The sequence below is a fragment of the Streptomyces boetiae genome (assembly GCF_031845405.1).
Classification (GTDB): domain Bacteria; phylum Actinomycetota; class Actinomycetes; order Streptomycetales; family Streptomycetaceae; genus Streptomyces; species Streptomyces boetiae.
On sequence record NZ_JAVREN010000019.1, the window covers coordinates 56,406 to 104,192 of the forward strand.

A 47,787-nucleotide genomic window follows, 5' to 3' on the forward strand; every position below is an offset into this window, starting at 1 on the left:
TCCCTGGCCCGGGCGATGTCGGCCCGGCCGTGGGGCCGGTGCACCAGTTCCAGGGCCTCGGGCAGCGGCAGCAGCTCCCGCCGGCCGCGCAGCGCGGCGGGCAGCGGGTCCTCCACGCCCTCCCAGGAGGTGGCCCCGAGCGAGTCGAGGGCCACGCCGACCGACTTGGCGATGCGCCAGGACTCCAGTTGCTTGCAGGCCGGGTAGATCGGCAGCGGGCGCCCGGCGAACCCGGCCGCCGCCGCGTCCGCGTCCTGGTCGGAGTCCTGATCCTGGTCCAGCAGCTCGTAGGCGGGGTGGGAGAGCTGGAGGCGGCGGTTGAACAGCGTGACCTTGCCCGCGAACATGCCGCGGCGGCCCGGCAGGAGGACCTTCTCGTGGTGGTGCACGGCGCGGCGGCCGAAGAAGACGAGCTGGAGCCGGCCGCTGCCGTCGGTCAGGGTCACCTCCAGGCGGACCCCGCGCCCGCCGTTGAACGTCAGGAAGCGGGCGTCGGCCACCCGCGCGACGACCGTGACGTGCTCGTCGGGGGGCAGTTCGTCCAGGCGGGTCAGCTCGCCGCGCTCGGCGTACCGGCGAGGGTAGTGGTGCAGGAGGTCGCCGACCGTGTGCAGGTCGAGGTGGGCGGCCATCACCTTGGCGGTGGTGCCGCCGACGACCTTGGCGAGGGGTTCGTGCAGCGCGGTCACGCAGCCATTGCACACCATCGCACGGACAGCGCGGCCCAGGGCGGCGCAGGCCGCCGCCCTGGGCCGGTGAGCGGCGCGGCTACTCGACGCCGATGAGCAAAGGCGCGTCCTGGGTGCCGTCGTGGACGACGGTGTCCACGCCCAGGTGCCCGGCGCGGACCCGCTCCTGGAGGCGGGCGGCCAGGCCCGGCGGGGCAGCGGCGCCGACGACCAGGGTGACCAGCTCCCCGCCGGCCGACAGCATCCGGCCGAGCACGTCCTCGGCGACCTCGGCCAGCGAGCCGCCGATCACGGCCACGTCCCCGTCGATCAGCCCCAGCACGTCCCCGGCCTGGCAGATGCCCGCGGTGGTCCAGGACTGGCGTTCCGCCACGGCCAGTTCGCCGAACCGGGTGGCGCCCGCGGCGGCGGTCATGGCCACCACGTCCTCGTCGAAGCGCCGCTCGGCGGCGTGCACGGCGAGCGCGGCCAGGCCCTGGACCGGGGAACGGGTGGGGATCACGGCGACCCGCAGTCCCTCGGCGCGGGCGCGCTCGGCCGCCGCGGCGGCGGCGTGCCACAGGGCGTCGTCGTTGGGCAGCAGCACCACCTCGCGGGCGTGGGCGGCGGCCAGGGCAGCGGCCAGCTCGCCCGCCCCGGGCGGCTCTCCGGGGCGCACGGTCAGTGTCAGCGCGCCCGCCTGCTCGCACAGCCCGGCCAGGCCGTCGCCCGGGAGGACCGCGACCACGGCGCGGGCGGCGGCCGGCGGCCGGGCGGGCGGGGCCGGGGGCAGCCCGGTGATGCGGATGCGGTGCGGGCGGCCCGCCTCGATCCCGGCCTCGACCGCGGGGCCCGGCTCGGCCGTGTGCACGTGGACGTGCCACAGGCCCTCACCGCCGACCACGACGAGGGAGTCCCCGAGCGCCCCCAGGCGGGCGCGCAGTGGGGGAAGGGCCGCCTCCGGAGCGTCCAGCAGGTAGGTCACCTCGAACGCCGCCCCGCCCGCCGCCCGCCCCGGCCCGTCCTCGCCCTCCCCGCCGTGCTCGTGCGCATGCGCGTGGGCATGCGTGAGGGCGGGGTGCGCGCCCCCGGCGCGGGGCAGGGCGAGCCGGTCGCGCAGCGAGGGGTCGGGCGCGCGCCCGGAGAGGGCGGCGTCCAGCGCGTCGAGCACCGCGACCAGGCCGCTGCCCCCGGCGTCCACGACCCCGGCCTCGGCCAGCGCGGGGAGCTGCCCGGGGGTCGCGGCCAACGCCGTCCGTGCCCCGGCGCACGCGGCGGCGGCCACCTCGGCGGCACGCGCCCCGGCGGGCGCGGCCTCGGCGGCGTCGGCCGCGGCGGCGGCCACGGTGAGCATGGTGCCCTCGGCGGGGTGGGCGACGGCCTCGTGCGCGGAGCGGGCGGCCCGGCGCAGCGCCCGCCGCAGGTCGGCCGCCCCCGCGGGCTCCGGCCCGGCGGCCAGGGCCTCGGCCATGCCGCGCAGCAGCTGGGCCAGGATGGTGCCGGAGTTCCCCCGGGCCCCGATCAGGGCGCCGTGCGCCATGGCCCGGACAGCCTCCCCGAGGCCGGGGGCGGCGGGCGCCGCGGCGGCCACGGCCTGGGCGGCGGACTCGACGGTGAGGTAGAGGTTGGTGCCGGTGTCCCCGTCGGGGACGGGGAAGACGTTGATGGCGTCGATGTCCTCCCGGGCGCGGCCCAGGGCCTCCAGGGCGATCCGGCTCCAGCGCTGCACCGCGGCGGCGTCGAGCGGCTGCGGCGGCACGTGCGGACCTCCTCGGGGGAACGCGCGCACCCGGGGCGGGCACGGCGGTGGGGCGGCGGGTGCAGCTTATGCCCTCGCCCCCGAGGGCCCGCGACCTCGGGCGCGAGGGCCTGCGGGCCCGCTCCTCCCGGCCCGCCCCCGGCGTTCTCCCCGCCCGCCCCGGTCGTTCCCCCGGTGCGATTTCCCCGCCGGGGAAGGCCCGGGGTATGCTGCCCCGGTTGCCCGGTATCGCAGCTGTTCTGTCCGCCGGGCCCCTCGTCAGGAACACGTTCTCGTCTCCCCGCCCGCGCGGGGAAGACCCGTCTTTGGAGTAACCCGTGGCTGCCAACTGCGATGTCTGCGGCAAGGGGCCGGGCTTCGGCAACCGTATCTCCCACTCGCACCGCCGGACCCCCCGCCGTTGGAACCCCAACATCCAGCGGGTGCGTGCGGTGGTGAACGGGACGCCGAAGCGGCTCAACGCCTGCACCTCCTGCATCAAGGCGGGCAAGGTCACCCGCTGAGGGTCACCCGCTGAGGCGCGCGCCCCGGCGCCGTCGGCCGAGCCGGTCCACCGCCCAGGGTGGGCCGGCTTCTTGCTGTCCGCGCGCCCGGAACGGACCCGCGCCCGCCGCCCCGGCCCCGGATTCACCCCCGCCGCATCCGATACCCGTGGTCCACGGGCCCGAGCCCGGCCCCCAGCGGGAACCCGGCCGCGATGGCCCCGGTGACGTACTCCTTCGCCACCGCTACGGCCTCGGGCACCCCGTCCCCGAAGGCCAGCCGCGCCGCCACGGCCGAGGCCAGCGTGCAACCGGTGCCGTGCGTATGCCGGTTGTCCAGCCGCGGCGCCCGCAGCCAGTGCTCCCGACGCCCGTCCGTGAGCAGGTCGGCCGCCTCCCCCGGCAGGTGCCCGCCCTTCACCAGCGCCCAGCGCGGCCCCAGGGCCAGCAGCTCGTCCGCCGCCCGCCGCATCCCCGCCTCGTCCGCCACGGCGACGCCCGTCAGCAGGCGCACCTCCGCCAGGTTCGGCGTGACGACGGTGGCCGCCGGGAACAGCTTGCGCCGCACCGCCTGAAGGGCGTCCCCCGCCAGCAGCGAGTCCCCGTGCTGCGAGGCCGCCACCGGGTCCACGACCACCGGCACCCCGGTGTCCTCCAGCAGCCCCGCGACGGTCTCCACCAGCGCCGCCGTGGCCAGCATCCCCGTCTTCACGGCCTGCACGCCGATGTCGTCCACCACGCTGCGGTACTGCCGCACCACCGCCTCCTCGGGCAGCGGCCAGTACCCCTGCACGCCCAGGGAGTTCTGCGCGGTGACGGCCGTGACGACGCTCATGCCGTGCGTGCCCAGGGCCAGCATCGTCTTCAGGTCGGCCTGGATACCGGCGCCGCCGCCGGAGTCGGAGCCGGCGACGGTGAGAACGCGCGGAGGTGCCTGCATGGGCACGACGGTACCGGGGCGGGCGTTCAGGAGCCGAAGTGGTCCCAGCCGCCGGCCTTGTCCCAGGGCGCCCCGTCCACGGTGACGGGGGGCGCGGTCCTGCCGCGCGAGGGCAGCACCTCGCCGATGGTCCGCCAGCGGGCGGGCAGCTTCGTCTCCGGCGGGAAGGTGGCGACCAGCGCGTGGTCCTCTCCCCCGGTGAGCACCCAGTGCAGCGGGTCGACGCCCACGGCCTGCCCGATGTCGGACATCTGGGCCGGGACGTCGAGCGAGGCGGAGGCGAGGTCCACGCGGACGTTGCTGGCGCGGGCGATGTGCCCGAGGTCCGCGATCAGCCCGTCGCTGACGTCGGTCATCGCGGTGGCGCCGAGGACCGCGGCGGCCGGACCCGCGACGTAGGGCGGCTCGGGGCGGCGGTGCGCCTCGACGAACGCCCGGGGCGAGCGGAAGCCGCGCGAGAGCACCGCGTGCCCGGCGGCCGACCAGCCGAGCCAGCCGGTGACCGCGACCAGGTCGCCGGGGCGCGCGCCGGAGCGGGTGACGGGGTCGCGGCCTCCCAGGTCGCCCAGGGCGGTGATGGAGACGGTGATCGCCTCGCCCCGGACGACGTCCCCTCCGGCCACGCCGGCGCCGGCCACCCGGCACTCGTCGCGGATGCCGTCCATCAGCTCCAGGGGCCAGGTGGCGGGCAGTTCGGCCGGGACGACGAGGCCGACCAGGACGGCGGTGGGCACGGCGCCCATGGCGGCGATGTCGGCGAGGTTCTGGGCCGCGGCCTTGCGGCCCACGTCGTAGGCGGTGGACCAGTCGCGGCGGAAGTGCCGTCCCTCCAGCAGGATGTCGGTGCTCGCCACCACCCGGCGGTCCGGGGCGGCGACCACGGCCGCGTCGTCCCCCGGGCCGAGCCGCACCGCGGGCGTTCCGGCGATCCGCGAGGTCAGCTCCCGGATCAGCCCGAACTCCCCCAGCTCCCCCACGCTGCCCTTCACTCGGCTCTCCTCATGCTCGTCTCCCTGCCCCTGGGGGCGGCCCGCCGGAGGGCCGTCCCGTCGTGACCGGCGGCGGCCGGATCTCTCCCCGCTGCCCGTCATGACGCGCTACGGTAGCGCCCCCCCGTTCCTCGTAGCCGCTGTGGAGGACCTGTGGTACAGGCGTACATCCTGATCCAGACCGAGGTGGGCAAGGCATCCACCGTGGCGGACGTCATCTCCAAGCTTCCCGGAGTGCTTCAGGCCGAGGATGTCACGGGTCCCTACGACGTGATCGTCCGCGCCGAGGCGTCGAGCGTGGATGAGCTGGGCCGACTCGTGGTCGCGGAGGTGCAGCGCGTGAGCGGGATCACGCGGACCCTGACCTGCCCCGTGGTGCACCTGTAGGCCCTCGTATCCTCGTCGGGTGATCGACTTCGCCCGCCGCGTTCCGCTTCTGGCCGTGCCGCTCGCGGCGCTGTGCGGGGCCGCGTGCGCGGGCGGCTCCCCGGGGGGGCAGGAGATCCCGGCGCCCTCGCCCTCGGGCGAGGCGGTGCGGGCCTGCCGGGCGCTGGCCGGCGAGCTGCCCGACCGGGTGGACGGGGAGCAACGCCAGGGGCGGGGCGAGCTGCCCGAGTTCACGGCGGCCTGGGGCGACCCCCGGATCGCGCTGCGGTGCGGCGTCCCGCGCCCGCCGGTGCTGACGCCCGGCGACGACGCCTACAACCCCTTCCCGGACATCGTGGGCATCAACGGCGTCGACTGGCTCGTTGAGGAACGCGACGCCGAGGTCCGCTTCACCACCACCGGCCGCACGGTCTTCGTCGAACTCACCGTCCCCGACGACTACGCCCCCGAGGTCAACCCCCTCCTGGACCTGGCCACCCCGATCGACGCGCACATCCCGCTGGACGCGCTGTGGGAGACGCCCTCCCCGGAGACCCCCGAGGAGTCCGACTCCCCGGAGGAGCCCGGAGAATCGGCGGCACCCGGCGCGTCCGGGTAACGCCCGACAGCCGGCAGGCCGCCGAGACGCCGGCGCGGCGCGCGCCCCGCCGGGAGGCCGGGCCTCGTAAGCCTGCGGCCTCCCGGCGAAGCCGGACCCGGGCGCCGGGGAACTGGCAGCCGCGCGGCACGGATCCGCGGCCTCCGGCGAAGCCGAGGCCCGGCCCCGTCGTCCGACCCCGGCCGGGCAGGCCCTAGCGGAGGCCCGTCGGGCGGCGGAGGGCGGCCTGGATGAGGTGGTCGACCAGTTCGGTGTAGCTGACGCCGCTGGCCTCCCACATCCGGGGGAACATCGAGATGGGCGTGAAGCCGGGCATCGTGTTGATCTCGTTGAGCACGAACCGGCCGTCCTCCAGCAGGAAGACGTCGGCCCGCACCAGCCCCTCGCAGGACGCCGCCTCGAAGGCCCGCACGGCCAGCTCCCGTACCTCGGCGGTCTGCTCCGGCGTCAGCGGCGCGGGCACGATGCCCTCGGCCGAGTCGATGTACTTGGCCTCGAAGTCGTAGAAGTCGTGGCTCGAGACAGCCGGGATCTCGGCCGGGACGCTGGCCCGCGGCCCGTCCTCGAACTCCAGGACGCCGCATTCGATCTCACGGCCCGTCAGCGCCGCCTCCACGATGACCTTCGGGTCGTGGCGGCGGGCCTCCGCGAGTGCCGCGTCCAGCGCCTCGGGCCCCGTGACGCGGGAGATGCCCATGGAGGACCCGGCCCGCGCGGGCTTCACGAAGACCGGCCAGCCGTGCTCGCCGGCGAACTCCTCGATCCGCGCCCGGACCCCGGCGGGGTCCTGCCGCCACTCGCGGGGACGCACGACCGTGAACGGCCCGACCGGAAGGCCGAAGGAGAGGAAGACCCGCTTCATGTACTCCTTGTCCATGCCCACGGCCGAGGACAGGACGCCGGAGCCGACGAACGGCACTCCCGACAGCTCCAGCAGGCCCTGCAGCGTGCCGTCCTCGCCGAAGGGGCCGTGCAGGAGCGGGAAGACGACGTCGACCTCGCCGAGGTCCTTGGGCACCGAGCCGGCCTCCGTGTAGACCACCTCGCGGCGGCCCGGGTCCACGGGCAGCAGCACCCCGCCGCTGCCCGGCTCCGCGATGTGCTCGACGCTGGGCAGCTCGCGGCCGGCGATGGCCATCCGCTCCGGGTCGTCCGCGGTCAGCGCCCAACGGCCGTCCGGGGTGATGCCGATGGGCAGCACGTCGTAGCGGGTGCGGTCGATGGCGCGCAGCACGGCCCCCGCGGTGACCACGGAGATGGCGTGCTCGGAGCTGCGTCCGCCGAAGACCACGGCGACGCGGGGCCTGGGGCGCTGGCGGGCGGGCTGAGGTGAGGACTCGCTGCTCATAACCCCCTGAGGCTAACCGACCGAGTGCCCTGAGTCAGCGGTGTTCCGCCTTGGCGGTTCGCGACATCAGCTCCTTGACCGCCACCAGAGGCGGCAGGCCCTCGTGCACGATGCCGACCACCGTCTCCGTCAGCGGCATCTCCACCCCGTGACGGCGCGCCAGGTCCAGCACGGAGCGGCAGGACTTGACGCCCTCGGCGGTCTGGCGGGTGACGGCGATGGTCTCCTCCAGCGTCATGCCGCGGCCGAGGTTGGTGCCGAAGGTGTGGTTGCGGGACAGCGGCGAGGAGCAGGTGGCGACGAGGTCGCCCATGCCGGCCAGGCCGGCGAAGGTCTGCGCGTCGGCGCCCATGGCCAGGCCCAGGCGGGTCGTCTCGGCCAGGCCGCGGGTGATCAGGGAGGCCTTGGTGTTGTCGCCAAGACCCATGCCGTCCGCGATGCCCACGGCCAGCGCGATGACGTTCTTCACCGCGCCGCCCAGCTCGCAGCCGGTCACGTCGGTGTTGGTGTACGGCCGGAAGTAGGGCGTGTGGCAGGCGGCCTGGAGGTGGCGGGCCACGGCCTCGTCGCGGCAGGCGACGACGGAGGCGGCGGGCTGGCGTTCGGCGATCTCGCGGGCGAGGTTGGGGCCCGAGAGCACGGCGACCCGGTCGGGGCCCACGCCCGCGACCTCCTCGATGACCTCGCTCATCCGCTTGGCGGTGCCGAGTTCGACGCCCTTCATCAGGGAGACGAGGACGGTGCCGGGGTGCAGCAGTCCGGCCCAGGCGCCGAGGTTGCCGCGCAGGGTCTGGGAGGGCACGGCCAGCACCGTGAACTCGGCGCCCCGCGCGGCCTCGGCGGGGTCGGTGGTGGCCCGCACGCCCGCGGGGAGGCGGACCCCGGGCAGGTAGTCGGGGTTCGCGCGGGTGGTGTTGACCGCCTCGGCCAGCTCGGGGCGGCGGCCCCAGAGCGTCACCTCGCAGCCGGCGTCGGCCAGGACCATGGCGAACGCCGTCCCCCACGACCCGGTCCCGAAGACGCCGACGCGGACGGGCTCGCCGCTCACTGCATTTCCCCGTTCTCCCCCAGGCGGAGCCTGGGGGTGCCCCCATCTCCGCCGGCGCGGCACAGCGCCCCCATCGTCCCCGTCTGCGGCGCGGCAGCCGCGCGTGCGTCGCTCACTGCGCGGACCCCTCGGCCGTTTTGCTCGGCGATTCCGCCGCCACGGCCCGCCCGGCCGCCGCCGGGCGGTGGACGTAGCGGCGGGCGGGCGGGGCCTCCTCGCGGAGGACGGCCAGCAGCGCCGTGACGTCGTCCATGATCCGGTCGGTGACGGCCCGCAGCACCTGCGGGGTCGGCTCCTTCCCCCGGAACTCCGAGAGGTCCACGGGCGGCCCGGCGACCACCCGGAAGGTGCGGCGCGGGAAGAGCCGCGGCGCCTTGCGCCCGCCGTAGGGCGGCAGCACCTCGTGCGCGCCCCACTGGGCGACGGGGATGACGGGGGCTCCGGTCAGCAGCGCGACGCGCGCGACCCCGGTCTTGGCCTCCATCGGCCACAGCGCGGGGTCGCGGGTGAGGGTGCCCTCGGGGTAGAACGCCACGCACTCGCCGGCCCGGACGGCGGCGACCGCGGCGCGGAAGGCCTCGGTGGCGTCGGTGGTGCCGCGGAAGACGGGGATCTGGCCGCTGCCGCGCATGAAGCGCCCGACGAAGCCCTGGCCGAAGAGGCTGTCCTTCGCGAGGAATCTCGGAACGCGCCCGGTGTTGTACTGGAAGTGCGCGTAGGAGAGCGGGTCGACATACGAGTTGTGATTCACCGCGGTGAGGAATCCGCCCTCCGCGGGAATATGCTCCATTCCCCGCCAGTCCCGCCGGAAGAGCAACAGCAGCGGCGGTTTTACCAGAATTGCGGCCAATCGGTACCAGAAGCCGATTCTGCGGCGAGCCACGGGGACACCAACTCCTCTTGCACTGGTCCTCCGGCGGGTGGACCCCTTGCACCCTAGTGCGGGACGCCGGCGGAACGACGGGTGAAGCCCCCGGGAAAGGGAGAATGGCACGGTGCGTGACACGTCGGGGTCGCTGTGGTCGCTGATCGTGCCGGTGAAGCCACTGCACCGGGCCAAGACCCGGCTGGCGCCGGTCGCCGGGGACGCGCTGCGGCCCTCGCTGGCGCTGGCGTTCGCCGAGGACACGGTGTCCGCCGCGCTGGCCTGCCCGGCGGTGCGGGAGGTGACCGTGGTCACCGACGACCCGCTGGCCGCGCGGCGGCTGGCCCTGCTGGGCGCGGCGGTCGTCCCCGACGCCCCCGGGCGCGGCCTGAACGCCGCGCTGGCCCACGGCGCGCGGGAGGTGCGGGCCGCCGCGCCCGCGGCGCCGGTCGCGGCGCTCAGCGCGGACCTGCCGGCGCTGCGCCCGGCGGAGCTGGCGCGGGTTCTGGGGGCGGCGGCGGCGCACGCCCGCAGCTTCCTGGCGGACGCGGCCCGGGTGGGGACCACGCTGCTCGCGGCGGCGCCGGGCGCGGAGCTCGCGCCCGCCTTCGAGGGCGCCTCGCGGGCGCGGCACCGGGCCTCGGGGGCCGCGGAGCTGACGCCGGCGGACGTGGAGAGCGTGCGGCGGGACGTGGACACGGGCGAGGATCTGCGCGCGGCGCTGGCGCTGGGCGTGGGACGGCACACGGCGGCGGGCGTTCCCTTCCTGCCCCTGTGAGTCGGCCGGCCCCCGCGAGGGAGCCTGCCTCTGCAAGAGCGCCCCGCCCGCCGAACGGCCCGTCTCACAGCGTCTGGAGCGTGAGCAGGGTGATGCGGCGCCGCTCCCCCTCGCCGGTGACCTCGATCCGCACCCGCTGTCCGGGCCGCAGGTGCAGCAGGTGGCCGGCGTCGAACGCCTCGGCGCCGAAGTCCAGCGGCGTCCCGTCGTCCAGCAGCACGCTGCCGGTGCGCGTGCCCGGGTCGAAGGTGTATGCGGTGGCCTGCACGCTCCGAGCCTAACCCGCCCCGGAAACGGCGGCGGGCCGGCCTCCGGTGCTTCGGAGTCCGGCCCGCGGACGGGCGCGCGCGGGGGCGGCCGTCACCTGCGGCGTGCCGCGGCCTTCTTGGCGCTGGTGGTGCGGGAGGGGTTCCGCTTGGCCGGGGCCTTCTTGGCGGTCGCCTTCTTCGCGGGGGCCTTCTTCGCCGTGGTCTTCTTCGCCGCCGTCTTCTTCGCGGTGGTCTTCTTCGCCGTGGTCTTCTTCGCGGGCGTCGTCTTCTTGGCGGCCGTCGACTTCTTCGCCGCGGCCTTCTTGGTGGTGGCCTTCTTGGTGGCCGTGCCGCCGGTCAGGCTGCCCTTGGGGGCCTTCTTGACCGCGACGTCGTTCTTGGGGAGCTTCTTGGTGCCGGCCACCAGATCCTTGAAGCCCTGGCCCGCGCGGAAGCGGGGCACGGAGGTCTTCTTGACCCGGACCCGCTCGCCGGTCTGCGGGTTGCGCGCGTACCGGGCCGGGCGTTCCACCTTCTCGAACGAGCCGAAGCCGGTCACGGAGACGCGCTCCCCGGAGACGACCGCGCGGATGATGGCGTCGAGCACGATATCGACGGCGTCGGCCGCCTGCTGGCGTCCACCGAGCTTGTCGGCAATCGCCTCTACGAGTTGCGCCTTGTTCACGTCTTCCCCTTCGCAGGCTTGCTGGAACGATTGTGTTCAAGCTTTTTCGCACGTTAGGCAGATATATTCCGCAAATCAAACGCGAAACGGGCGAATCACCCTTGTGTCGCAACGAACTCGACCATCACGGAGTTCCGTCGTCGCCGCCACCCGCACCGAGGGGCGGCAGCCGCCCCGCGTCAACGTCCTCCATCAGGCGATCGAGACGGCGGGCGGCCCCGGGCAGGTCCGCCTTGGCCGCCGCGGTGATGACCAGCAGCCTCCGGGTGAGGGCCTGCCGTACGTCCTCGGGCACTTGCAGCCCGCGCACCGTGCGGTGCGCGTCCTTCAGTCGGGCGGCGACGCGGTCGTGGAGATCGAGCTGACCGTCGCGTTCCATGCGGCCGATTGTGCCACCTTGGGACTGTTATCGCCCTCCATGACCTCAACGCCCGTGTCGTGACGGGGTGTCAGCAGAACGCCCCCACCGGCGGTGCCGGTGGGGGCGTTGGGGTGACGCGACGTCAGGCCGCTTGCTGCGTACGGGGTTTCCACGTGGGGCGGCGCGCCTCGTAGGCGGCGACGTCCGGCTCGTTCTGGAGCGTGATGCTGATGTCGTCCAGCCCTTCCAGCAGGCGCCAGCGGGCGTTCGCGTCCAGCTCGAAGGGCTCCTCGACACCGGGGGCGGTCACCTTGCGCTCCACGAGGTCCACCCGCACCTCGGCGGCGGGGTCGGCCTCGGTCAGCTCCCAGAGCGCGTCCACGGCCGGCTGCGGCAGGACGACGGTCAGCAGGCCGTTCTTCAGGGAATTGCCCCGGAAGATGTCGGCGAAGCGGGAGGAGATCACGGCCCGGAAGCCGTAGTTCTGCAGGGCCCACACGGCGTGCTCGCGGGAGGAGCCGGTGCCGAAGTCGGGGCCGGCCACCAGGACGCTGGCGCCCTGCCGCTCCGGCTGGTTCAGCACGAAGGAGGGGTCCTTGCGCCAGGCCTCGAACAGCCCGTCCTCGAAGCCGTCCCGGGTGACCTTCTTCAGCCAGTGGGCGGGGATGATCTGGTCGGTGTCGACATTGCTGCGGCGCAGCGGAACGGCGCGGCCGGTGTGCGTGGTGAAGGCTTCCATGGCGATCAGACCTCGGCGGTAGCGGGGACGCCGGCCAGGTCGGCCGGGGAGGACAGGCGGCCGGTCACGGCGGTGGCCGCGGCGACCTGCGGGGAGACCAGGTGGGTGCGACCGCCCTTGCCCTGCCTGCCCTCGAAGTTGCGGTTGGAGGTGGAGGCGCAGCGCTCGCCCGGGGAGAGCTGGTCGGGGTTCATGCCCAGGCACATCGAGCAGCCCGCGTGCCGCCACTCGGCGCCCGCGGCCGTGAACACCTTGTCCAGGCCCTCTTCCACGGCCTGGAGCGCCACCCGCACCGAGCCGGGAACCACCAGCATCCGCACGCCCTCGGCGACCCGGCGGCCGTCCAGGACGGAGGCGGCCGAGCGCAGGTCCTCGATGCGGCCGTTGGTGCAGGAGCCGACGAAGACGGTGTCCACGGCGATGTCGCGCAGCCGCTGGCCGGGCTCCAGGCCCATGTACTCCAGCGCCTTCTCGGCGGCCAGCCGCTCGCTGGGGTCCGCGAAGGCCGCCGGGTCGGGGACGGCCGCGGACAGGGGCGCGCCCTGGCCGGGGTTGGTGCCCCAGGTGACGAACGGGGCCAGCTCGGCGCCCTCGATGACCACCTCGTGGTCGAAGACCGCGTCCTCGTCGGTGCGCAGGGTCCGCCAGTAGGCCACGGCCTCGTCCCAGTCGGCGCCGGCCGGGGCGTGGTCGCGGCCCCGCAGGTAGGCGAAGGTGGTCTCGTCCGGGGCGATCATCCCGGCGCGCGCCCCCGCCTCGATGGACATGTTGCAGATGGTCATCCGGGCCTCCATCGAGAGCTTCTCGATGGCCTCGCCGCGGTACTCGATGACGTAGCCCTGGCCGCCGCCGGTGCCGATCCGGGCGATGATCGCCAGGATCAGGTCCTTGGCGGTCACGCCCGCCGGCAGCTCGCCGCGGACGGTCACCGCCATGGTCCTGAACGGGGCCATCGGCAGCGTCTGGGTGGCCAGCACGTGCTCGACCTGGCTGGTCCCGATGCCGAACGCCAGCGCGCCGAACGCCCCGTGCGTGGAGGTGTGCGAGTCCCCGCAGACCACGGTCATGCCGGGCTGGGTCAGGCCCAGCTGCGGGCCGACCACGTGGACCACGCCCTGCTCGCGGTCGCCCAGCGGGTGCAGGCGGACGCCGAACTCCGCGCAGTTCTTGCGCAGCGTCTCCAGCTGGACCCGGGAGACGGGGTCGGCGATCGGCTTGTCGATGTCGAGGGTCGGGGTGTTGTGATCCTCGGTGGCGATGGTCAGGTCGGTGCGCCGCACGCGCCGGCCCGCCTTGCGCAGGCCGTCGAACGCCTGCGGGCTGGTCACCTCGTGCAGCAGGTGGAGGTCGATGTAGAGCAGGTCGGGCTCGCCCTCCGCTCGCCGGACGACATGATCGTCCCAGACCTTCTCCGCCAGTGTCCGTCCCATCGCTGCTTCCTTCCGGCTGGTGCCGTCGTCCGAAGGCCGTCAAAGTCGGGGCCGCCGTCCGTTCCCCTCGCGCCGGACGGTGGCGGTCCACGACGTCCGCGGCGCCGGGGACCGTGTGACCAAGCCTGGCCCCTGTCCGGCGAGAATGAACTTGCGTTTCACAGTGTGAGACGCGAATATCGTTGCATGGACAACTCTAGCGGTGACTCCAGCGGCGTGGGGGTTCTCGACAAGGCGGCCCTGGTGCTGGGCGCCCTGGAGTCGGGGCCGGCCACCCTCGCGGGGCTGGTCGGTGCGACGGGGCTGGCCAGGCCGACCGCGCACCGCATGGCGGTGGCCCTGGAGTACCACCGCCTGCTGGCCCGGGACATGCAGGGCCGCTTCGTGCTCGGGCCGCGGCTCGCGGAGCTGGCGGCGGCGGCCGGGGAGGACCGGCTGCTGGCGGCGGCGGGCCCGGTGCTGACGCAACTGCGGGACCTCACGGGCGAGAGCGCCCAGCTCTACCGGCGCCAGGGGGACATGCGCATCTGCGTGGCCGCGGCCGAGCGCCTCTCGGGCCTGCGCGACACCGTGCCGGTCGGCTCCACGCTGCCGATGAAGGCCGGCTCCGCGGCGCAGATCCTGCTCGCCTGGGAGGAGCCGGAGCGGCTGCACCACGGCCTGCAGGGCGCGCGTTTCACCGCGACCGCGCTCTCCGGGGTGCGGCGCCGGGGCTGGGCCCAGTCCATCGGCGAGCGCGAGCCGGGCGTCGCCTCGGTCTCCGCCCCCGTGCGCGGCCCCTCCCACCGCGTGGTGGCCGCCGTCTCCGTCTCCGGTCCCATCGAGCGCCTCACCCGCCACCCCGGCCGCATGCACGCCCAGGCCCTTCTGGAGGCCGCGGCCCGCCTCACGGAGGCCCTGAAGCGCCCCTCCTGAGCGCGCGCCGTCCGCAGCCTGACCCGGCCCCGCCCGGGTCAGGACGGCCGGGAGGCCAGGCGGTCCGCGGCGCGGTCGCCGCGGCGGGCCACCGGCAGGACCTCCGTGGCCGCGGCCAGTCCGAAGGGGGGCATGTTGACGTAGACGGCCTCGTGCGCGCCCGCGGGGACCACGTAGGTCTCGTGCCAGAAGCCGACCCGGCCCTTTCCGGCGCGCAGGCGGCGGTTGAACGCGGCCCAGGCCGGCCGGTGCTCCCGGTCGGGGGCCGAGGCGTAGGCGAGCAGCTGCTCGTGCGAGGCCCAGTACTGCACCGTGTAGATCAGCCGGGGCCCGCCCAGCAGCAGCCGGTACCCCAGGAACCCGCTCCCGGGGGCCTTCGACAGCTCCCGCAGCATCCGCGGCATGGCCGTGAACACCGGCCACCAGCTCCGCACCCGCCAGAAGCTGTTGATCCGCATCCCGATGAGGAAGACGGTGGCCTCCCGGTCCCCCGCAGCCGTCATGCGCCCCTCGATGACCTTCTCCGCCATGGCCCGCCCTCCGCTTCCGTTCCGTGCCATGCTTGGATAGTGGCACTATCCACTATTGGATAGTGCCACTCCCCAACTCAGGACGCAAGAGGACGGCCAGATGCGGCTCGCGGAGCTGAGCAGACGCGGCGGGGTCTCGACCGCGACGATCAAGTACTACCTGCGGGAGGGCCTGCTCCCGCCCGGTGAGCGGGTCTCGGCGACCCAGGCCGAGTACGACGAGGAGCACCTGCGCCGCCTGCGCCTGGTCCGCGCGCTGGTGCAGGTGGGCCGCGTGCCGGTGGCCACGGCCCGCAGGGTGCTGGCCGAGGTGGACGACGCCTCGGCCGGGCAGTTCGCCCGTCTCGGCGCGGCCGTGACCGCCCTCCCCCACGGCCCCGAGCCCTCGGGCGACCCCGCCACCCTGGCCGAGGCCCGCGCCAGGGCGGCGGAGGTGCTGCGCCAGGCAGGCCGGCCCGTGGTCGAGGAGAACCCCGCGCACGGCATGCTCGTCGCCTCCCTGGCGACCCTGCTGCGCCTGGGCTACCCCTGCGACGTGCCCCAGCTGCTGCCGTACGCCCGCGCGGCGGCCGGGGTCGCGGCCCACGACCTCGCGCTGATCGGGGAGTTCGAGGCGCCCAGCACGCAGTTGGAGGCGGCGGTGGCCCTGACCGTGCTCTACGAGCCGGTGCTGCTGAGCCTGCGGCGGCTGGCCCAGGCCGAGGAGGCCGCCCGCCGCTTCGGCCCCCGCGCCGGCGAGCCCGGGCCGGACCCCGGGACGTGAAACGGCCGTGGCCCCCTCGCCGCGAAGGGCGAGGGGGCCACGGCCGAACCGAGTACCCCCGACCGGATTCGAACCGGCGCTACTGCCTTGAGAGGGCAGCGTGCTAGGCCGCTACACAACGGGGGCCTGCTGCGGACCCGGAAAGGATCTCCCGAATCTGTACCCCCGACCGGATTCGAACCGGCGCTACTGCCTTGAGAGGGCAGCGTGCTAGGCCGCTACACAACGGGGGCTCGGTCGGTGAAGACCGTGCTGGGGTACCAGGACTCGAACCTAGACTAACTGAACCAGAATCAGTCGTGCTGCCAATTACACCATACCCCACCAAAACGCAAGCCGACCCGGCCGTCGTTCCGGTGAACGCCCCGGGGCCCGATCCTCCGGGCCGCCTCGGCGACGCGCCAAACAATACCCGATCGAGAACGGTGCCCCAAAACGGGATCCGTCCCAGGCCTCCGGTCCCGCCCGAACGCCCTTCGCGCGGGCGGCACTTCGGCCTCCCCGGGGCCGGCGGGACGGACCGCTCAGCCCCGCGCGCGGACGGGGTTGGTGAGCGTTCCGATGCCCTCGATCGTGACGGCCACCTCGTCGCCAGGCCGCAGCACCCCGACCCCCGCCGGGGTGCCGGTGAGGATCACGTCCTGCGGCAGCAGCGTCATCGCGGCGGTGATGTGCACGATCAGGTCCTCGACGTCCCGGATCATCTGCGCGGTGCGGCCGAGCTGCCGCTGCTCGCCGTTGACCGTGCACATGATGGCCAGGTCGGAGGGGTCGAGGTCGGTCTCGATCCACGGGCCCAGCGGGCAGGAGGTGTCGAAGCCCTTGGCGCGCGCCCACTGCGGCTCGCGCTGCTGCACGTCGCGCGCGGTGACGTCGTTGGCGCAGGTGTAGCCGAGGATCACCTCGCGGGCGCGCTCGCGCGGGACCTCCCGGCACAGGCGGCCGATGACGACGGCGAGTTCGGCCTCGTGGTGCAGCTCCGAGGAGATCGCCGGGAAGACGATCGGGTCGCCGGGGCCGGTCACGGCGGTGGAGGGCTTGAAGAAGGTCACGGGGACCTCGGGGACCTCGTTGCCCAGCTCGCGGGCGTGCTCGGCGTAGTTGCGGCCGATGGCCACGACCTTGCTGGGCAGCACGGGCGGCAGGAGGCGGACCTGGTCCAGCGGGACGCGCCGCCCCGAGCGTTCGAACGCGGCGAAGGGATGCCCCTTGATGATGTCGAGAACCGGCTCCCCGCCGTCCGCGGGGTCCTCGACCACGCCGAACCCGACGGTCCCGTCGATGGAAAATCTCGCGATGCGCACGGCCCCCACCCTAGGGCCGGGGGCCGGGACCTGGGGATCGGGGCCCGGCGTCGCTCTGCCGACGGCAGCCGGCCCCCGGGCCGGTCCCCGCAACAGGGAAGAGCGATCCCGCCACGGCTTGTCAAGCTGGCCCCTCACCGGGGCGGAGTCCTCCCGGCAGGGAAACCGACTCCCCGCCAGGGAGAGGGCGGCTCCCGCCAAGGCGAGAGCCCCCGGACGGGGCCCGGGGGCGGGCGGGCCGGTCGCGCGTGGCCGGTGTTCCCGCGCGGCAGCGCGTCAGCGGAGGCGGGCCATCAGGGCGTGTTCGACGAGGGTGATCAGGGCGCTCTTGGCCTCGGAGCGGTGGCGGGCGTCGGTCGTGATGATCGGGGCGTCGGGGCCGATCTGGAGGGCCTCGCGGACCTCGTCGGGCGAGTAGGGCTGGTGCCCGTCGAAGCCGTTGAGGGCGATGACGAACGGCAGGCCGCTGTTCTCGAAGTAGTCCACGGCCGGGAAACAGTCCGCCAGGCGCCGCGTGTCCACCAGGACGATCGCGCCGATGGCGCCGCGCACGAGGTCGTCCCACATGAACCAGAAACGGTCCTGCCCCGGGGTGCCGAAGAGGTACAGGATCAGGTCCTGGTCGAGCGTGATCCGCCCGAAGTCCATCGCGACCGTCGTGGTCGTCTTGCCCGCCGTGTGCGTCAGGTCGTCGATGCCCGCGGACGCCGAGGTCATCACCGCTTCGGTCCGCAGCGGATTGATCTCCGAGACCGACCCCACGAACGTCGTCTTCCCCACGCCGAACCCGCCCGCGATCACGATCTTCGCGGAGGTCGTGGAGCGGGACGGCGGCGCGGTGAGACCGGCGTCGTTAGAGCTTGCGAAGTCCACTGAGCACCCTTTCGAGCAGTGTCACGTCTGGCTGACCGCCGGGCTCGCCCTCGTGGCCCGGCTGGTGGATGGCGACGAGCCCGGCCTCGGCGAGGTCCGCCACCAGGATCCGCGCCACCCCCAGCGGGATGGTGAGCAGCGCGGACACCTCGGCGACCGACTTGACCTCGTAGCACAGCTGGCAGATGCGCTGGTGCTCGGGGAGCTGACCCGTCAGGTGCACCGGGTCGGCCGTGGTGGACACCAGGGCCTCGATGGCGAGCTGGTAGCGCGGCTTCGTCCGGCCCCCGGTCATGGCGTACGGACGCACCAGCGGCTGCGGCTGCTCCCCCTCGCCCGGCCTGCGGGCCGGCGCGGGCTGCTGCGGGCCCTGGCCGTGGCTCTGCTGCTGGTGGTGGGGAACGCCCTGGCCGGCGTCGTGCGGAACGTGCGGGTACTCCTGCCCGTGACCGGGGGGGCCGGGAGGCCCGGGCAGGCCGAGTCCGGACCGGTCGGCGTAGTCCTGCCGTCCGTTGCTGGGCGCCGAGGGGAAGTTGAAGCGCCCGGTGTGCCCGCTGTGGGGCTGCGGCGGGTACTCGTTGCCGTAAGGTCCGCCTGGGGGCGTTGCCACTGTTCCTCCTCGACTGCCTTTTGCTGTCCGCACCTTAAGGGGCGCGGGCCCAATCCGCACGGGCCGGCCGCTAGTTGAGCAGGCTGCCCTGGAGCTCGGCGCGCAGGTCGGGGGTCAGCACGTTACCCGCCCGGTCCACCAGCAACGCCATCTCATACCCCACCAGCCCGATGTCCGCCTCCGGATGCGCCAGCACCGCCAACGAAGAACCATCCGAAATCGCCATGATGAAGAGAAACCCCCGCTCCATCTCCACCACCGTCTGATTCACCGCACCACCCTCGAAGATCCGCGACGCACCAGCCGTCAACGACGTCAGCCCCGACGCCACCGCAGCCAACTGATCCGCACGATCCCGCGGAAACCCCTCGGACAACGCCAGAAGAAGACCATCAGCGGACACCACCACCGTGTGCGACACCCCCGGGGTGTTCTCCACAAAACTGGTGATCAACCAATTCAGGTTCTGCGCCGCCTGGCTCATCGGGCTCACACTAACGCTCCTGATCGTAGGTGTGACCGGGGCCGAGGCCCCGTTCGTCGTTCTGCGCGCCGCGCTGGGTGCTCGCGCCGCGGCCCTGCTGCACTCCGCGGCGCAGGCTGGTCAGCCGGCCGCGGACCTCCGCCGGATCCCGGGATATCTGCGGCCCCCCGGTCGCCGGCTCCGGAAGCGTGTGCTCGGTGAGGTTGGCCCGCGGCACCCGGCGGGGCAGACCCGCCGACGTGGTGCCGTCCTGGCGCTCCTCCCTGCGCGGTCCGCGGCCCTCCCAGCGTGCCATTCCCGGCGCGGGCGGCACCGGGGCGGGCGCCACCGGGGCGGCTTCCCGCGCCGGGGGCGCGGCCTCCGCCTCCGGGCCCGGCCGCGACCGTTCCCGGCGCGGCAGCCCGGCGCTGGTGGTCGTGCGGTACTCCGCCGCCACCGGGTCCGGCCCACCGAAGCCTACGCGCTGCGGGGCCGTCCCGGGACCACCGTGAGGAGAATCCGCGCGGGGCTGGAAGGCGCCGAATCCCGGCCGGTCGGAGGGGGGCGCGGCGTGCCGGGCGGGGCCTCCGGGGCGGGGCGCCGGCGAGGGCGCGGGCGGGTTGGGACGGCCGGCGGGCGGGGCCGTGGGGCGCGAGCCGAGGGCGGGGAGGCCGCCGAGCGGTCCGCGGCGCTCCGGGCGCGGGGGCGCGGGGCGTTCCGCGGCCGGCGGCTCGGTCCCGAAGCGGGCCGCGGCGGGGCGCTGCGGGGCCGGGCGCTGCCGGTCGGCCGGGGGCACGGCGGGGATCTCTCCGGTGTCCCCGCCGCGCGGGAAGCCGAGGGGGCCCTGGGCGGGGCGGCGCGCGCCGGGTCCCTGGGCGGCGCGCGGCACGGCGGCGGGCGCGGGCGGGCCCGCGGGCCGGGGCGCGGGGGCGGGCGGCTGGGGCTGCGCGGCGGCCGGGGCCGGCAGGAAGCCGGCGGGCTCCTGCGGCTCGGGGATGAGGCGGGAGACGGTGAACTGCTCCTCGCGCTGCGGGGCCCGGGAGGAGCTGCTCAGCGTGATGGCGTCCGGGAGCATGACCAGGGCCGTGGTGCCCGACTGCTCGCCGGAGGGGCGGAGCTGGACGCGGATGTTGTGGCGCTCGGCGAGCTTGCCGACCACGTACAGGCCCATCCGGCGGGAGACGGCGGCGTCCACGGAGGGCGGCTCGGCCAGCCGCTTGTTGATCTCGGCGAAGTCCTCCTGGGTCATCCCGATGCCCTTGTCGTGGATCTCGATCATGATCCGGCCGTCGGGCAGGCGGGTCGCGGTGACCAGCACCTTGGTGTGCGGCGAGGAGAAGGTGGTGGCGTTCTCCAGCAGCTCGGCGAGGAGGTGGGCGAGGTCGTTGACCACCGCGCCGTGGATGTCGCACTCGGGGAAGGCGGACATGTCGATCCGGGCGTACGCCTCGACCTCGGAGGCGGCGGCGCGCATGACGTCGATCAGCGCCACCGGCTGGTTCCACCGGTGCTGGGGCTCCTCGCCGGCCAGGACGAGGAGGTTCTCGCCGTTGCGCCGCATGCGGGTGGCCAGGTGGTCCAGCTTGAAGAGGTGCTCGAGCTGCTCGGGGTCGGCCTCGTTGTTCTCCAGCTCGCTGATGAGGCCGAGCTGGCGCTCGACGAGGGCCTGGTTGCGGCTGGAGAGGTTGGTGAAGATGGCGTTGACGTTGCCGCGCAGCAGGGCCTGTTCGGCGGCCAGGCGGACGGCCTCGCGGTGGACCTGGTCGAACGCCCTGGCGACCTCGCCGATCTCGTCCTGGCTGTTGATCGCGATGGGCGTGACGCGGGTGTCGACGTTGCCGGGGACGGTGCGGGAGAGCTCGTCGACCACGGCGGGCAGCCGCTGCTCGGCCACCTCGAAGGCGGCGGAGCGCAGCCGGCGCATGTTCAGGCTCATGAAGCGGGCCATCAGGCCGGCGAAGATGAACGCCAGCACCAGCGCGGCGACCACCACGGCCGAGTTGACCAGGACGTCCCGGCGGGCGTCGGAGGCGATTCCGCGGGCCTCCTCCACGGCGGCGTCCACCAGGGATGCCTCCATGGCGCGGTAGGCGTCGAACTCGGCGGTGGCCACGCGGAACCAGTTGTCGCGGGTGACGCCCTCCTCGGCCAGCTCCTCCGGGGAGGCGCCGCTGGCGATCGCCTGGACCATCTCCTCCAGCGGTGGCGCGCCCCGGGTCTCGGCGTCGGCCTGCTCCGCGGCGTCGGCCGTCAGGTTCTCCAGCTGCCCGGCGTCCTCGGGCGAGGCCGCGGCGGCGTACTCGGCGCTGGCGATCCGCTCCAGGTAGGCGTAGGACTCGAAGGCGTCGACCTGCTGCTCGGTCAGGACCTCGCCGGGCCCCGGGGCGACGATCAGGTGGGTGCCGATGGCGCGCTGGAGGGAGCTGGCGGCCTTGGCCAGGGACAGGCTGTAGACGCTGCGGCCGAAGGAGGTGACGTTGCCCGTATCCAGCCCCAGCTCGTTGGCGAACGACATCAGCGGGTGCTGGACCGCGACGTACGCCTCCTCGGTGTCCACGCCGGGCAGGTCGTCGGTGTACGCCCGCTCGCGCAGCGGCTGGAGGTCGGGCTCGACGCGGGTGACCTGCTGGACGCGGCGCTGGATCGTTTCGGTGCGCGGGGCGCGCTCCACGGCGGCGTAGAACACGCCGCGGGCGCGGTCCGTGGCGTCCCGGGCCTGGATCACCTCGGGGTCCTCGCGCCGGCCCTCCAGCAGGGCGGTGGCCGTCACGTCGCGCTCGTCGATCAGCGCGTGGCCGTAGGCGGTGGAGGCGCGGACCAGCTCGGCGGTGTGCTCGGCGTCCTCGGCCTCCTGCCAGGTGGTGTAGGCGTCGTAGACCTGGAAGCCGCTCAGGCCGAGGGCGACCAGGACGGGGATCAGCAGGATCGCGTTGAGCTTGGTGGCCACCCGCCAGTTGCGGGGCGCGAGTCTGGACCCGGAGGGGGGCGCGGGGGCGGGCGGCGGGGTCAGGGACTCATCGCCGCGTGCGGCGACCGAGGGCGGGGTGAAGTTGCCACGCCCGTCGGTCCTGGAGTCTCCCGACTCCCCCGACGGCGCGGGAGTCGCGTTGCTGCGCCTCACTGGGCTCTCACCTCTCGGCATCGGCATACCGTCTCCGCTGGCTGCCACGACGGAGTTGTGTGGATTCCAGCACGACGGCTGTTGACTTTCCAATCCCCCGAACCGCGCCGTTTTCAGCCTGGTACCTCAGGGGCGAATCGGTCATTTATGCCTTGACCGGGCAAAGTGCCGAGAATTCGTGTGCACAGGGGCATGGAATGCTTGCCCCGCGTGCTAACGATGGGGAGGTTAATCGTTGAATTGTTATGAGCTTCCGGAGGCGCGGTGGCGGAGGCCGCGCGCTTCCGGCGGGCCGTTCAGTGCAGGCGGGCGAGCAGGGCGTGCTCGACGAGGGTGATCAGGGCGCTCTTGGCCTCCGCGCGGACGCGGGCGTCGGTGATGATGATGGGCACGTCGGGGCCGATCTGGAGGGCCTCGCGGACCTCGTCGGGCGAGTAGGGCTGGTGCCCGTCGAAGCCGTTGAGGGCGATGACGAACGGCAGGCCGCTGTTCTCGAAGTAGTCCACGGCCGGGAAACAGTCCGCCAGGCGCCGGGTGTCCACCAGCACCACGGCCCCGATCGCGCCGCGCACCAGGTCGTCCCACATGAACCAGAAACGGTCCTGCCCCGGGGTGCCGAAGAGGTACAGGATCAGGTCCTGGTCGAGCGTGATCCGCCCGAAGTCCATCGCGACCGTCGTGGTCGTCTTGCCCGCCGTGTGCGTCAGGTCGTCGATGCCCGCGGACGCCGAGGTCATCACCGCTTCGGTCCGCAGCGGATTGATCTCCGAGACCGACCCCACGAACGTCGTCTTCCCCACGCCGAACCCGCCCGCGATCACGATCTTCGCGGAGGTGGTCGAGGAGGAGGGGGCCGGGCGGCCCGCGGCGCCCGAGGCGCTAGAGCTTGCGAAGTCCACTGAGCACCCTTTCGAGCAGTGTCACGTCCGGCAGCCCCCCCGGCTCGGCGTCGTGCCCCGGCTGGTGGATGGCGACGAGCCCGGCCTCCGCGAGGTCCGCCACCAGGATCCGCGCCACCCCCAGGGGCATACCCAGGAGCGCGGACACCTCCGCCACGGACTTGACCTCCAGGCAGAGGTGGCAGATCCGCTGATGCTCCGGCAACAGCCCCTGGAGCTGGAGCGGTTCGGCCGTGGTGGACACCAGGGCCTCGATGGCGAGCTGGTAACGCGGCCGGGTGCGGCCGCCGGTCATGGCGTACGGACGGACCAGCGGCTGGTCGCCCTCGTCGTCGAATGAGCCGTAATGATGCGGAACACCGTACGGGCCCTGCGAGGGCGGCGGGGTGGTCATTGCTCCTCCGAGCGGGACATGAGGGTGGGTGGTGGGGCCGGGGAGTGTGGTGCTCATGTGGGGGGAGCCGGTGCTCAGTTAAGCAGACTGCCCTGGAGTTCCGCGCGCAGGTCGGGGGTCAGCACGTTACCCGCCCGGTCCACCAGCAACGCCATCTCATACCCCACCAGCCCGATGTCCGCCTCCGGATGCGCCAGCACCGCCAACGAAGAACCATCCGAAATCGCCATGATGAAGAGAAACCCCCGCTCCATCTCCACCACCGTCTGATTCACCGCACCACCCTCGAAGATCCGCGACGCACCAGCCGTCAACGACGTCAGCCCCGACGCCACCGCAGCCAACTGATCCGCACGATCCCGCGGAAACCCCTCGGACAACGCCAGAAGAAGACCATCAGCGGACACCACCACCGTGTGCGACACCCCCGGGGTGTTCTCCACAAAACTGGTGATCAACCAATTCAGGTTCTGCGCCGCCTGGCTCATCGGGCTCACACTAACGCTCCTGCTGCTGGTACGAGGGACCGAGTCCCCGGTCCGGGTCGGCGCCGGTGGCCGCACCGGCCTGGCGCCCCTGCTGGATGCCGCGCCTGAGGTTGGTCAGCCGGCCGCGGACGTCGTCCGGGCTGCGGGAGACCAACGGCCCCGGCGCGTCGGCGGGTTCCTGGGCCGCGCCGGCCACGAGGTTGGCGCGCGGCACGCGGCGGGGCAGGCCCGCGGTGGTGACGCCGCCGGCCGCGGGCTGCCTCAACTGCTCGGCCTGGCGCCACTGTTCGTCGTTGGGCGAAGGGCGCCAGGGCGCCTCGGGGGCGTCCGCGCCGGGGCCCGCGGCGTGCGCGGGGGCGTGGGCGGCGGGCGCGTGCGCGGGCTCGGGGCGCGCGGACGGCGCGGGCTCGCCGGCCTCCTCGGGGGCGGGGGCCGGGACGGCGCGGCGGGTGCCGAACCAGGTGGACTCCATCTCCTCGAAGATGGGCGTCCGTTCGTCCGCGCCCGGCAGGGCGCCCTCGGGCAGCGGGCCGCTCAGCTCGTCGAGGGCGGCGGGGGGCGCGCCGAAGGCGGCGAACGCGCCGGTGTCCTCGGGCCGTTGGGGCGCGGGCTGCCCGTCGTACGGGCCGGGGCGCTCCCCCGGGGAACCGGCCGCGGCGGGCAGGGCGGCGGGGGCCGGGGGCTCCTCGGCGGGCAGCGGGTGCTCGGCGGGGCCGGTCTCGTCGTGGCCGCGCGGCCGGTCCTCCTCCGCCCGGTCCGGGCCGGGGGCGCCGGGAGCACCCGGGCCGGGAGGCGCCGGGAGGAACGCGTCCTCGCGGGCGGTCCGGCCGCCGGGCCCGGGGCCCGCGCCGGGGTCCACGACCGGCAGGGCGCCGCTGTCCTCCGCGGCCCCCGCCCAGCTCGGCCGGGAGCCGCCCGCGGCGAGCGGCGGGGCCGGGGGCTCGGCCCCGGAGGGCGCCCCGCCGCCGGGCAGCGGCGGGCGGGTGCCCCCGACGGGCCGCGAGGGCAGGGCCGGGCGGCCCTGGGCGCCGGGAGCCGGGGCGCCGGGGCCCTGGCCGGAGACGGGCTGCGGGCGCGTGGGCTGCGGCCGGGGCGCGGGCGGCCGGGAGGGCCCGGAGCGCACCGGCAGGGCCGGCCCTCCCCCTGGCCGCTCGCCCGCGCGAGGGGCGGCCCCCGGCGCGGACCCCCAGGCCGGGGAGGCCGCCGGGCGTTCCCCGGGGCGTTCGGCCTCCCCCGCGGCCCTGGCGGGCGCGGCCTCGTCCCGGGGGTGCGGGGGGCGCGGGCCTTCGCCGCGCCCGGGGGCGAGCGGGGCCGCGGGGCGCGGGCGGCCGGGCTCGGGGCCGCGGCCCGGGTCGCCCGCCGGGGCGCCGGGCCGGGTGCGCGCGGCGCCCTGGGCGACATCGGCGGGCAGCATCACCAGCGCGGTGGTGCCGCCGGAGTCCGAGGGGCGCAACTGGATGCGGATGTTGTGGCGCAGCGAGAGGCGCCCGACCACGAACAGGCCCATGCGCCGGGAAACGGAGACGTCCACGGTCGGCGGGTTGGCCAGCCGGTCGTTGATCTCGGCGAGGTCCTCGGGCGAAAGGCCGATGCCCGTGTCGTGGATCTCCACCAGCACCCGCCCGTCGGGCAGGGCGTGGCCGGTGACCTTGACCTTCGTCTGCGGCGAGGAGAAGGAGGTGGCGTTCTCCAGCAGCTCGGCGAGCAGGTGCACCAGGTCGTTGACGACCCGGCCGACGACCTCGCTCTTGGGCACGGCGCTCAGCTCGATGCGTTCGTACTGCTCCACCTCGGAGGCGGCGGCGCGCAGCACGTCCACCAGCGGTACCGGGCGGGTCCAGCGGCGGCCCGGCTCCTCGCCGGCCAGGACGAGGAGGTTCTCGCCGTTGCGCCGCATGCGGGTGGCCAGGTGGTCCAGCTTGAACAGCGAGGAGAGCTGGTCGGGGTCGGCCTCCCGGGACTCCAGCTCGGAGATCAGGGAGAGCTGGCGCTGGATCAGGCCCTGGCTGCGGCGGGAGAGGTTGGTGAACATCGCGTTGACGTTGCCCCGTAGCAGCGCCTGCTCGCCCGCGAGGCGCACGGCCTCGCGGTGGACGTCGTCGAAGGCCTGGGCCACCTGGCCGATCTCGTCCCGGGTGTAGACGCCGACCGGCTCGACGGTGGTGTCCACATCCTCGGGCTCGGCCTCGGACATGTGCCGGACAACCTCGGGCAGCCGCTCGCGGGCCACCTCCTGCGCGGTGTCCTGGAGGCGGCGCAGCGAGCGGATCATGGAGCGGGCCACGACGAAGGCTCCGACCACCGAGACGCCGAGCACGAGCAGGACGAGGGCGCCGTTGAGGAACGCGTCGCGCTGGGCGTCGTCGCGCAGGGAGCGGGCCTGCTGCTCCATCTCGTCCAGCAGGGTCCGCTCGATGACGTGCATCGCGTCGATCTTGGTGCGGTCCTCGTCGTACCAGTCCCGGTAGGAGCGCGGGTTCTGGCTCATGCCGTCCGGCGCGCCGAAGACCTGCGTGGCGTACTGGTCGGCGGCCACGATGTTGGCGTCCCCGCCGCCCCGGAGGCGGTCCAGCAGGCGGCGGGCGCCGTCCTCGTCGCCGTAGACCTCGACGAAGCCGTCCAGCTCGCTGTCCTCGGAACGCTGGTGGGTTCCGCCGAAGCGCCAGTCGCTCTCGGAGAGCGCGGCCTCCTCGCCCGGCCGCTCGGCGCGGGCCAGGCCCGCGGTGATGAGGGCTCGCTGGATGGAGGCGTGCTCCTTGGCCGAGGAGAACGCCATCAGCGCGCGGGTGCTGCGGATCATGTCGCTGTTGCTGGTGGCCTGGGCCAGGTCCTGGGAGAGCCGCTGGAGGGCGTCGATGAGGCCGCTGTAGCGGGTGACCGTCTGGGAGAAGTAGGCCGGGTCGCTGTACGCCTCGTCGCGGATGTCGCTCAGCTCGCCGAGGCGGCGGCGGATGTCGATGACGGTGGCCTCGATCCCGGCCAGGTCCTGGTCCTCCCGGGAGGCGTCCAGCGCGTCGTCGAAGGCCTGCACCGCCTCGTCGGTGTCCTCGCGGGCGGAGGCGACCTCGTCGCCGGCCGGGCCCCGGCCGCTGACCAGGGGGCCGGCCGAGCGGTCGCGCTCCTCCTGGAGCGCGGAGCCCAGCAGCGTGGCCTGCTGGGCCATGTCCGTGAGCACCTGCATGTTCTCCAGTTGCTCGACGTTGTCGAGGGAGTTCTGGATGCGCAGGACGCCCAGGACGGTGGCGGCGGCGACCGGGAGGGCGATCAGGGAGACCAGGCGGGTGCTGATGCGCCAGTTGCGCAGGGCCAGACGCGAGCCGCCGCCCGCGCCGGGGCGGGCGGCGGAGGGCAGATCGGCGGGCCTGCGGGGTGCGCGCGAGGGGCCGGGGGTGCGGCGCGTGCCGCGGCGCCCCCGGTCGGCTGCGCCCGGCGCGGGGCTGCCGGGGGTCTCGCGGTCCGACGCGTCGCTCGGCTCCGCGTCTCCCGCGCTGCCTTCCCTCTTGAAACGTCCCTGCACTAGCGTCGCAACCTCTGGACCAGGCGTCCCGCCGCCGCGCGGCGGGACGGTGTCGTAGCCGGGGGCGATCAGCCCCGTTCACGGTCGTCGGGCAGACCGGCGCGTCGGTGATCAGCCGGTGCTGACCGGTGTGCGCCCTCGCACACGGCTCCCTGACTCGCGGCGGTCCGTGGAATTCCAGCACAGTGGCCGATCTCCAACAAGGGCCGGAGGGCCTCGCGTGATCCGGGTGACACTGCGCTGGGCCATGATCACCGCAGGTGTGCGCCCGCGGCCAGGAACCCGGACAACTCCCCCCACGGCCGTCACCCGTTGAGCACGGGCTCCGGGGGGCGCGGGGCCCGGGACGCGGGCCTTTGTCCACGGGTGAGCGTTTCGCCCCCCGCGAGGGGCCGCCCGCGTTGCCCCTTTTGCGGCAACGATGGTGAGCAAACTCACACCCGTCGAACGGCTGAAACCCGCCGGGGAACGGGTATGCGCGTTCCCTTGCGCCCTTGCCCGGCGGGCGGGCCGGGCAGGACAATCCTCTCGCCGGCCCGCGCCGGCCCCAGACAGCCCACGACGCGACGACCCGAGGCAGACCCGTGAAGACGACCCTCCCCCTGCGCTCCCTCGCCAACCCCCGGCGGACCACCCTGGCCCACCTGGCCGACGCCGACGGCCTCGCCCGGGCCACGGTGCCGGGCGCCGCCGAACGGCCCCTGCCGGCCAGCACGGCGAACCCGCGCAGGACGGTGCTCGCCTCGGCGCCGGGCCTCGGTCAGGGCTGAACGCACGCCCGCGCCACGGCCGTTGCGCAGCCGCAGGCGCCCCGGCACGGCCACGAACCCGGCGCGGACACGCACGGGCCGCGGGCATTGCCGACGCGGGCGAGCAGCAGCGCGGGCGGGCCCGCGTGGGCCCGTCGGGCGACTCAACCGGCGGGGAACGCCGGTGGGCGCGGGACCGGCGACCGGTCCCGCGCCCTTGCCCCGCCCGGGGTGGTACTGCCCCGGGACCTCAGCCCTGCCAGCTGTGGGGCGCGTTGTAGGTCCGTGCGCGCTCCAGACGGCGCCAGGGCGCCGCGTTGCGCCCCGCCTCCACGCCGGAGCCCGGCTGGTCGCGGCGGGCCGCGCGGGCGAGCAGCAGCGCGGTGACCGCGGCCAGCTCCTCGTCCGTGGCCCGGCCCTTCTCCACCCGCACCAGGTGCGGGTCGGCGACGGTGGTGGCACTCATGGTGTGCTTCTCCTCGATGGCTGGCCGCCGGGCTACTGCGGCGGGTTCCCGTGCTTGCGGGCGGGCAGGTCGGCGTGCTTGGTGCGCAGCATCTCCAGGGCGCGGATCAGGACCTCGCGGGTCTCGGCCGGCTCGATCACGTCGTCCACCAGGCCGCGCTCGGCCGAGTAGTACGGGTGCATCAGCTCGGCCTTGTACTCCTTGACCATGCGGGCGCGCATGGCCTCGGGGTCCTCGGCGGAGGAGATCTGGCGGCGGAAGATCACGTTGGCGGCGCCCTCGGCGCCCATCACGGCGATCTCGTTCGTCGGCCAGGCGTAGGTGACGTCGGCGCCGATGGACTGGGAGTCCATCACGATGTACGCGCCGCCGTACGCCTTTCGCAGGACGACGGAGATCCGCGGCACGGTGGCGTTGCAGTAGGCGTACAGCAGCTTCGCGCCGTGCCGGATGATGCCGCCGTGCTCCTGGTCCACGCCCGGCAGGAAGCCGGGCACGTCCAGCAGCGTGACGATCGGGATGTTGAAGGCGTCGCACATCTGCACGAAGCGGGCGGCCTTCTCCGAGGCGTGGATGTCCAGCACGCCGGCGAAGGACTGCGGCTGGTTGGCCACCAGGCCCACGACCTGGCCGTCCATCCGGCCCAGGGCGCAGATGATGTTGACCGCCCAGCGCTCGTGGACCTCCAGGAACTCGCCGTCGTCGACCAGCTCCTCGATGACCGAGCGCATGTCGTAGGGGCGGTTGCCGTCCACCGGGACCAGGTCCACCAGCGCGTCGCAGCGCCGGTCGGCGGGGTCCTTGGCCTCGGCGGCCGGGGGGTTCTCGCGGTTGTTCGAGGGGAGGAGGGAGAGCAGGAAGCGGACCTCCTCGATGCAGGACTCCTCGTCGTCGTAGGCGAAGTGCGCCACGCCCGAGGTCTCCGCGTGCACGTCCGCGCCGCCCAGGCCGTTCTGTGTCACCTCCGCCCCGGTGACGGCCTGCACGACGTCCGGCCCCGTGATGAACATCTGGGCGGTCTCCCGCACCATGAACACGAAGTCGGTCAGGGCCGGCGAATAGGCGGCGCCGCCCGCGCAGGGGCCGAGCATCACGGAGATCTGCGGGATGACCCCGGAGGCCCTGGTGTTGCGCTGGAAGATGCCGCCGTAGCCGGCGAGGGCCGAGACGCCCTCCTGGATGCGCGCCCCGGCCCCGTCGTTCAGGGAGACCAGGGGGGCGCCGGCCGCGATGGCCATGTCCATGATCTTGTGGATCTTCGCGGCGTGCGCCTCCCCGAGGGCGCCGCCGAAGATCCGGAAGTCGTGGGCGTAGACGAACACCGTCCGCCCGTGCACGGTCCCCCAGCCCGTGATCACCCCGTCCGTGTAGGGGCGCTTCGCCTCGAGCCCGAACCCGGAGGCCCGGTGCCGGCGCAGCATTCCCACCTCGCGGAACGAGCCGGGGTCGAGCAGCAGGCCGATCCTCTCCCGAGCGGTCAGCTTCCCCTTGGCGTGCTGCGCCTCCGTCGCCCGCTCGGACGGCCCCCGGAACGCCTCCTCACGCATCGCCAGCAGCTCCGCGACCCGCCCCCGCGCGTCGAGGGCGGGTGCCGCGGAGGAGTCGAGTGAGTCGATCTCAGCCTGATCGGTCATGTATAGACCCTACGAAATACGGCCCCCGTCCGCTCTCGTCAGTTCCGTACAGTCTCCCGAGCCGTTTCATGGTCGCGCTGCACAGAACGGCAGTACAGAGCGCTCTCCGCTGCACGCTCACCACAGCGGGACTGGAGCCGGACTGTTGAATCTCTACAGGGGCGCCCCGGTGTCACTCGGCCGATACCCACCGGACGCCGGGCGTTCGCCCGCGGCTGCTCACGCGCCGGGGCGCAGGCCGGCGCGCAGCAGGCCGAAGGTGTACGCGTCGTCCAGCGCCTGCCAGGAGGCGGCGATGACGTTGTCGGCGACGCCGACCGTGGCCCACTCGGCCGTGCCGTCGCTGGTGGTGATCAGCACGCGGGTGGTGGACTGCGTGCCGTGGCGGCCCTCCAGGATGCGGACCTTGTAGTCCACCAGCGTCAGCCGGGCCAGCTCGGGGAAGAGCCGCTCCAGGCCCGCGCGCAGCGCCCGGTCCAGGGCGTGCACGGGGCCGTTGCCCTCTCCCGCGGCCAGGATGCGCTCGCCCTTGGCCCAGATCTTGACGGTGGCCTCGTTCTCCAGCCGGCCGTCCGCCCCCTGGTCGGTGATCGTGCGCCAGGACTCCAGGCGGAAGAAGCGGTGCGGGCCCTCGGTGACGGCCTCGCGCAGCAGCAGCTCGAAGGAGGCGTCGGCGGCCTCGTAGGAGAAGCCGCGGGACTCGCGCTCCTTGACCAGCTCCACGACCCGGCCCAGCACCTCGCGGTCGCCCAGGTCGTAGCCCAGCTCCTTGCCCTTCAGCTCCACGGAGGCGCGCCCGGCCATGTCGGAGACCAGCATCCGCATGGAGTTGCCGACCAGCTCGGGGTCGATGTGCTGGTAGAGGTCGGGGTCCACCTTGATCGCGGAGGCGTGCAGGCCGGCCTTGTGGGCGAAGGCGGACAGGCCGACGTAGGGCTGGTGGGTGGCGGGGACGAGGTTGACCACCTCGGCGATGGCGTGGGAGATCCGGGTCATCTCGGCCAGGGCGCCGGGGGGCAGCACGCGGCGGTCGTACTTCAGCTCCAGGGCGGCGACGACGGGGAAGAGGTTGGCGTTGCCCACGCGCTCGCCGTAGCCGTTGGCGGTGCACTGCACGTGGGTGGCTCCGGCGTCCACGGCCGCGAGGGTGTTGGCCACGGCGCAGCCGCTGTCGTCCTGGGCGTGGATGCCGATCCGCGCGCCGGTGTCGTTCACCACGGTGCGAACGACCGCCTGCACCTGCGCGGGGAGCATCCCGCCGTTGGTGTCGCAGAGCACGACCACGTCGGCCCCGGCGCGGTGGGCGGTGCGGACGACCTCCAGGGCGTAGGCGGGGTTGGCCGCGTAGCCGTCGAAGAAGTGCTCGCAGTCGAGGAAGACCCGCCGGCCGTGCGCCCGCAGGTGGGCGACGGTGTCGCGGATCATGGCCAGGTTCTCCGCCAGGGAGGTGCGCAGCGCCAGCTCCACGTGCCGGTCGTGGGACTTGGCGACGAGGGTGACCACGGGCGCGCCCGAGTCCAGCAGCGCCGTGACCTGCGGGTCCTCGGCCACGTCCACGCCGGCCCTGCGGGTCGCGCCGAACGCCACCAGGCGGGCGTGCCGGAAGTCGATCTCCTCGCGGGCGCGCCGGAAGAACTCCGTGTCCCGGGGGTTGGCGCCCGGCCAGCCGCCCTCGATGAAGCCGACCCCGAACTCGTCCAGGTGCCGCGCGATGGCGAGCTTATCGGCGACGGTCAGGGTGATGCCCTCGCGCTGCGCCCCGTCGCGCAGCGTGGTGTCGAAGACGTGGAACGCGTCGCCCGGGGCGGCCGGGGGCGGTGCGGAGGGTTCCGTGGTCATGGCCGTGAGCTCTCCTGTCCGGGAACTGGGTGGTGAGGGGAAGGGCGCGGGAAAACGAAAAGACCCCTCGCGGGTGCGAGAGGTCTGCGCGCGGGTCGGGAGCGGGGCTGTGGCTACCCGTGACCGGCGCGCTGGTCACCCATAATCGTGGTGATCGAAAGCATGAGGGCAGTGTGGCACAGGTGTGCTCCCGTGCCACACCGCCGTCTCACGATCCGGACGTCACGGCCTTCCCGGTACGGCGGGTCAGGGGATGCGGTGCATCCAGCCGTGCGGGTCGGGGGCCTGGCCGGTCTGGATGCCCAGCAGCTCGCGGCGGAGCCGGGCGGTGACCTCGCCGGTCTGCCCGTCGCCGACGGTCCAGGCGGCGTCGGTGGACTTGACCGAGCCGACCGGGGTGATCACCGCTGCGGTGCCGCAGGCGAAGACCTCGGTGAGGGTGCCGTCCTCGTTGCCCCGCTGCCAGTCCTCGGTGGAGATGCGGACCTCGCCGGTGGCGTAGCCGAGGTCGGCGGCGATGGTCAGCAGCGAGTCGCGGGTGATGCCGGGCAGCAGGGCGCCGGTCAGCTCGGGGGTGACCAGGCGGGCGCTGTCGCCGGAGCCCTCGACGAAGTAGAGGTTCATGCCGCCCATCTCCTCCACCCAGCGGTGCTCGGCGGCGTCCAGCCAGACGACCTGGTCGCAGCCGTTGCGGGTGGCCTCGGCCTGGGCCAGGAAGGAGGCCGCGTAGTTGCCGGCGCACTTGGCCGCGCCGGTGCCGCCGGGGGCGGCGCGGACGTACTCGCGGGAGAGCCAGACCGAGACCGGCTTGATGCCCTTGGCGAAGTACGCCCCGGCCGGGGAGGCGATCAGCATGAACAGGTACTCGTTGGCGGGCCGGTTGATGCCCAGGCCCACCTCGGTGGCGAACATGAACGGCCGCAGGTACAGGGACTGCTCGCCCTCGCCCGGGACCCAGGCGCGGTCCTGGGCGACCAGCAGGTCGATGGCCTCCACGAAGGTCTCGACGGGCAGCTCCGGCATGGCCAGGCGGCGGGCGGAGTCCTGGAAGCGGCGGGCGTTGGCGTCGGGGCGGAAGACCGCGACCGAGCCGTCGGGCTGGCGGTACGCCTTCAGCCCCTCGAAGATCTCCTGGCCGTAGTGGAGCGCCATGGTGGCGGGGTCCATGGAGATCGGCGCGTACGGGGTGAGGCGGGCGTCGTGCCAGCCGCGGCCCTCGGTCCAGCGGATGGTGACCATGTGGTCGGTGAAGTACCGGCCGAAGCCGGGGTTGGCGAGCACGGCCCGGCGCTCCGCGTCGGAGAGCGGCTGGGCGGCGGGCTTGAGGTCGAATGCGATGGCGGGCGTCGTCATGGCTAGCGCGTCCTTCACGTCGGTCGGAGAGGCGGGCCGCCTGCCCCGTCGTCCGATGCCGGTAGTAGGACGTCCGATCAACCGGAGGTGCGTGGGTCCCGCGTCTCGATTATGGCGCGGGGCCCCGCGGCTCGCGCAGGGGGCGGCCCGTGGGAATTCCCAGGGGCGGAAACGTTCCTTGCTGCGGGAGCCCGGGGCGTGCGGAACCGCTCGCCGCCGGGCGCCCGTGGCCCGGCGGAGGAGGGTCTCTCCGTGCGGGCCTAGCCGGCTACTCGCGCCACCAGGGCGTCGCCGATGGCGGAGGTGGAGCGGGCGGTCGCGACGTCGCGGGCGGCCAGGTCCGCGACGACGGCCTCCTCGATGCGCGCGGCCTCGGCGGCGTGGCCGAGGTGGCGCAGCAGCAGGGCGACGGACAGCACGGTGGCGGTGGGGTCGGCCTTGCCCGTGCCGGCGATGTCCGGGGCGGAGCCGTGGACCGGCTCGAACATCGAGGGGAAGGCGCCCGTGGGGTTGATGTTCCCGGAGGCGGCCAGTCCGATGCCGCCGGTGATGGCGGCGGCGAGGTCGGTGAGGATGTCGCCGAAGAGGTTGTCGGTGACGATGACGTCGAAGCGCTGCGGCTGGGTGACCATGAAGATCGTGGCGGCGTCGACGTGCAGGTAGTCGGTGGTGACCTGCGGGTACTCCCGGCCCACGCGGTCCACGGTGTTCTTCCACAGGTGGCCGGCGTGCACCAGGACGTTGTTCTTGTGGACCAGGGTCAGCTTCTTGGCCGGGCGGGCCGCGGCCCGCTCGAAGGCGTCCCGGACCACGCGCTCCACGCCGTAGGCGGTGTTCAGGGAGACCTCGGTGGCGACCTCGGCCGGGGTGCCGGTGCGCATCGAGCCGCCGTTGCCCACGTAGGGGCCCTCGGTGCCCTCCCGGACGACCACGAAGTCGATCTCGGGGCTGCCCGCCAGGGGTGAGGCGGTGTTCGGGAAGAGGCGGCTCGGGCGGAGGTTGACGTAGTGGTCGAAGGCGAACCGCAGCTTCAGCAGCAGGCCGCGCTCCAGGACCCCGGAGGGGACCGACGGGTCGCCGACGGCGCCCAGCAGGATCGCGTCGTGAGCCTTGAGCCGCTCCAGCTCCTCGTCCGGCAGGGTCTCGCCGGTGGCGTGCCAGCGGCGGGCGCCCAGGTCGTACTCGGTGGTCTCCAGCTTCACGTCCGGGGGCAGCACCGCGGAGAGGACCTTCAGCCCCTCCGTCACCACCTCGGGACCGATGCCGTCGCCGGGGATCACTGCGAGATCAAGAGTCCGAGCCATGCGCAGACGATACGCCGCGCCCCCCGGGGCGGCCCGCCGCGTCCACGATGCGGACCGCGGTGTCCCGAGGGGCGGAGGGTCAACGGCCGCCCGCGCCGCCGTTGTCACGGCGGTCGAGGGCTCGCTGGAGGGCCTCGGCGGCCTGCCGCCGGCTCGCCTCGCGGGCGGCTCGGACGGCGGCGCGGACGCGGGCGCGGTGGGTGAGGGTGGCGTCCATAGCGGATCAGCTCCTGCTGCGGGGAGTGGGACCCCGACAAAGCTAGCCGCGATCCGGCGTGCTGTCTCGCCAATTAGCTGGTCGTCCTAGTATCTGAGATGGACGTCACTCTCACTCCCTGTGCGGGACTCAGTCCATGTGCGGGTAGCGGTGGCCGGCGGGCGGAACCAGCGTCTCCTTCAGGGTGCGGGGCGAGACCCAGCGCAGCAGGTTGAGCTTGGAGCCGGCCTTGTCGTTGGTGCCCGAGGCGCGGGCCCCGCCGAAGGGCTGCTGGCCGACCACGGCGCCGGTGGGCTTGTCGTTGAGGTAGAAGTTGCCCGCCGCGTACCGCAGGCCCTCGGCCGCCGAGGCGGCCACCGCCCGGTCCCGGGCGAACAGCGCGCCGGTCAGGGCGTAGTCGGCCACCGACTCCATCTGCGCCAGGGTGGCGTCGAACTTTTCGTCCTCGTAGACGTGAACGGCCAGGATCGGCCCGAAGTACTCGGTGCGGAAGACCTCGTGGCCGGGGTCGGAGCAGGCCACCACGGTGGGCCGGACGAACCAGCCGACGCTGTCGTCGCAGGTGCCGCCGGCCAGGATCTCGCAGGCCGGGTCGGCCGCCAGCCGCTCCAGCACCTCGCGGCAGCGGGCGAAGGCGCGGGCGTCGATGACGGCGGCCAGGAAGTGGGACAGGTCGGCCGGGTCGCCCATCGGCAGGGACTCGGTGGTGGAGACCAGCGCCTCGCGCAGCCCGCCCTCCCACAGCGAGCGCGGCAGGTAGGCGCGGGAGACGGCCGAGCACTTCTGGCCCTGGTACTCGAAGGCGCCGCGGACCAGGGCGGCGCGCAGGGCCTCGGGGTCGGCGCTGGGGTGGGCGAGGACGAAGTCCTTTCCGCCGGTCTCCCCCACGATCCGGGGGTAGTTGCGGTAGCCGTCCAGGTGCTCGGCGACCGAACGCCACAGGTGGCGGAAGGTGGCGGTGGAGCCGGTGAAGTGGATGCCGGCCAGGGCCGGGTGGGGCAGGGCGGCCTCGGAGACGGCCCGCCCGTCCCCGGTGACGAGGTTGATGACGCCGTCGGGCAGGCCGGCCTCGCGCAGCAGCCGCATCAGCAGGACCGCCGCGTGGGTCTGGGTCGGGGAGGGCTTCCAGACCACGACGTTGCCCATCAGGGCCGGGGCGGTGGGGAGGTTGCCGGCGATGGCCGTGAAGTTGAAGGGGGTGATCGCGTAGACGAAGCCCTCCAGCGGGCGGTGGTCCGTGCGGTTCCACACGCCAGGCGACTGCGCGGGGGGCTGCTCGGCCAGGATCTCCCGGGCGAAGTGGACGTTGAAGCGCCAGAAGTCGATCAGCTCGCAGGGGGCGTCGATCTCGGCCTGCTGCGCCGTCTTGGACTGGCCGAGCATGGTGGAGGCGGCGATGGTCTCCCGCCACGGCCCCGACAGCAGTTCGGCGGCGCGCAGGAACACGGCGGCACGCTCGTCGAACGGCAGGGCGCGCCAGACGGGCGCGGCGGCCAGGGCCGCGTCGATGGCGTCGCGGGCGTCCTCGGCCGTGGCGTGGGCGGAGGTGCCCAGGCGGGCGGCGTGGCGGTGGGGCTGGACCACCTCGAAGGGCTCGCCGGCCGCCATCCGCTCCCGGCCGCCGATGGTCATCGGCAGGTCGATGGGGTGGTTCGCCAGTTCCTTCAGCTTCCGCTCCAGGCGGGCGCGCTCCGGCGAGCCGGGGGCGTAGGTGTGGACCGGCTCGTTCGCCGGGGTCGGGACCCGGGTGATGGCGTCCATGGCCGTGACTTCTCCTTCCGGACGGTGCGGGTGCGGTGCGGGTCGGCGGGCAAGGGGGGCGTACGGGGCGGCGGGCGGTCAGCCGCGGGTGGCGGCGGAGCGGAGGAAGAAGGCGAGGTTGGCGGGCCGTTCGGCCAGGCGGCGCATGAAGTACCCGTACCAGTCGGTCCCGTAGGGGATGTAGACCCGCACGCGCCGCCCCGCGGCGGCCAGCCGGCGCTGCTCGTCGGGGCGGATGCCGTAGAGCATCTGGTACTCGTACGCGTCCTCGGCCCGGCCGAGCCGGGCGGCCAGCGCCCCGGCCAGGGCGATCAGCCGCGGGTCGTGGGTGGCCACCATGGGGTACCCGGGCCCGGCCATCAGGATGCGCAGGCAGCGGACGAAGGAACGGTCCACCGCGGCCCGCTCCTGGAAGGCGACGGCCGGCGGCTCCCGGTAGGCGCCCTTGACCAGCCGCACCCTCGCCCCGGCGGCGGCCAGGGCGAGGCAGTCCTCCTCGGTGCGCCGCAGGTAGGACTGCACGGCGACGCCCGTGGCGGGGAAGCGCTCCCGCAGCCGGGCGTGAACGTCGAGGGTCAGGGCGGTCGCGGTGTGGTCCTCCATGTCGAGGGTCAGGGCGGTCCCGGCGGCGCCGGCGGCCTCGGCCACCCGCAGGGCGTGCTCGGCTGCCAGGTCCTCGCCGCCGGGCAGGGCGCGGCCCAGTGCGGAGAGCTTCACCGACAGCTCGGCGCGCTCCCCGAGCCCCGTGGCGGCCAGCGCCTCGGCCAGGGCCAGGCAGGCGTCCCGGCCGCGCAGCGCCTCGGCCCGGCCGGTGACGTTCTCGCCGAGGTGGTCCAGGGTGACGCGCAGGCCGCCGCCGGCGAGGCGGGCGGCCACGGCCAGGGACTCGGGGAGGCGCTCCCCGGCGACGAAACGGCCCACGACGGGCCGGGTGAGCGGGGACGCGGTCACCAGGCGGCGGATGCCGTCGCTGCGGGCCGCGGCGAGAAGGACGGGACCGAGCATTGTCCACCTCCGCGGGCGCGAGGGCCGGGGCCTCTCCCCGGACCTCCTCCTGTACGCGACGGTAGGGAGGGACGGGCCGGGGCGCCATCGACAGATGTCAGGCCGCAGTGGCCCGGATCTCAGACAGATGTCTGAAGAAGGCCGGGGGAACGCCGGGCGGCGGGGGCGGGCGCGGAAGGAGAATGGCGGGGTGCGCGGCGACGAGTATCAGGAGCTGGTGGACGAGATCGGCGCGCTGCTGGGCACGCCCGCGACGCTGGAGGACCGCGACTTCCGGCTGATCGCCTTCGGCGCCCACGAGGGCGCGGCGCCCGAGGCGGCCGTTGACCCGGTGCGGGCGCACTCGATCCTGCGGCGGCGCTCGGAGCCGGCCGTGCGGGAGTGGTTCGAGGGCTTCGGGATCGCTACGGCGGCCGGGCCGGTGCGCGTCCCGGCGCAGCCGGCGGCCGGGGTCCTGACCGGGCGGATCTGCCTGCCCGCGCGGGCCGGCGGGGTGGTGCGCGGGTACGTCTGGGTGCTGGACAACGACCCTCCCGCCCCCCGGCTGGCCGCGTCCATGGCGGTGGCGGGGCGGATCGGGGCGCTGCTGGCCGGGGAGGCGCGGGCGGGCGCCCGGCTGGGCGAGCTGCTGGCCGCCGCGCTGGCCCCTGGCGCCCCCGGGGCCTCGGAGGAGCTGGCGGCGGCGCTGGGGCCGGCCGCCGGGGAGCCGCTGGCGCTGCTGGCCGTCACGCCCTGGGACGCGGAACGGCCGCCGCCGGCGCTGCCGCCGGGAGCCCTGGCCCTGTGCGCCCCCCGGCCCTTGGGGGCCTGGGCGGTGCCTCCTGCCGGGGGCGGGCGGCTGGCGGCGCTGGCCCGCGCCGCCGCCGCGCGGGCTGTGGCCGGGGGGCTGCGCGGGCCCGGGGCGGTGGCCGGGGTCGCGGCGGCGCGGCGCGGGGTCGCGGGGCTGCCCGCGGCCTGGCGGGAGGCGGTGGCGGCGGCGCGCGCGGCCCGCGCGGAGCGGCGCTTCGGCGGGGTCGCGGAGTGGGCGGCGCTCGGGCCGTACCGGCTGCTGACCGCGCTTCCCGGGGGCGCGGCGCCCGACCCGGCGGTGCGGGCGCTGCTGCGGCCGGAGAACGCCCCGCTGGCCCGCACCGCGGAGACCTTCCTCGACCACGCGGGCCACCCGGGCCGGGCCGCCGAGGCCCTGGGCATCCACCGCCAGACGCTCTACTACCGCCTGAACCGGATCGCCCGCCTCACCGGCCTCGACCTCGACCGCGGCCCCGACCGCCTCCTGCTGCACATGTCCCTGAAGGCGGCCCGCCTCGACGACGGCCCGGCCTGAGCGCGGGACCGCTCCCGACAAAAGGCACATATCGCCCGAAAAGCGTACGGTGAGAGGGAGCGGCCAGTCGCCCGCCCGAAGGGAGTCCGTCGGCATGAAGGCAGTGCAGTACCGGGAGATCGGCGCCGCTCCGCAGGTGGTCAGCGTGCCGGACCCGGAGCCGGGGCCCGGGCAGGTGCTGCTGCGGGTGGACGCCGCCGGGGTGTGCCACTCGGACATCGCGGTGATGAGCTGGCCCGCGGAGAGCTTCCCCTACGGGCTGCCGCTGACCCTCGGGCACGAGGGCGCCGGGACGGTCGCGGCCCTCGGCGCGGGCGTCACGGGGCTCGCGGAGGGCGACCCGGTCGCGGTGTACGCGCCCCAGGGGTGCGGGCGTTGCCCCAAGTGCGCGCAGGGCAAGGAGAATTACTGCCTGCGAGCCGCGGAGCTTGGCATCTTCCCGCCGGGTCTCGGCGCGCCGGGCGCGATGGCCGAGTACCTGCTGATCGACGACGCCCGCCACCTGCTGCCGCTCCAGGGCCTCGACCCGGTGACCTCCGTGCCCCTGACGGACGCCGGCCTGACCCCGTACCACGCGATCAAGCGCTCGCTGCCGAAGCTGACGCCGGGGACCACCGCCGTGGTGATCGGCGTCGGCGGCCTGGGGCACGTGGCCGTGCAGCTGCTGCGGGCGCTGACCCCCAGCCGCGTGATCGCGCTGGACGTGGCCGAGGACAAGCTGGCCCTGGCGCGGGCGGTCGGGGCGCACGAGACGGTCGTCTCCGACGAACACGCCGCCGACCGGGTGCGGGAGCTGACCGGCGGTCAGGGAGCCGAGGCGGTCTTCGACTTCGTCGGGGCCCAGCCCACGGTGGCCGCGGCCGGGGCGGTGGCCGCCGTGGAGGCGGACGTGTCGGTGGTCGGCCTGGGCGGCGGGGCGCTGCCCGTGGGCATCGGCACCACCGCCTTCGACGTGGCCGTGGCCGCGCCGTACTGGGGCAGCCGCGGCGAGCTGGGCGAGGTCCTCCAACTGGCCAGGGACGGCGCGGTCGAGGTGCACGTGGAGACCTTCGGCCTGGACGAGGCGCCCCTGGCCTACGAGCGGCTGCACGCCGGCAAGATCAACGGCCGCGCCGTCGTGCTGCCCCACGCGTGAACGGCCGGGCGCGCCCCGGCCGTTCACCGCGCGGACGGCGCGTCGAGCGCGCTCAGTCGGTGAGGTTGACCCCGCGCGCCGAGGTGGCGCCGATCTCGGAGGCGATCTGCGCGAGCACGGGCGCCGGGATGGTGCCGTCCACGGTCAGCGCGATCAGCGCCTCGCCGCCCTCCTCGGCGCGGGCGACCTGCATGCCCGCGATGTTGATCCGCGCCTCGCCCAGCACCCGGCCCAGGGTGCCCACGATGCCGGGCCGGTCGGTGTAGGTGAGGAACGCCATGTGGTCGGCCACGGCCAGGTCCACCGTGTGCGGGCCGACCGCCACGATCTTCTGGAGGTGCTTGGGGCCGGTCAGCGTGCCGGAGACCGAGACCACCTCGCCGCTGGTGAGGGTGCCGCGGACCGTGATCAGGTTGCGGTGGTCGGGCGACTCGGAGGTGGTGGTCAGGCGGACCTCGACGCCACGCTCCTGCGCGAACAGGGGGGCGTTGACGTAGGAGACGGTCTCGGCGACCACGTCCTCGAACACGCCCTTGAGCGCCGAGAGCTCCAGCACCTTCACGTCGTGCTGGGTGATCTCGCCGGAGACCTCGACGTCCAGGCGCTGCGCCACCTCGCCCGCCAGGGCCGTGAAGATCCGGCCCAGCTTCTCGGCCAGCGGAACGCCGGGCCGCACGTCCTCGGCGATGACCCCGCCCTGGACGTTCACCGCGTCGGGGACCAGCTCGCCGGCCAGCGCCAGGCGCACCGAACGGGCCACGGACAGGCCGGCCTTCTCCTGCGCCTCGCCGGTGGAGGCGCCCAGGTGCGGGGTGCCGACCACGGAGTCGAACTCGAACAGCGGCGAGTCGGTACAGGGCTCGCTGGAGTAGACGTCCAGGCCGGCGCCGGCCACGCGGCCCTCCTTGAGGGCGCTGAGCAGGGCGTCCTCGTCCACGATGCCGCCGCGGGCGGCGTTGATGATCCGCACCGAGGGCTTGACCTTGTGCAGCGCCTCGTCGCCGATGAGGCCCAGGGTCTCGGGGGTCTTCGGCAGGTGGACGGTGATGAAGTCGGAGACCTCAAGCAGCTCGTCCAGCGTCAGCAGCTTGGCGCCCATCTGCGCGGCGCGGGCGGGCTGGACGTAGGGGTCGTAGGCGACCACGGACATGCCGAAGGCGGCCATCCGCTGGGCGACCAGCACGCCGATGCGGCCCAGGCCGACCACGCCGAGGGTCTTCTCCGAGAGCTCGACGCCCGTGTACTTGCTGCGCTTCCACTCCCCGCGCTTGAGCGCGGCGTTGGCCTGGGGGATGTTGCGGGCCGTGGCGATGATCAGGCCGCAGGCCAGCTCGGCGGCGGTGATGATGTTGGAGGTGGGGGCGTTGACGACCATCACGCCCGCCTTGGTGGCGGCGGCCACGTCGACGTTGTCCAGGCCCACGCCGGCCCGCGCGACGACCTTGAGGCGGCGGGCGGCTCCGATGGCCTCGGCGTCCACCTTCGTGGCGCTGCGCACCAGGATCGCGTCCACGTCCGCGATGGCGGACAGCAACTGGGCGCGGTCGGCGCCGTCGCAGTGGCGGATGTCGAAGTCGGGGCCCAGGGCGTCGACGGTGGCGGGGGAGAGCTCTTCTGCGATGAGTACGGCGGGCTTGCTCACGGGTCTCACTGGTCCTTTGCGGAAGGCCGCGTCCCGACGGCCTGCGGCGGAGAGGGAGGTAGGCAGCCGCGTGGAGACGCACGACGCTGTGGGCCTGTGACGCGCTTGTGCCAGGCAGTGCCTTGCAGTGTATCGGCGCGGCGCCGGCCCGGCAGGGGTCTGCCGGGCCGGCCGCCCGATCGGGCGAACTCCCGCGGCGGGAATGCGCGGTGGGGACCGCGACGGGGAGGGGTCAGTCCTCCTCGACCCAGCTCATCAGCTTGCGCAGCTCCTTGCCGGTGGTCTCCAGCAGGTGGTCGGCGTCGGCCTTCTTGTACTCGTTGTACTTCGGCAGGCCGGCGTTGTACTCGGCCATCCAGCCCTTGGCGAAGGTGCCGTCCTGGATCTCGCCCAGGATCTTCTTCATCTCGGCCTTGGTGCCCTCGGTGATCACGCGCGGGCCGGAGACGTAGTCGCCCCACTCGGCGGTCTCGGAGACGGACCAGCGCATCTTCTCCAGGCCGCCCTCGTACATGAGGTCCACGATCAGCTTCAGCTCGTGGAGGCACTCGAAGTAGGCGATCTCCGGCTGGTACCCGGCCTCGACCAGGGTCTCGAAGCCGGCCTTCACCAGCGCGGCGGTGCCGCCGCACAGCACCGCCTGCTCGCCGAAGAGGTCGGTCTCGGTCTCCTCGGTGAAGGTGGTCTTGATGACGCCGGCCCGGGTGCCGCCGATGGCCTTGGCGTAGGAGAGGGCCAGCGGGAAGGCGGCGCCGGTGGCGTCCTGCTCGACGGCGGCGATGCAGGGAACGCCGCGGCCCTCCTCGTACTGGCGGCGGACCAGGTGGCCGGGGCCCTTGGGGGCGACCATGCACACGTCCACGCCGGCGGGGGGCTGGATGAAGCCGAAGCGGATGTTGAACCCGTGGCCGAAGAACAGGGCGTTGCCCGGCTGGAGGTTGTCGCGGACGGACTCGGTGTAGACGCGGGCCTGGATCGGGTCAGGGACCAGGATCATGATCACGTCGGCCTCGGCGGCGGCCTCGGCGGGGGTGGTCACGCGCAGGCCCTGCTCCTCGGCCTTGGCCCGGGACTTGGACCCCTCGTGCAGGCCGACCCGGACGTCGACGCCCGAGTCGCGCAGGGACAGGGCGTGGGCGTGGCCCTGGCTGCCGTACCCCAGGACGGCCACCTTGCGGCCCTGGATGATGGACAGATCGGCGTCGTCGTCGTAGAACAGCTCGGCCACTTCGGTTCTTCTCCTTGGATGTGTCGCGTCGCGGTGGTCCGCGGGGACCACCGTATGCCGTGGGGGCGGGTGCGCGCGGGCGGTCTCGCCATCCGGTCCGGGCGCGGGGGCCGGCGCGGGCGGCCGGGGACCGGCACGGGGGCCGGGCCCGGCGCGGGCGGGGCGTTCAGGCCGAGCGCTCCAGGGCGCGCAGCGAGCGGTCGGTGATGGAGCGGGCGCCGCGGCCGATGGCGATGGCGCCGGACTGGACCAGCTCCTTGATGCCGAACGGCTCCAGCATCCGCAGCATCGCCTCCAGCTTGTCGCTGCTGCCGGTGGCCTCGATGGTGACGGCCTCGGGGGCGACGTCGACGGTCTTGGCGCGGAACAGGCGGACGATCTCGACGATCTGGGAGCGGGTGTCGTTGTCCGCGCGGACCTTCACGAGCACCAGCTCGCGGTGGACGGCGGCGGCCGGGTCCAGCTCAACGATCTTGAGGACGTTGACGAGCTTGTTGAGCTGCTTGGTCACCTGCTCCAGCGGGAGGGCCTCGACGCTGACCACGATGGTGATCCGGGAGACCTCGGGGTGCTCGGTGGTGCCGACGGCCAGGGAGTCGATGTTGAAGCCGCGGCGGGAGAACAGGGAGGTGATCCGGGACAGGACGCCGGGCTTGTTCTCCACCAGGACGGAGAGGGTGTGCTTGGACATGGCGCTAGGGTCTGCTTCCTGAAGTCGAGTCGTTCCTCGGCGAGTGCGGCGCGGGCTGCCCGGCGGGTCAGTCGGTGGCGTCGCTGAAGTCGGGGCGGACCCCGCGGGCGGCCATCACCTCGTCGTTGGAGGTGCCGGCGGCGACCATCGGCCAGACCATGGCGTCCTCGTGGACGATGAAGTCGACGACCACGGGGCGGTCGTTGATCGCGTTGGCCTTCTCGATGACGGCGTCGAGCTGGGCCGGGTCCTCGCAGCGCAGGCCGACGCAGCCCATGGCCTCGGCGAGCTTGACGAAGTCGGGAATCCGGGTGCCGGCGGCGGAGCCGTCGTGAAGGGCGGTGTTGGAGTACCGCTGGTTGTAGAAGAGGGTCTGCCACTGGCGGACCATGCCCAGGGCGCCGTTGTTGATGACGGCGACCTTGATGGGGATGCCGTTGAGCGCGGCGGTGGCCAGCTCCTGGTTGGTCATCTGGAAGCAGCCGTCGCCGTCGATGGCCCAGACGGTGGTCTCGGGGCGGCCGGCCTTGGCGCCGAGGGCGGCGGGGACGGCGTACCCCATCGTTCCCAGGCCGCCGGAGTTCAGCCAGGTGCCGGGGCGCTCGAAGGGCAGGTAGTGGGCGGCCCACATCTGGTGCTGGCCGACGCCCGCGGTGTAGATCGTGTCCTGGGGGGCGAGCTGGCCGATGCGCTCGATGACCTGCTGGGGGGAGAGGCTGCCGTTCTCGGGCAGGTCGTAGCCCAGGGGGTAGGTCTCGCGCCAGCGGTTGAGCTGCTGCCACCAGGAGGCGTACCGCTCGCGGGCCTCCTGGCCGGGCTCGCCCTCGCGCAGGGCGGCGGCCAGGTCCGCGATGACCTCCTTGACGTCGCCCACGATCGGGACGTCGGCCAGGCGGTTCTTGCCGATCTCGGCGGGGTCGATGTCGGCGTGGACGATCCGGGCGTGGGGCGCGAAGGAGTCGATGCGGCCGGTGACGCGGTCGTCGAAGCGGGCGCCGAGGGCGACGATCAGGTCGGCCTTCTGCAGGGCGGTGACGGCGGCGACGGAGCCGTGCATGCCGGGCATGCCCAGGTGCTGGGGGTGGCTGTCGGGGAACGCGCCCAGCGCCATCAGGGTGGTCGTGACGGGGGCGCCGGTCAGCTCGGCGAGGGCCAGCAGCTCCTCGGAGGCGCGGCCCTTGATCACGCCGCCGCCGACGTAGAGGACCGGGCGGCGGGCCTCCGCGACGAGGCGGGCGGCCTCGCGGATCTGCTTGGCGTGGGGGCGGCTGACCGGGCGGTAGCCGGGGAGGTCGGTGACCGGGGGCCAGGAGAAGGTGGTCTGGCCCTGGAGGGCGTCCTTGGAGATGTCGACCAGGACGGGGCCGGGGCGGCCGGTGGCCGCGATGTGGAAGGCCTCCGCGATCACCCGCGGGATCTCGTCGGGGTCGGTGACCAGGAAGTTGTGCTTGGTGACCGGCATCGTGATGCCGCAGATGTCGGCTTCCTGGAACGCGTCGGTGCCGATCGTCTTGCTGGCGACCTGGCCGGTGATGGCGACCAGGGGCACCGAGTCCATGTGGGCGTCGGCGATCGGCGTGACGAGGTTGGTGGCGCCCGGGCCCGAAGTGGCCATGCACACGCCGACCCGGCCGGTCGCCTGCGCGTAGCCGGTCGCCGCGTGGCCGGCGCCCTGCTCGTGCCGGACGAGGACGTGCCGCACCTCGGTGGAGTCCATCAGCGGGTCGTAGGCGGGGAGGATCGCGCCGCCGGGGATGCCGAAGACGGTGTCGGCGCCGACGGCCTCCAGCGAGCGGATGAGGGACTGGGCGCCGGTCAGCTGCGCGACGGTGGCAGTGGGCTGCGGGGCTCCGCCTCGGGGGGCTCGCGGCTGCGGCTTGGGCGCCCCGGTGGCCTGTTCGGTCATCGCGATCTCTTCTCGGGGTTAAGAGGGTGGAGGCTGGTGCGGGTGCGGATGGACGGTGCCGTGGCACCAGGTGCTCGTGCAACAAAAAACCCCTCGTGCCGTGAGGCATGCGAGGGGGGACGCGCCGCTGGGGGCCACGGGGTGATCCCGGGTCAGCGGACGCGCCGTCCACGTACGAGAATTCGGGTGCGCATGGCTCTGACACTGCTCTCCCTCGCCGGGGCGTGTCAAGCGAGGGTGAAGGACGTCTCACTATGCGGGCTTACTAGGGAGGCCGAGCACTTGGCCTGCGCAGGTCCCCTTCCGGGCCCCGCCGGGACGAGGCGGGCCCGGCGGGCGGGCTAGCCACGGGGGGCGGGGGCGTCGGGGGCCCGGCCGGGGGCGGCGCGGGCGGCGTGCGGGGCAGGGAGGGCGCGGGGCCTGCCGGCGTCGGCCTGGGGTGGAACGCCCCGGGCGTCGGCTGGGACCGGAAGGCTGCCCTCGCCCAGCACGCGGCGCAGCCGGCCGGCCTCCAGGGGCTCGCAGAACGCCAGCCCCTGGGCCCGGCGGCAGCCCAGCGCGCGCAGCGCCGCGGCCTGGGCGGGCAGGTCGACGCCGCCGGCGAGCGAGTCGATGCCCAGGTCGGCGGCCATCCGCAGCAGGCCGGCCGCGATGGTGCCCAGGGCCGGGGATTCCAGCAGGCCCTCGACCAGCTCGCCGTCCAGCCGCAGCAGGCTGACGGGCAGGCGGTGCAGGGCGGCGGCCGAGGTGCCGCCGCTGCCGAAGCCGCCCAGGGCCAGGCCGACGCCGAGCCGGCCCAGGTCGCTCAGGCGGGCGCGCAGCTCGGCGGAGGCGAGGGCGGCCCCGGCCTCGGGCAGCTCGACGATCAGGCCGCCGGGCGGCAGGCCGTGGCGCCCGAGCAGGGCCTCCAGCCCGACGCCGCCGAGCGCCGGGTCGGCCAGCCGGTCGGCCCGCACGCGGACGCTGACGGGCGCGGTCAGGCCCTCGCGGTGGCGCCGGGCGGCGTCGGCCACGGCCTGCTCCAGCAGCCAGCCGGGGGCCTCCCCCGCGGGCGTCCCGGCGCCGGGGCGGCCGGGGCGGCGGGGCCGGGCGCAGACGGCGGCGACGCGGCCGTCCGCGAGGTCCACGACCGGCTGGTGCAGCAGGGCGTACTCCCCCGGGCCGCGGTCCTCCGCCGCCGGGCGCGGGGCCCGGCGGGCGGGGCCCTCCCGGGGCGGCTGGTGGTGGGGGGCGTACAGCTCGACGCGGCCCTTGCCGGCCTGCTTGGCGCGGTACATCGCGAGGTCGGCGCGGCGGATGAGCGCGGCGGGGGCGGTGCCGGCCTCCGCGAAGGCGACGCCGACGCTGGCGGCCACCCGCAGCCGCCGCCCGTCGACGAGGTAGGGGCGGCTGATGGCCGCCCTGACCCGCTCGGCGATCTCCAGGAAGCGGACGTCGCGGCGCAGCGACTCCCCGCCGGGCTCGCCCACGATGAGGGCGGCGAACTCGTCCCCGCCGAGCCGGGCGGTGGTGTCCCCGGTGCGGACGGAGTCGCGCAGCCGCTGGGCGGCCTGCACCAGCAGCTCGTCGCCCGCCTGGTGCCCGGCGCTGTCGTTGACCGCCTTGAAGCCGTCGAGGTCGATGTAGAGCACGGCGGCGTCGGGGGCGCCGCCGCGCGCGCCGCCGATCGCCATGCGCACCCGCTCGGTGAACAGGGCGCGGTTGGGCAGGTCGGTGAGGGCGTCGTGGGAGGCGCTGTGCTGGAGCTGCGCCTGGAGGCGGACCCGCTCGGTGACGTCCCGGCTGTTGAGGATGAGGCCGTCCTCGTGGCGCTTGACGGTGGACTCGACGTTCAGCCAGTGGCCGGCGCCGTGCCGCACGCGGCACTCGATCCGGGTGGCCTGCTCGGCGGCGGCCGGGGCGGAGAGGAAGCGGCGCAGCTCGGAGCGGACCCGGCCGAGGTCGTCGGGGTGGATCAGCGCGGACAGCTCGGTGCCGGTCAGGAGGGCGGGGTCGCGGCCGTAGACGCCGGTGGCGGCGGGGCTGACGTAGCGCAGGGTCCCACTGGGCGCGGCGATCATGATGACGTCGCTGGAGCCCTGCACGAGGGAGCGGAAGTAGTTCTCCTTGCGGGCGAGCTCGCGGGTGAGGGAGGCGTTGTCCCGCAGGGTGATGCCCTGGCGGACCAGGAGGGCGAGGACCACGGCGCAGGCGGCGAGCACGACGACGCGGTCCACCTTCCGGCCGGCGACCACGGTGACCAGGATGCTCAGGACGCAGACGGCGGCGGCCAGGTACGGGACGAGGCCGGCCAGCGAGCAGGCGATCGGGGCCGCGGGAGCGGTCTGGGCG

At 74.4% G+C, this 47,787-nt stretch carries 44 protein-coding genes and 3 tRNA genes (1 of these 47 cut by a window edge); 9 read left to right on the top strand and 38 right to left on the bottom strand.

The window, feature by feature from the left end:
* Positions 1–707 carry the beginning of an ATP-dependent DNA helicase RecG gene (gene recG / locus RM780_RS14805; protein ID WP_394812974.1) on the bottom strand. It extends 1,528 nt beyond the left edge of the window, so the window shows 707 of its 2,235 coding nt (coding positions 1–707); the start codon lies at positions 705–707; the stop codon falls past the left edge of the window.
* 61 nt (positions 708–768) lie between these two features.
* Positions 769–2,427 carry a DAK2 domain-containing protein gene (locus RM780_RS14810; RefSeq protein WP_311631172.1) on the bottom strand — a complete coding sequence of 553 codons (1,659 nt, stop codon included), beginning with the start codon at positions 2,425–2,427 and terminating at the stop codon, positions 769–771.
* Between the two features lie 317 nt (positions 2,428–2,744).
* Between RM780_RS14810 and rpmB the strand changes: the two genes are divergently transcribed.
* The gene (rpmB, locus tag RM780_RS14815; RefSeq protein WP_311631173.1) at positions 2,745–2,930 is read left to right on the top strand and encodes a 50S ribosomal protein L28; all 186 of its coding nucleotides are present in this window, start codon (positions 2,745–2,747) and stop codon (positions 2,928–2,930) included.
* A gap of 124 nt (positions 2,931–3,054) precedes the next feature.
* Here the strand turns inward: rpmB and thiD are convergent, their stop codons facing one another.
* Together thiD and RM780_RS14825 are read right to left on the bottom strand one after the other, a co-directional pair.
* Positions 3,055–3,849 (bottom strand): bifunctional hydroxymethylpyrimidine kinase/phosphomethylpyrimidine kinase, encoded by a 795-nt coding sequence (thiD, locus tag RM780_RS14820; RefSeq protein ID WP_311631174.1) that lies wholly within the window; start codon positions 3,847–3,849, stop codon positions 3,055–3,057.
* A gap of 26 nt (positions 3,850–3,875) precedes the next feature.
* Complete coding sequence (locus RM780_RS14825; protein WP_311631175.1) at positions 3,876–4,838, bottom strand: thiamine-phosphate kinase; 963 nt, start codon at positions 4,836–4,838, stop codon at positions 3,876–3,878.
* Positions 4,839–4,991: 153 nt separating this feature from the next.
* Here RM780_RS14825 and RM780_RS14830 point away from each other — a divergent pair, with 153 nt between their 5' ends.
* Complete coding sequence (locus RM780_RS14830) at positions 4,992–5,225, top strand: Lrp/AsnC family transcriptional regulator (RefSeq protein ID WP_311631176.1); 234 nt, start codon at positions 4,992–4,994, stop codon at positions 5,223–5,225.
* Between the two features lie 19 nt (positions 5,226–5,244).
* Positions 5,245–5,823, top strand: a complete 579-nt coding sequence (locus RM780_RS14835) for a DUF3515 domain-containing protein (protein ID WP_311631177.1) — start codon at positions 5,245–5,247, stop codon at positions 5,821–5,823.
* A gap of 193 nt (positions 5,824–6,016) precedes the next feature.
* On the opposite strand, the gene RM780_RS14840 is transcribed toward RM780_RS14835, so the two are convergent.
* From RM780_RS14840 to RM780_RS14850, 3 genes are all read right to left on the bottom strand, one after another.
* A complete protein-coding gene (locus tag RM780_RS14840) occupies positions 6,017–7,171 on the bottom strand; it encodes a D-alanine--D-alanine ligase family protein (RefSeq protein ID WP_311631178.1) in 1,155 nt (384 codons plus the stop codon).
* Between the two features lie 34 nt (positions 7,172–7,205).
* Complete coding sequence (locus tag RM780_RS14845) at positions 7,206–8,219, bottom strand: NAD(P)H-dependent glycerol-3-phosphate dehydrogenase (RefSeq protein ID WP_311631179.1); 1,014 nt, start codon at positions 8,217–8,219, stop codon at positions 7,206–7,208.
* Positions 8,220–8,331: 112 nt separating this feature from the next.
* Positions 8,332–9,102, bottom strand: a complete 771-nt coding sequence (locus RM780_RS14850; RefSeq protein ID WP_311631180.1) for a lysophospholipid acyltransferase family protein — start codon at positions 9,100–9,102, stop codon at positions 8,332–8,334.
* A 112-nt stretch (positions 9,103–9,214) separates the two neighbouring features.
* On the opposite strand from RM780_RS14850, the gene cofC reads away from it, so the two are divergent.
* Positions 9,215–9,862 carry a 2-phospho-L-lactate guanylyltransferase gene (cofC, locus tag RM780_RS14855; protein WP_311631181.1) on the top strand — a complete coding sequence of 216 codons (648 nt, stop codon included), beginning with the start codon at positions 9,215–9,217 and terminating at the stop codon, positions 9,860–9,862.
* Between the two features lie 64 nt (positions 9,863–9,926).
* On the opposite strand, the gene RM780_RS14860 is transcribed toward cofC, so the two are convergent.
* From RM780_RS14860 to leuC, 5 genes are all read right to left on the bottom strand, one after another.
* Positions 9,927–10,130, bottom strand: coding sequence for a hypothetical protein (locus RM780_RS14860; protein ID WP_311631182.1), 204 nt, complete (start codon positions 10,128–10,130; stop codon positions 9,927–9,929).
* Between the two features lie 92 nt (positions 10,131–10,222).
* Positions 10,223–10,795, bottom strand: coding sequence for an HU family DNA-binding protein (locus RM780_RS14865; RefSeq protein WP_311631183.1), 573 nt, complete (start codon positions 10,793–10,795; stop codon positions 10,223–10,225).
* Between the two features lie 124 nt (positions 10,796–10,919).
* Positions 10,920–11,174: an SCO5555 family protein gene (locus RM780_RS14870; RefSeq protein ID WP_311631184.1), complete on the bottom strand. Its 255-nt coding sequence runs from the start codon at positions 11,172–11,174 to the stop codon at positions 10,920–10,922.
* A 124-nt stretch (positions 11,175–11,298) separates the two neighbouring features.
* Entirely contained in the window at positions 11,299–11,895 is a 597-nt protein-coding gene (gene leuD / locus RM780_RS14875; protein ID WP_311631185.1) for a 3-isopropylmalate dehydratase small subunit, read from the bottom strand.
* 5 nt (positions 11,896–11,900) lie between these two features.
* A complete protein-coding gene (gene leuC / locus RM780_RS14880; RefSeq protein ID WP_311631186.1) occupies positions 11,901–13,325 on the bottom strand; it encodes a 3-isopropylmalate dehydratase large subunit in 1,425 nt (474 codons plus the stop codon).
* Positions 13,326–13,511: 186 nt separating this feature from the next.
* Between leuC and RM780_RS14885 the strand changes: the two genes are divergently transcribed.
* Positions 13,512–14,240, top strand: coding sequence for an IclR family transcriptional regulator (locus RM780_RS14885; RefSeq protein ID WP_311631187.1), 729 nt, complete (start codon positions 13,512–13,514; stop codon positions 14,238–14,240).
* Positions 14,241–14,278: 38 nt separating this feature from the next.
* On the opposite strand, the gene RM780_RS14890 is transcribed toward RM780_RS14885, so the two are convergent.
* Positions 14,279–14,770, bottom strand: coding sequence for a DUF4188 domain-containing protein (locus RM780_RS14890; protein WP_311631218.1), 492 nt, complete (start codon positions 14,768–14,770; stop codon positions 14,279–14,281).
* Positions 14,771–14,870: 100 nt separating this feature from the next.
* On the opposite strand from RM780_RS14890, the gene RM780_RS14895 reads away from it, so the two are divergent.
* The gene (locus RM780_RS14895) at positions 14,871–15,533 is read left to right on the top strand and encodes a MerR family transcriptional regulator (RefSeq protein WP_311631188.1); all 663 of its coding nucleotides are present in this window, start codon (positions 14,871–14,873) and stop codon (positions 15,531–15,533) included.
* A gap of 53 nt (positions 15,534–15,586) precedes the next feature.
* On the opposite strand, the gene RM780_RS14900 is transcribed toward RM780_RS14895, so the two are convergent.
* The 12 genes from RM780_RS14900 to RM780_RS14955 form a co-directional block, all read right to left on the bottom strand.
* Positions 15,587–15,659: transfer RNA gene (locus RM780_RS14900), tRNA-Glu, on the bottom strand.
* A 34-nt stretch (positions 15,660–15,693) separates the two neighbouring features.
* Positions 15,694–15,766: transfer RNA gene (locus RM780_RS14905), tRNA-Glu, on the bottom strand.
* A gap of 19 nt (positions 15,767–15,785) precedes the next feature.
* Positions 15,786–15,857 (bottom strand) — tRNA-Gln (locus RM780_RS14910).
* Positions 15,858–16,057: 200 nt separating this feature from the next.
* Complete coding sequence (locus RM780_RS14915) at positions 16,058–16,837, bottom strand: fumarylacetoacetate hydrolase family protein (protein ID WP_311631189.1); 780 nt, start codon at positions 16,835–16,837, stop codon at positions 16,058–16,060.
* Positions 16,838–17,113: 276 nt separating this feature from the next.
* A complete protein-coding gene (locus RM780_RS14920) occupies positions 17,114–17,710 on the bottom strand; it encodes a GTP-binding protein (protein WP_311631190.1) in 597 nt (198 codons plus the stop codon).
* Positions 17,691–18,320 (bottom strand): DUF742 domain-containing protein, encoded by a 630-nt coding sequence (locus RM780_RS14925; RefSeq protein ID WP_311631191.1) that lies wholly within the window; start codon positions 18,318–18,320, stop codon positions 17,691–17,693. Before RM780_RS14925 ends, RM780_RS14920 begins: the two co-directional genes overlap by 20 nt.
* Positions 18,321–18,390: 70 nt before the next feature.
* Positions 18,391–18,804 carry a roadblock/LC7 domain-containing protein gene (locus tag RM780_RS14930; protein WP_311631192.1) on the bottom strand — a complete coding sequence of 138 codons (414 nt, stop codon included), beginning with the start codon at positions 18,802–18,804 and terminating at the stop codon, positions 18,391–18,393.
* 10 nt (positions 18,805–18,814) lie between these two features.
* Positions 18,815–21,904, bottom strand: coding sequence for a nitrate- and nitrite sensing domain-containing protein (locus RM780_RS14935; RefSeq protein WP_311631193.1), 3,090 nt, complete (start codon positions 21,902–21,904; stop codon positions 18,815–18,817).
* Positions 21,905–22,200: 296 nt separating this feature from the next.
* A complete protein-coding gene (locus RM780_RS14940) occupies positions 22,201–22,803 on the bottom strand; it encodes a GTP-binding protein (protein WP_311631194.1) in 603 nt (200 codons plus the stop codon).
* The gene (locus RM780_RS14945; RefSeq protein ID WP_311631195.1) at positions 22,784–23,197 is read right to left on the bottom strand and encodes a DUF742 domain-containing protein; all 414 of its coding nucleotides are present in this window, start codon (positions 23,195–23,197) and stop codon (positions 22,784–22,786) included. Before RM780_RS14945 ends, RM780_RS14940 begins: the two co-directional genes overlap by 20 nt.
* A gap of 74 nt (positions 23,198–23,271) precedes the next feature.
* On the bottom strand, positions 23,272–23,685 hold the full coding sequence (locus RM780_RS14950; protein ID WP_311631192.1) for a roadblock/LC7 domain-containing protein: 414 nt from the start codon (positions 23,683–23,685) through the stop codon (positions 23,272–23,274).
* A 10-nt stretch (positions 23,686–23,695) separates the two neighbouring features.
* A complete protein-coding gene (locus RM780_RS14955; RefSeq protein ID WP_311631196.1) occupies positions 23,696–27,202 on the bottom strand; it encodes a nitrate- and nitrite sensing domain-containing protein in 3,507 nt (1,168 codons plus the stop codon).
* A 584-nt stretch (positions 27,203–27,786) separates the two neighbouring features.
* Here RM780_RS14955 and RM780_RS14960 point away from each other — a divergent pair.
* The gene (locus RM780_RS14960) at positions 27,787–27,972 is read left to right on the top strand and encodes a hypothetical protein (protein WP_311631197.1); all 186 of its coding nucleotides are present in this window, start codon (positions 27,787–27,789) and stop codon (positions 27,970–27,972) included.
* A gap of 229 nt (positions 27,973–28,201) precedes the next feature.
* Here the strand turns inward: RM780_RS14960 and RM780_RS14965 are convergent, their stop codons facing one another.
* The 8 genes from RM780_RS14965 to RM780_RS15000 form a co-directional block, all read right to left on the bottom strand.
* Complete coding sequence (locus tag RM780_RS14965; protein WP_311631198.1) at positions 28,202–28,417, bottom strand: acyl-CoA carboxylase epsilon subunit; 216 nt, start codon at positions 28,415–28,417, stop codon at positions 28,202–28,204.
* A 32-nt stretch (positions 28,418–28,449) separates the two neighbouring features.
* Positions 28,450–30,051: an acyl-CoA carboxylase subunit beta gene (locus RM780_RS14970; RefSeq protein ID WP_311631199.1), complete on the bottom strand. Its 1,602-nt coding sequence runs from the start codon at positions 30,049–30,051 to the stop codon at positions 28,450–28,452.
* Between the two features lie 219 nt (positions 30,052–30,270).
* Positions 30,271–31,890 carry a citramalate synthase gene (cimA, locus tag RM780_RS14975; RefSeq protein WP_311631200.1) on the bottom strand — a complete coding sequence of 540 codons (1,620 nt, stop codon included), beginning with the start codon at positions 31,888–31,890 and terminating at the stop codon, positions 30,271–30,273.
* A 246-nt stretch (positions 31,891–32,136) separates the two neighbouring features.
* Positions 32,137–33,243, bottom strand: coding sequence for a branched-chain amino acid aminotransferase (locus RM780_RS14980; RefSeq protein ID WP_311631201.1), 1,107 nt, complete (start codon positions 33,241–33,243; stop codon positions 32,137–32,139).
* Between the two features lie 260 nt (positions 33,244–33,503).
* The gene (locus tag RM780_RS14985; protein ID WP_311631202.1) at positions 33,504–34,547 is read right to left on the bottom strand and encodes a 3-isopropylmalate dehydrogenase; all 1,044 of its coding nucleotides are present in this window, start codon (positions 34,545–34,547) and stop codon (positions 33,504–33,506) included.
* Positions 34,548–34,626: 79 nt separating this feature from the next.
* Complete coding sequence (locus RM780_RS14990; protein WP_311631203.1) at positions 34,627–34,764, bottom strand: hypothetical protein; 138 nt, start codon at positions 34,762–34,764, stop codon at positions 34,627–34,629.
* Positions 34,765–34,893: 129 nt separating this feature from the next.
* Positions 34,894–36,525 (bottom strand): L-glutamate gamma-semialdehyde dehydrogenase, encoded by a 1,632-nt coding sequence (gene pruA / locus RM780_RS14995; RefSeq protein ID WP_311631204.1) that lies wholly within the window; start codon positions 36,523–36,525, stop codon positions 34,894–34,896.
* Between the two features lie 78 nt (positions 36,526–36,603).
* Positions 36,604–37,530 carry a proline dehydrogenase family protein gene (locus RM780_RS15000; protein ID WP_311631205.1) on the bottom strand — a complete coding sequence of 309 codons (927 nt, stop codon included), beginning with the start codon at positions 37,528–37,530 and terminating at the stop codon, positions 36,604–36,606.
* Between the two features lie 190 nt (positions 37,531–37,720).
* Between RM780_RS15000 and RM780_RS15005 the strand changes: the two genes are divergently transcribed.
* Positions 37,721–38,854: a PucR family transcriptional regulator gene (locus tag RM780_RS15005; protein ID WP_311631206.1), complete on the top strand. Its 1,134-nt coding sequence runs from the start codon at positions 37,721–37,723 to the stop codon at positions 38,852–38,854.
* A 94-nt stretch (positions 38,855–38,948) separates the two neighbouring features.
* Complete coding sequence (locus RM780_RS15010; RefSeq protein WP_311631207.1) at positions 38,949–39,989, top strand: NAD(P)-dependent alcohol dehydrogenase; 1,041 nt, start codon at positions 38,949–38,951, stop codon at positions 39,987–39,989.
* 52 nt (positions 39,990–40,041) lie between these two features.
* On the opposite strand, the gene serA is transcribed toward RM780_RS15010, so the two are convergent.
* From serA to RM780_RS15035, 5 genes are all read right to left on the bottom strand, one after another.
* The gene (gene serA / locus RM780_RS15015; protein ID WP_311631208.1) at positions 40,042–41,631 is read right to left on the bottom strand and encodes a phosphoglycerate dehydrogenase; all 1,590 of its coding nucleotides are present in this window, start codon (positions 41,629–41,631) and stop codon (positions 40,042–40,044) included.
* 232 nt (positions 41,632–41,863) lie between these two features.
* The gene (gene ilvC / locus RM780_RS15020) at positions 41,864–42,859 is read right to left on the bottom strand and encodes a ketol-acid reductoisomerase (protein WP_311631209.1); all 996 of its coding nucleotides are present in this window, start codon (positions 42,857–42,859) and stop codon (positions 41,864–41,866) included.
* 166 nt (positions 42,860–43,025) lie between these two features.
* On the bottom strand, positions 43,026–43,550 hold the full coding sequence (gene ilvN / locus RM780_RS15025; protein WP_311631210.1) for an acetolactate synthase small subunit: 525 nt from the start codon (positions 43,548–43,550) through the stop codon (positions 43,026–43,028).
* 67 nt (positions 43,551–43,617) lie between these two features.
* Complete coding sequence (locus RM780_RS15030; RefSeq protein WP_311631211.1) at positions 43,618–45,456, bottom strand: acetolactate synthase large subunit; 1,839 nt, start codon at positions 45,454–45,456, stop codon at positions 43,618–43,620.
* A gap of 341 nt (positions 45,457–45,797) precedes the next feature.
* On the bottom strand, positions 45,798–47,787 hold a 1,990-nt coding region (locus RM780_RS15035), incomplete at its 5' end, for a putative bifunctional diguanylate cyclase/phosphodiesterase (protein WP_311631212.1).

Coding starts and splice junctions, on each gene's coding strand:
- leuC (WP_311631186.1), bottom strand. CDS start 13,325: ATGGGACGGACACTGGCGGAGAAGGTCTGGGACGATCATGTCGTCCGG.
- RM780_RS14890 (WP_311631218.1), bottom strand. CDS start 14,770: ATGGCGGAGAAGGTCATCGAGGGGCGCATGACGGCTGCGGGGGACCGG.
- RM780_RS14985 (WP_311631202.1), bottom strand. CDS start 34,547: ATGGCTCGGACTCTTGATCTCGCAGTGATCCCCGGCGACGGCATCGGT.
- RM780_RS15030 (WP_311631211.1), bottom strand. CDS start 45,456: ATGACCGAACAGGCCACCGGGGCGCCCAAGCCGCAGCCGCGAGCCCCC.
- RM780_RS14965 (WP_311631198.1), bottom strand. CDS start 28,417: ATGAGTGCCACCACCGTCGCCGACCCGCACCTGGTGCGGGTGGAGAAG.
- RM780_RS14885 (WP_311631187.1), top strand. CDS start 13,512: ATGGACAACTCTAGCGGTGACTCCAGCGGCGTGGGGGTTCTCGACAAG.
- ilvN (WP_311631210.1), bottom strand. CDS start 43,550: ATGTCCAAGCACACCCTCTCCGTCCTGGTGGAGAACAAGCCCGGCGTC.
- RM780_RS14980 (WP_311631201.1), bottom strand. CDS start 33,243: ATGACGACGCCCGCCATCGCATTCGACCTCAAGCCCGCCGCCCAGCCG.
- cimA (WP_311631200.1), bottom strand. CDS start 31,890: ATGACCACGGAACCCTCCGCACCGCCCCCGGCCGCCCCGGGCGACGCG.
- thiD (WP_311631174.1), bottom strand. CDS start 3,849: ATGCAGGCACCTCCGCGCGTTCTCACCGTCGCCGGCTCCGACTCCGGC.
- RM780_RS14990 (WP_311631203.1), bottom strand. CDS start 34,764: ATGGACGCCACCCTCACCCACCGCGCCCGCGTCCGCGCCGCCGTCCGA.
- RM780_RS14950 (WP_311631192.1), bottom strand. CDS start 23,685: ATGAGCCAGGCGGCGCAGAACCTGAATTGGTTGATCACCAGTTTTGTG.
- RM780_RS14870 (WP_311631184.1), bottom strand. CDS start 11,174: ATGGAACGCGACGGTCAGCTCGATCTCCACGACCGCGTCGCCGCCCGA.
- RM780_RS14840 (WP_311631178.1), bottom strand. CDS start 7,171: ATGAGCAGCGAGTCCTCACCTCAGCCCGCCCGCCAGCGCCCCAGGCCC.
- RM780_RS14970 (WP_311631199.1), bottom strand. CDS start 30,051: ATGACCGATCAGGCTGAGATCGACTCACTCGACTCCTCCGCGGCACCC.
- RM780_RS14930 (WP_311631192.1), bottom strand. CDS start 18,804: ATGAGCCAGGCGGCGCAGAACCTGAATTGGTTGATCACCAGTTTTGTG.
- RM780_RS15000 (WP_311631205.1), bottom strand. CDS start 37,530: ATGCTCGGTCCCGTCCTTCTCGCCGCGGCCCGCAGCGACGGCATCCGC.
- RM780_RS15010 (WP_311631207.1), top strand. CDS start 38,949: ATGAAGGCAGTGCAGTACCGGGAGATCGGCGCCGCTCCGCAGGTGGTC.
- RM780_RS14945 (WP_311631195.1), bottom strand. CDS start 23,197: ATGACCACCCCGCCGCCCTCGCAGGGCCCGTACGGTGTTCCGCATCAT.
- leuD (WP_311631185.1), bottom strand. CDS start 11,895: ATGGAAGCCTTCACCACGCACACCGGCCGCGCCGTTCCGCTGCGCCGC.
- RM780_RS14895 (WP_311631188.1), top strand. CDS start 14,871: ATGCGGCTCGCGGAGCTGAGCAGACGCGGCGGGGTCTCGACCGCGACG.
- pruA (WP_311631204.1), bottom strand. CDS start 36,525: ATGGACGCCATCACCCGGGTCCCGACCCCGGCGAACGAGCCGGTCCAC.